55 protein-coding genes and 1 tRNA gene (2 of these 56 only partly in view) are annotated in these 55,430 nt (G+C 68.1%); 37 read left to right on the forward strand and 19 right to left on the reverse strand.

The annotated features are described in order from the left end of the window. The 3 genes in view from AB0J62_RS19645 to AB0J62_RS19655 are tightly spaced (at most 48 nt apart) and all read left to right on the forward strand, a layout consistent with a single transcriptional unit that may run on beyond the window. On the forward strand, positions 1-400 hold the 3' portion of the coding sequence (locus AB0J62_RS19645) for a hypothetical protein (RefSeq protein WP_363872497.1). It extends 194 nt beyond the left edge of the window; 400 of the gene's 594 nt are visible here — the last part of the coding sequence; its start codon lies off the left edge, out of view; it ends in the stop codon at positions 398-400. A 48-nt stretch (positions 401-448) separates the two neighbouring features. Then, positions 449-1,114: a two-component system response regulator CseB gene (gene cseB / locus AB0J62_RS19650; protein ID WP_198681741.1), complete on the forward strand. Its 666-nt coding sequence runs from the start codon at positions 449-451 to the stop codon at positions 1,112-1,114. 3 nt (positions 1,115-1,117) lie between these two features. Further along, a complete protein-coding gene (locus tag AB0J62_RS19655; protein ID WP_363872501.1) occupies positions 1,118-2,377 on the forward strand; it encodes a HAMP domain-containing sensor histidine kinase in 1,260 nt (419 codons plus the stop codon). Between the two features lie 73 nt (positions 2,378-2,450). On the opposite strand, the gene AB0J62_RS19660 is transcribed toward AB0J62_RS19655, so the two are convergent. From AB0J62_RS19660 to AB0J62_RS19670, 3 genes are all read right to left on the reverse strand, one after another. Continuing rightward, positions 2,451-6,203: an endo-alpha-N-acetylgalactosaminidase family protein gene (locus AB0J62_RS19660; protein WP_363872504.1), complete on the reverse strand. Its 3,753-nt coding sequence runs from the start codon at positions 6,201-6,203 to the stop codon at positions 2,451-2,453. 103 nt (positions 6,204-6,306) lie between these two features. Beyond that, positions 6,307-7,512, reverse strand: a complete 1,206-nt coding sequence (gene fahA / locus AB0J62_RS19665; RefSeq protein WP_363872507.1) for a fumarylacetoacetase — start codon at positions 7,510-7,512, stop codon at positions 6,307-6,309. Beyond that, complete coding sequence (locus tag AB0J62_RS19670; protein WP_363872510.1) at positions 7,512-8,363, reverse strand: hypothetical protein; 852 nt, start codon at positions 8,361-8,363, stop codon at positions 7,512-7,514. Before AB0J62_RS19670 ends, fahA begins: the two co-directional genes overlap by 1 nt. A 74-nt stretch (positions 8,364-8,437) precedes the next feature. On the opposite strand from AB0J62_RS19670, the gene AB0J62_RS19675 reads away from it, so the two are divergent. Together AB0J62_RS19675 and AB0J62_RS19680 are read left to right on the forward strand one after the other, a co-directional pair. Beyond that, positions 8,438-9,643, forward strand: coding sequence for a homogentisate 1,2-dioxygenase domain-containing protein (locus AB0J62_RS19675; protein ID WP_363872513.1), 1,206 nt, complete (start codon positions 8,438-8,440; stop codon positions 9,641-9,643). 23 nt (positions 9,644-9,666) lie between these two features. Continuing rightward, the gene (locus AB0J62_RS19680; protein WP_363872516.1) at positions 9,667-10,467 is read left to right on the forward strand and encodes a hypothetical protein; all 801 of its coding nucleotides are present in this window, start codon (positions 9,667-9,669) and stop codon (positions 10,465-10,467) included. 10 nt (positions 10,468-10,477) lie between these two features. Here the strand turns inward: AB0J62_RS19680 and AB0J62_RS19685 are convergent, their stop codons facing one another. Further along, positions 10,478-11,266 carry a polysaccharide deacetylase family protein gene (locus AB0J62_RS19685; RefSeq protein WP_363872519.1) on the reverse strand — a complete coding sequence of 263 codons (789 nt, stop codon included), beginning with the start codon at positions 11,264-11,266 and terminating at the stop codon, positions 10,478-10,480. Between the two features lie 129 nt (positions 11,267-11,395). Between AB0J62_RS19685 and AB0J62_RS19690 the strand changes: the two genes are divergently transcribed. From AB0J62_RS19690 to AB0J62_RS19710, 5 genes are all read left to right on the forward strand, one after another. After that, the gene (locus AB0J62_RS19690; RefSeq protein WP_363872522.1) at positions 11,396-13,213 is read left to right on the forward strand and encodes a 5'-nucleotidase C-terminal domain-containing protein; all 1,818 of its coding nucleotides are present in this window, start codon (positions 11,396-11,398) and stop codon (positions 13,211-13,213) included. A gap of 43 nt (positions 13,214-13,256) precedes the next feature. Next, positions 13,257-13,946 (forward strand): FCD domain-containing protein, encoded by a 690-nt coding sequence (locus tag AB0J62_RS19695; protein WP_363872525.1) that lies wholly within the window; start codon positions 13,257-13,259, stop codon positions 13,944-13,946. Next, positions 13,943-14,686, forward strand: a complete 744-nt coding sequence (locus AB0J62_RS19700) for a creatininase family protein (RefSeq protein ID WP_363872528.1) — start codon at positions 13,943-13,945, stop codon at positions 14,684-14,686. The genes AB0J62_RS19695 and AB0J62_RS19700 overlap by 4 nt, the downstream gene beginning before the upstream one ends. 78 nt (positions 14,687-14,764) lie before the next feature. After that, positions 14,765-15,718 carry a prolyl oligopeptidase family serine peptidase gene (locus AB0J62_RS19705; RefSeq protein WP_363872531.1) on the forward strand — a complete coding sequence of 318 codons (954 nt, stop codon included), beginning with the start codon at positions 14,765-14,767 and terminating at the stop codon, positions 15,716-15,718. After that, positions 15,715-17,253: an AbgT family transporter gene (locus AB0J62_RS19710; protein ID WP_363872534.1), complete on the forward strand. Its 1,539-nt coding sequence runs from the start codon at positions 15,715-15,717 to the stop codon at positions 17,251-17,253. Before AB0J62_RS19705 ends, AB0J62_RS19710 begins: the two co-directional genes overlap by 4 nt. Positions 17,254-17,259: 6 nt before the next feature. On the opposite strand, the gene AB0J62_RS19715 is transcribed toward AB0J62_RS19710, so the two are convergent. Together AB0J62_RS19715 and AB0J62_RS19720 are read right to left on the reverse strand one after the other, a co-directional pair. Further along, a complete protein-coding gene (locus tag AB0J62_RS19715; protein WP_363872537.1) occupies positions 17,260-17,838 on the reverse strand; it encodes a nicotinamidase in 579 nt (192 codons plus the stop codon). Between the two features lie 74 nt (positions 17,839-17,912). Continuing rightward, complete coding sequence (locus AB0J62_RS19720) at positions 17,913-18,692, reverse strand: SDR family oxidoreductase (RefSeq protein WP_363872540.1); 780 nt, start codon at positions 18,690-18,692, stop codon at positions 17,913-17,915. 135 nt (positions 18,693-18,827) lie between these two features. Here AB0J62_RS19720 and AB0J62_RS19725 point away from each other — a divergent pair, with 135 nt between their 5' ends. The 4 genes from AB0J62_RS19725 to AB0J62_RS19740 all read left to right on the forward strand — a co-directional run bounded on the left by AB0J62_RS19725 (position 18,828) and on the right by AB0J62_RS19740 (position 23,501). Continuing rightward, positions 18,828-19,979: a cation:proton antiporter gene (locus tag AB0J62_RS19725; protein WP_363872543.1), complete on the forward strand. Its 1,152-nt coding sequence runs from the start codon at positions 18,828-18,830 to the stop codon at positions 19,977-19,979. Further along, positions 19,976-21,013 carry a DUF2252 family protein gene (locus tag AB0J62_RS19730; protein WP_363872546.1) on the forward strand — a complete coding sequence of 346 codons (1,038 nt, stop codon included), beginning with the start codon at positions 19,976-19,978 and terminating at the stop codon, positions 21,011-21,013. Before AB0J62_RS19725 ends, AB0J62_RS19730 begins: the two co-directional genes overlap by 4 nt. 114 nt (positions 21,014-21,127) lie before the next feature. Beyond that, positions 21,128-22,678 (forward strand): fibronectin type III domain-containing protein, encoded by a 1,551-nt coding sequence (locus AB0J62_RS19735; protein ID WP_363872549.1) that lies wholly within the window; start codon positions 21,128-21,130, stop codon positions 22,676-22,678. A gap of 58 nt (positions 22,679-22,736) precedes the next feature. After that, entirely contained in the window at positions 22,737-23,501 is a 765-nt protein-coding gene (locus AB0J62_RS19740) for a sulfite exporter TauE/SafE family protein (protein WP_363872552.1), read from the forward strand. Here the strand turns inward: AB0J62_RS19740 and AB0J62_RS19745 are convergent. Next, positions 23,498-24,505: an ElyC/SanA/YdcF family protein gene (locus tag AB0J62_RS19745; RefSeq protein WP_363872555.1), complete on the reverse strand. Its 1,008-nt coding sequence runs from the start codon at positions 24,503-24,505 to the stop codon at positions 23,498-23,500. The two genes, AB0J62_RS19740 and AB0J62_RS19745, sit on opposite strands and share 4 nt — an antisense overlap. Before the next feature lie 81 nt (positions 24,506-24,586). On the opposite strand from AB0J62_RS19745, the gene AB0J62_RS19750 reads away from it, so the two are divergent. Beyond that, positions 24,587-25,822: a D-arabinono-1,4-lactone oxidase gene (locus tag AB0J62_RS19750; RefSeq protein WP_363872558.1), complete on the forward strand. Its 1,236-nt coding sequence runs from the start codon at positions 24,587-24,589 to the stop codon at positions 25,820-25,822. Here AB0J62_RS19750 and AB0J62_RS19755 read toward each other — a convergent pair. Together AB0J62_RS19755 and AB0J62_RS19760 are read right to left on the reverse strand one after the other, a co-directional pair. Then, positions 25,819-26,283 (reverse strand): MarR family transcriptional regulator, encoded by a 465-nt coding sequence (locus AB0J62_RS19755; RefSeq protein WP_363872562.1) that lies wholly within the window; start codon positions 26,281-26,283, stop codon positions 25,819-25,821. The genes AB0J62_RS19750 and AB0J62_RS19755 overlap by 4 nt on opposite strands. Then, positions 26,280-27,569 (reverse strand): nicotinate phosphoribosyltransferase, encoded by a 1,290-nt coding sequence (locus tag AB0J62_RS19760; RefSeq protein ID WP_363873497.1) that lies wholly within the window; start codon positions 27,567-27,569, stop codon positions 26,280-26,282. The genes AB0J62_RS19755 and AB0J62_RS19760 overlap by 4 nt, the downstream gene beginning before the upstream one ends. Before the next feature lie 106 nt (positions 27,570-27,675). On the opposite strand from AB0J62_RS19760, the gene clpS reads away from it, so the two are divergent. The 7 genes from clpS to AB0J62_RS19795 all read left to right on the forward strand — a co-directional run bounded on the left by clpS (position 27,676) and on the right by AB0J62_RS19795 (position 34,322). After that, positions 27,676-27,963, forward strand: coding sequence for an ATP-dependent Clp protease adapter ClpS (clpS, locus tag AB0J62_RS19765; protein ID WP_130444963.1), 288 nt, complete (start codon positions 27,676-27,678; stop codon positions 27,961-27,963). Beyond that, a complete protein-coding gene (locus AB0J62_RS19770; protein WP_134104838.1) occupies positions 27,960-28,511 on the forward strand; it encodes a DUF2017 domain-containing protein in 552 nt (183 codons plus the stop codon). Before clpS ends, AB0J62_RS19770 begins: the two co-directional genes overlap by 4 nt. Further along, positions 28,512-31,544 (forward strand): isoleucine--tRNA ligase, encoded by a 3,033-nt coding sequence (gene ileS / locus AB0J62_RS19775; RefSeq protein WP_363872567.1) that lies wholly within the window; start codon positions 28,512-28,514, stop codon positions 31,542-31,544. 10 nt (positions 31,545-31,554) lie between these two features. Next, complete coding sequence (locus tag AB0J62_RS19780) at positions 31,555-32,532, forward strand: aldo/keto reductase (protein WP_363872571.1); 978 nt, start codon at positions 31,555-31,557, stop codon at positions 32,530-32,532. Between the two features lie 71 nt (positions 32,533-32,603). Further along, complete coding sequence (locus tag AB0J62_RS19785) at positions 32,604-33,077, forward strand: M67 family metallopeptidase (protein WP_363872574.1); 474 nt, start codon at positions 32,604-32,606, stop codon at positions 33,075-33,077. Position 33,078: 1 nt separating this feature from the next. Next, entirely contained in the window at positions 33,079-33,372 is a 294-nt protein-coding gene (locus tag AB0J62_RS19790; RefSeq protein WP_363872577.1) for a MoaD/ThiS family protein, read from the forward strand. Positions 33,373-33,374: 2 nt separating this feature from the next. Then, positions 33,375-34,322, forward strand: a complete 948-nt coding sequence (locus AB0J62_RS19795) for a cysteine synthase family protein (protein ID WP_134104826.1) — start codon at positions 33,375-33,377, stop codon at positions 34,320-34,322. Positions 34,323-34,353: 31 nt separating this feature from the next. Here the strand turns inward: AB0J62_RS19795 and AB0J62_RS19800 are convergent, their stop codons facing one another. Then, the gene (locus AB0J62_RS19800; protein ID WP_363872581.1) at positions 34,354-34,647 is read right to left on the reverse strand and encodes a hypothetical protein; all 294 of its coding nucleotides are present in this window, start codon (positions 34,645-34,647) and stop codon (positions 34,354-34,356) included. Between the two features lie 231 nt (positions 34,648-34,878). On the opposite strand from AB0J62_RS19800, the gene murI reads away from it, so the two are divergent. Both murI and AB0J62_RS19810 read left to right on the forward strand, forming a co-directional pair. Beyond that, positions 34,879-35,682 (forward strand): glutamate racemase, encoded by an 804-nt coding sequence (murI, locus tag AB0J62_RS19805; protein ID WP_363872584.1) that lies wholly within the window; start codon positions 34,879-34,881, stop codon positions 35,680-35,682. A 127-nt stretch (positions 35,683-35,809) separates the two neighbouring features. Next, on the forward strand, positions 35,810-36,556 hold the full coding sequence (locus tag AB0J62_RS19810; RefSeq protein ID WP_363872587.1) for an MBL fold metallo-hydrolase: 747 nt from the start codon (positions 35,810-35,812) through the stop codon (positions 36,554-36,556). Positions 36,557-36,565: 9 nt separating this feature from the next. On the opposite strand, the gene AB0J62_RS19815 is transcribed toward AB0J62_RS19810, so the two are convergent. Beyond that, positions 36,566-37,402, reverse strand: coding sequence for an alpha/beta hydrolase (locus tag AB0J62_RS19815; protein ID WP_363872590.1), 837 nt, complete (start codon positions 37,400-37,402; stop codon positions 36,566-36,568). Positions 37,403-37,477: 75 nt separating this feature from the next. Here AB0J62_RS19815 and AB0J62_RS19820 point away from each other — a divergent pair, with 75 nt between their 5' ends. From AB0J62_RS19820 to AB0J62_RS19830, 3 genes are all read left to right on the forward strand, one after another. Then, on the forward strand, positions 37,478-38,179 hold the full coding sequence (locus AB0J62_RS19820) for a TetR/AcrR family transcriptional regulator (RefSeq protein ID WP_363872593.1): 702 nt from the start codon (positions 37,478-37,480) through the stop codon (positions 38,177-38,179). 61 nt (positions 38,180-38,240) lie between these two features. Continuing rightward, positions 38,241-39,749, forward strand: coding sequence for a DHA2 family efflux MFS transporter permease subunit (locus AB0J62_RS19825; protein WP_363872597.1), 1,509 nt, complete (start codon positions 38,241-38,243; stop codon positions 39,747-39,749). Further along, entirely contained in the window at positions 39,746-40,330 is a 585-nt protein-coding gene (locus AB0J62_RS19830) for a TetR family transcriptional regulator (protein ID WP_363872600.1), read from the forward strand. Before AB0J62_RS19825 ends, AB0J62_RS19830 begins: the two co-directional genes overlap by 4 nt. On the opposite strand, the gene AB0J62_RS19835 is transcribed toward AB0J62_RS19830, so the two are convergent. After that, on the reverse strand, positions 40,331-41,131 hold the full coding sequence (locus AB0J62_RS19835; RefSeq protein WP_363872603.1) for an SAM hydroxide adenosyltransferase: 801 nt from the start codon (positions 41,129-41,131) through the stop codon (positions 40,331-40,333). A gap of 164 nt (positions 41,132-41,295) precedes the next feature. Beyond that, entirely contained in the window at positions 41,296-42,468 is a 1,173-nt protein-coding gene (locus AB0J62_RS19840; protein WP_363872606.1) for a Gfo/Idh/MocA family oxidoreductase, read from the reverse strand. Positions 42,469-42,614: 146 nt separating this feature from the next. On the opposite strand from AB0J62_RS19840, the gene AB0J62_RS19845 reads away from it, so the two are divergent. The 4 genes from AB0J62_RS19845 to AB0J62_RS19860 all read left to right on the forward strand — a co-directional run bounded on the left by AB0J62_RS19845 (position 42,615) and on the right by AB0J62_RS19860 (position 45,768). Further along, positions 42,615-43,517, forward strand: coding sequence for an SGNH/GDSL hydrolase family protein (locus AB0J62_RS19845; RefSeq protein ID WP_363872609.1), 903 nt, complete (start codon positions 42,615-42,617; stop codon positions 43,515-43,517). Between the two features lie 174 nt (positions 43,518-43,691). Beyond that, the gene (gene rph, locus AB0J62_RS19850) at positions 43,692-44,408 is read left to right on the forward strand and encodes a ribonuclease PH (protein WP_363872612.1); all 717 of its coding nucleotides are present in this window, start codon (positions 43,692-43,694) and stop codon (positions 44,406-44,408) included. Then, positions 44,405-45,010 (forward strand): RdgB/HAM1 family non-canonical purine NTP pyrophosphatase, encoded by a 606-nt coding sequence (gene rdgB, locus AB0J62_RS19855; protein ID WP_363872616.1) that lies wholly within the window; start codon positions 44,405-44,407, stop codon positions 45,008-45,010. Before rph ends, rdgB begins: the two co-directional genes overlap by 4 nt. Before the next feature lie 167 nt (positions 45,011-45,177). Further along, on the forward strand, positions 45,178-45,768 hold the full coding sequence (locus AB0J62_RS19860) for a hypothetical protein (protein WP_363872619.1): 591 nt from the start codon (positions 45,178-45,180) through the stop codon (positions 45,766-45,768). Here AB0J62_RS19860 and AB0J62_RS19865 read toward each other — a convergent pair. Both AB0J62_RS19865 and AB0J62_RS19870 read right to left on the reverse strand, forming a co-directional pair. After that, positions 45,758-46,354 carry a transcriptional regulator gene (locus AB0J62_RS19865; RefSeq protein ID WP_363872622.1) on the reverse strand — a complete coding sequence of 199 codons (597 nt, stop codon included), beginning with the start codon at positions 46,352-46,354 and terminating at the stop codon, positions 45,758-45,760. The genes AB0J62_RS19860 and AB0J62_RS19865 overlap by 11 nt on opposite strands. After that, positions 46,351-46,722: a hypothetical protein gene (locus AB0J62_RS19870; RefSeq protein ID WP_363872625.1), complete on the reverse strand. Its 372-nt coding sequence runs from the start codon at positions 46,720-46,722 to the stop codon at positions 46,351-46,353. The genes AB0J62_RS19865 and AB0J62_RS19870 overlap by 4 nt, the downstream gene beginning before the upstream one ends. 72 nt (positions 46,723-46,794) lie before the next feature. Between AB0J62_RS19870 and AB0J62_RS19875 the strand changes: the two genes are divergently transcribed. Continuing rightward, entirely contained in the window at positions 46,795-47,928 is a 1,134-nt protein-coding gene (locus tag AB0J62_RS19875; RefSeq protein ID WP_363872628.1) for a PEP/pyruvate-binding domain-containing protein, read from the forward strand. Between the two features lie 9 nt (positions 47,929-47,937). Here the strand turns inward: AB0J62_RS19875 and AB0J62_RS19880 are convergent, their stop codons facing one another. The 4 genes from AB0J62_RS19880 to bcp form a co-directional block, all read right to left on the reverse strand. After that, positions 47,938-48,267: a nucleoside triphosphate pyrophosphohydrolase family protein gene (locus AB0J62_RS19880; RefSeq protein WP_363872631.1), complete on the reverse strand. Its 330-nt coding sequence runs from the start codon at positions 48,265-48,267 to the stop codon at positions 47,938-47,940. 1 nt (position 48,268) lies between these two features. Next, positions 48,269-48,349 (reverse strand) — tRNA-Leu (locus AB0J62_RS19885). A 53-nt stretch (positions 48,350-48,402) separates the two neighbouring features. Beyond that, on the reverse strand, positions 48,403-50,034 hold the full coding sequence (locus AB0J62_RS19890; RefSeq protein ID WP_363872634.1) for a substrate-binding domain-containing protein: 1,632 nt from the start codon (positions 50,032-50,034) through the stop codon (positions 48,403-48,405). 364 nt (positions 50,035-50,398) lie between these two features. Then, positions 50,399-50,866 carry a thioredoxin-dependent thiol peroxidase gene (gene bcp, locus AB0J62_RS19895; protein ID WP_363872638.1) on the reverse strand — a complete coding sequence of 156 codons (468 nt, stop codon included), beginning with the start codon at positions 50,864-50,866 and terminating at the stop codon, positions 50,399-50,401. Between the two features lie 54 nt (positions 50,867-50,920). Here bcp and AB0J62_RS19900 point away from each other — a divergent pair, with 54 nt between their 5' ends. The 5 genes from AB0J62_RS19900 to AB0J62_RS19920 form a co-directional block, all read left to right on the forward strand. Further along, positions 50,921-52,498, forward strand: coding sequence for a circularly permuted type 2 ATP-grasp protein (locus tag AB0J62_RS19900; protein ID WP_363872643.1), 1,578 nt, complete (start codon positions 50,921-50,923; stop codon positions 52,496-52,498). 16 nt (positions 52,499-52,514) lie between these two features. Next, positions 52,515-53,459 carry an alpha-E domain-containing protein gene (locus tag AB0J62_RS19905; protein ID WP_363872646.1) on the forward strand — a complete coding sequence of 315 codons (945 nt, stop codon included), beginning with the start codon at positions 52,515-52,517 and terminating at the stop codon, positions 53,457-53,459. Then, on the forward strand, positions 53,456-54,298 hold the full coding sequence (locus AB0J62_RS19910) for a transglutaminase family protein (protein WP_363872649.1): 843 nt from the start codon (positions 53,456-53,458) through the stop codon (positions 54,296-54,298). Before AB0J62_RS19905 ends, AB0J62_RS19910 begins: the two co-directional genes overlap by 4 nt. A gap of 4 nt (positions 54,299-54,302) precedes the next feature. Continuing rightward, positions 54,303-55,346 (forward strand): glucose 1-dehydrogenase, encoded by a 1,044-nt coding sequence (locus AB0J62_RS19915; RefSeq protein WP_363872652.1) that lies wholly within the window; start codon positions 54,303-54,305, stop codon positions 55,344-55,346. A gap of 68 nt (positions 55,347-55,414) precedes the next feature. After that, a protein-coding gene (locus AB0J62_RS19920; RefSeq protein ID WP_363872655.1) for a DUF3618 domain-containing protein crosses the window boundary here: on the forward strand, positions 55,415-55,430 show its start. 248 nt of this gene lie beyond the right edge of the window; only the first 16 of its 264 coding nucleotides appear in the window; it begins with the start codon at positions 55,415-55,417; its stop codon lies beyond the right edge, outside the window.

Raw genomic sequence — 55,430 nt, forward strand, 5'->3', positions numbered from 1 at the left:
TCTGGCCAAAGTCAGGGTCAGACTGCTCGCCGATCGGCACCTGTCCAGCTACGCGCGGACAGTCCTTTCGAATTGCACGGTGATTTCGCGTTGCCTCAGCAGGGGTACGACCGTTGATGTATTGCACAGCGGTAGACCTCAGCAGATCGTCCTGATCCACACCCTGGAGAAGTTCGTCTTCGGTATCTTCCTGATCGCGATCGAGCCCTCGGGCCCGCGACCGATCTGGAACCTGAACGTCGAGCAACCGACCGTGAACGCCAGCCCCGAAGGGGACCTGGTGGTCGAGTCGAAGATCTTTACGATCAACGACCCGGTCTGCTGCCCGTCGGGCCGACGGGTCGAGGTCTACCGTTGGAACGGTCGGCAGATGATCAAGGTGAGCTCGACGGACCAGTAGGGAGACTGAAGTTCGGTGGTACCGGAAGAACCGGCAGCGCGCATTCTCATGGTCGAGGACGATGCGGTGATCCGTGAGGCGACCCAACTGACCCTCGAACGGCACGGCTACGACGTCACCACGGCCGAGGACGGCCTGGAAGCGATCGAGCGATTCGAGAAGATCCACCCGGACGTCGTGATGCTCGACATCATGCTGCCCGGGCTGGACGGCATCTCGGTCTGCCGACGGGTCCGCGAGACCAGCACGGTCCCGATCGTGATGGTCTCTGCCCGCGGTGACGCGCTCGACGTCGTACTCGGTCTGGAAGCAGGCGCCGACGACTATGTGACCAAACCCTTCGACACCCAGGTGCTGGTGGCTCGGCTGCGGGCGGTGATGCGGCGAGCGGTGTCCGATCCGGAGCGCCCCGCGCCGGCGGCCGGTTCCGGCGTCGAGTCGTTCGGCGACCTCGAGCTGGACCGGGAAGCGTTGGAGGTACGGCGCGGTGGCGCGACCGTGCAGCTGACGCCGACCGAGCTCAAGCTGCTGATCGAGTTCGCCAACAACCCCGGCGTCGTGCTGAGCCGATCGACCCTGCTGCAACGGGTCTGGGACTACGAGTGGGGCGGCGACGGCCGGCTGGTCGACGTACACCTGCAGCGGCTGCGGACCAAGATCGGTGCCGACCGCATCGAAACCGTCCGCGGCTTCGGGTACAAACTCAGGGCATAGCGGATGGGACTGCGCGGCAAGCTCGGTCTCATCTTCCTGCTGGTCTCCGCGCTCGCGATCCTCGTGCTGTGCGTCGCGGTCTACACCCAGGCCCAGTCGGCCCGGCTGGACCGCACGCGCAGTTTCGCGGACGAGCGGATCCAGCTCGCGGCGCAGAGCTACGACACCAACGACGTGCCGGTGTTCGGGGCGAAGGTGGACGATCCGGAGCTGCCGCCGCAATTACGCGACGCCGTGCTCGAGGGCAAGCGGGCGACGTTCAAGACCGGATCGCCGCACGCGAAAATGTGGGCGGCGGTCGCGGTCAAGGACGGCAAGGTCCTCTCGATCGAGCAGGACTACGAGACCAGCGACGACTCGATGAAGGCGCTGCAGCGGGCGTTGCTGCTGGGCGGCATCGGCACGGTCGCGCTGGTTGCCCTGGTCAGCGTGATCCTGGCCGGCAGCCTGTCGAAGCGGATCGTTGCCGTGGCAGGTACGGCGCGGCGGATCGCCGCCGGCGATCTGGAAGCCTCGGCGGCCGGAGCCGTTGGCAAAGGCAAGGATGAGGTGCAGGCGCTAGCGACGGCGATCGACACGATGGCCAGCTCGCTCCGTGGCCAGCTCGAGGCCGAGCGCCGGTTCACCGCGGACGTGGCCCACGATCTTCGTACGCCGGTCACCGGGCTGACCACTGCGGCCGAGCTCCTGCCGCCCGGGCGACCGAGTGAGCTGGTCCGCGACCGGGCCAAGGTGCTGCGGCGTCTCGTCGAGGACCTGCTCGAGATCGCGCGGTTCGACTCGGGTGTCGAGCAGGCCGACCTGGAACTGGTCGGTCTCGGCGCCTTCGTCGGATCCGCTGTCGCCCGGCTGCGGATGCAGCAAGCGCTGGCGCCGGACAGCGTGATGGTGTACCTGTTCGGGCCGGACGAGACGGTGTCGACCGATTCACGCCGGATCGAGCGGATCCTGGCGAACCTGATCGTCAACGGACTGCGGCACGGCAAGCCGCCGGTCGAGGTCACGGTCAGCGGCCGGACCGTCGAGGTGGTTGACCACGGCAACGGTTATCCGGAGGAGTTGATTGCCGAAGGCCCGCGTCGGTTCCGGTCCGGGATGGCCGAACGCGGCGTCGGGCACGGCCTCGGTCTGACGATTGCCGCCGGCCACGCGAAGGTTCTCGGCGCCGAGCTCACGTTCGGCGAGGCGCCCGGCGGCGGGGCGCTGGCGCGCCTCGTCCTGCCGCCCGGACCTGAGACGGAGTCGGTGTCGATCACCAGGTAGTTCGGGGGAGCTGGGACAAGCAATGGGGACTGTGGACAAGCAATAGCCTGTTCACAGTCCCCATTGGGTGTTCCTAGTGGGTGCCGTAGACGTTGAGTTCGGCGGCGGAGCCGAAGACGGCACCGTTTAGGGAACTGGTGCCGACCAGCTTCACGTAGCGGCCGGGCCTGGGGGTGAAGTTGAGGCGTTGGACCGCGGTGGAGTTGGGGAACTCGCCTGTGGCGACCGGCGTACCCCAGTCCTGGCCGTCGGGGCTGACATAGAGCTCGTAGCCCTTGAACATTCCGTTGGTGCCGCTCTGCCTGGGCAGGTAGCTGAAGCCGTTCACGGTGTACGTCGACCCGAGGTCGAGCGTGATGTGGTGCGGGAAGCCGGCCGGAGTGGGCACCTCCGACCAGGCGGAATGCCAGATGGTACTGGGGTTTCCGTCGATCGCCATCGTCGCGGCGCCGCCGGTGGCGACGTCCTCGCTGTCCACGTCCGCCACCTTGATCCGGGACTGCGGCACGATCCCCGGCGGGAGCACGGTCGCCTCCGCAATGATCGTTGCCTGACCACCCGTTGCCGTGAGCACGTACTTTCCTTCCGGAGTGCCGGCCGGAGGAGTGACGTCCCAGGTGGTCGTCGCAGTCGCCCCCGCAGCCACGGTGGCGTGCGTCGCGGGCGTGGTCGCCGTGACAGTCCAGCCGTCCGGGGCGGTCAGTCCCAGCATGATGTTGCTAGCGGCAACTACATCGTTGTTGGTGAACGTGGTGGTGACGGTGTTGGCCTCGCCGGAGACTAGACCGCTGACCCCGGACACCGCAACGGAGGTGCAGTCCGCCGGCTCCGACGTCGTACCGAGATCGGTGACGGCGAAGTTGTCCATGATGAAGTCGGTCTGGTCACCGCCATCGGTCAACTTGCGCAGACCGACCCAGTAGTCGCGGCCGCAACCGGCCACGAACTCCTGATTGAACGTCGCCTTGGTCCGCTGCTCGCCGATCGGGGTCGACTTGACCTCGACCGAGTCCGGACGATCGACGCCCTGGACCCACGCGTACTGACCGGCGCGACCGCTCTCGTAGTCGAAGCTGACCTTGTACTTGTGGCCCGGCTGGAGGTTCACCGTCGACGGCGTGGTCCGGTATACCAAACCGGCGTTCTCCTCGTGCGACTTGAGTGACCAATCGCCGTCGAGCACATCGTCGACCAGCTTCCCGTTCCAGCCGGCCTGCGTGTACGGCGCGTGCTTCTTCGCCAGCACCGTACGCGGATCGGTGATCCCGCCCGCATCGCCCTTCACGAACGGACCCCAGCCCTGGTCGACGTTCTCGAAGTCGTCGACAAGCCCGGCAGCAGGACGTGTGGTCTCGACAACCCGGACATCATCCAAACGAACCTTGGCCGAACCTGCTGCCGCTCCTACTGCTAGATCGGCGGTGCTTCCCTTTGCGGTGAAGACGACTCGGGTCCGCTGGTAGTAGGCGCCCTGTTTGTCGTCAGAGGCAACCATGTTCGGCGCAGTCGACCTGGTGACGACGTTCTTGGCGCCGTCGACGCTCAGAGTCGTCGGTCGCGACTTGCCCGGCTCGACCTCGATCCAAACAGATGCGCTGTACGTCCGACCACGCGTCAGTCCGGTGATGCGCTGGCTGATAGACGACTTGCCCGTCCCGAGCGCCGCGACGTGCTGGCCGTTCCCGAGCGTGTCGATCGTCGCGCCGCCGGTCGCGTTCCAAACGTTCAGGTTGCCGGCGTTGAAGCCGGGGTCCTGCAGGTGCGTGCCTTCACCCCAAGCTGCGGCCCGCGGCTTCGGAGCAGCCACCGGGTAGAGGACGTACGGCTTGCCGGCGACGGCGTTGAGCGTGACGGTGCCGTGCTGTACCGGGACGGTGGTCGGCTTGGTGCGGCCGGTGTCGGTCAGTTCGTAGGCGGTGAAGCTGCGGGTACCGGCGAAGGCCGCCGGGACCTGCCACGTCGTACGGCCACCGGCCGGGTTGTAGTGGTAGAGCTTCTTGTTGTTGTCCCACGGGAGCAGGTACTTGTCGCCGTCGAGGACCTTCGCGTTCCCGACGTACACGGCTCGCTTGCCGTTCTCGACCGCGCCGCGGACACCGCCGGTGAACGTGATGTCGTTCGTGTTCCAGTCGAGGATCTTCTGCTGCTGGAGGAACTTCGTCGGCAAGTTCTGCTTCCAGATGTTCGCGGAGAACTTGTTCCAGTCGGTCTCGCCGGTCCAGCCCTCGAACTCGACGATGCTGGCCTGGCCGAGGATCGGGTCGTTGTTCCAGACATCCTTCTCGTGGTTGCGGACGAACCGGATGATCTGCGAGTTCAGGCCCTTGTTCGTCGGGCCGCCGTAGTCGAGGTCGTTGGCCCAGTGCGACCACAGCGACGTACGTTCATGCCGGTCGGCCCACTCGGTCGCGATCTGCCAGCCCTGGTCGGACAGCTGCCGGGTCAGGCCGTCGGCGAGCCAGCCGGACTGGTAGTAGACGTCGATGTACAGCTCCTGCAGGTTCTTGTCGGTCTCGTCGCGGAGCTGCTGGAACCGCTTCACGATGTTGCCGGAGGCAAGATCCGGGCGTTGCTTGATGTAGTAGCTCTGGTTCAGCCAGTTCCAGCCCTTGGCGGTCTTGTCGATCAGGTCCTCGCTGAACGCGTTCGCCTCCGGGTAGGACTCGGTCGCGTTCACGTGGACGCCGAACGCCGCGTTCCAGGACTTGCCCTGTGCGAGCAGGGTGTTGAGGTCGGTCAGCCCGCCGGCGCGGATGTTGTAGTTGCCGCCGTAGTCCGGGTGGCCCGAATCATGGCCCTCCGATGCGTACCCCTTGAGGATCGCCATCTGGCCGAGCCCATCGGTCGAGAGCGAGATCCGCTTGACGTCGTCGAGCGTCCGCAGGAACGGATGGGTGGCCTGGCTGGCGAAGTTGAACGGGATATGCGTGATCACGCGGTCCTTGACCTGGTCGCCGCCGTTCGGCTCGACCATGATCGAGCGGAAGGCGACGGCGCCATCCTCCCAGTCGACGGTCTTGTCGTTGTTCGCGTCCGGCGTCACCACGACCTTCGCCCACGGGAGCGGTTCGGTGTACGGCGAGGTGTCGGCGCGGTGCGTCCACTGACCGCTCCAGACGCCGACGCGCGTACTGCCGTCCGCTCCCTTACGGGCCTGGTGCCAGAACCGGGCGCCGTCATCGACCGATTGACCGGACGGCTTGTCGTACGTCGAGTTGGACTCGATGCCCGCAGCCAGCCCGCTCGTGTTGACGAACGCGTACGCCGCTCCGGTCGCGGAGGTCTCGCCGGGAGTGGCCGCGGTGACCGGCGTGATCTTGTCGGCGGTGCGCGTCGAGTCCGGGTCGAGCGTGGTGAACGCGGTGGTCGCGCCGGCGTCCGTACTCGCGACCGAGACCAGGTCGTGGTTCGGGATGTCGATCGTGTGCACGCGGTTCGCCTCGGTATCGCGGACCGCGTCGATCGCGAACTTCGTCACCCTCCCGGACACGCTCAGACTGGCGTCGAGCTGGACGTCGGGCAGAGCGTCGAAGGCGAGCGTGTACGACGCGCGCCCGTCGCCGACCGTTGGCGCCTTCGTGAGATGCGCGGTCCGGGCTGTGCCGTCGATCGTGATCGTCGAGATCGGGTCCGGCTGGCCGCCGAGGGCCTGCCCGGAGGCGTTGTCGACGTACTTGATCACCCGGGGGAAGTCCGCCCCGACGGTGACCGTCAATTCGTTCGACCGCAGGGTCAGGTCGCCGGCGGCGTGCGCACCTGAGGGCACGCTCAGCACACCGGCAGCCAACGCTACAGCCAGTACTCCACACCCCACTGAACGTTTCATGCGGGAAAAGTTCGCACGTAACCGCTAACTCGTCAAGAGAAACAAACACTAATGAACAACATTCGCCTCGCCTCCGGCATCGGCGAGGGGAAGGCGGAGTGGTTCAGGCTGGGGGTTGGGTGGGGGTGATGCGGCCGGTTACCTCGCCTAGGCCTAGGTGGGTGCCGGTGGGGGTGGTGGTCCAGGCGGTGATGGTTACTTGGTCGCCGTCTTCGAGGAAGGTGTGTTCCTTGCCGGCGGTGACGAGGGGTTCGCGGCCGTTCCAGGTGAGTTCGATGAAGGAGCCGCGTTGGTCCTTGGCCGGGCCGCTGACTGTGCCGGATGCGAACAGGTCGCCGGTGCGGACGGTGGCGCCGTTAACGGTCAGGTGGGCGAGCATCTGGGCGGGGGACCAGTAGATGTCGCGGTACGGCGGCGTACTGACGAGGTGGCCGTTGAGACGGACCTCGAACGTGATGTCGTAGTTCGGGAGGTTCTGTCCGTCCAGGTACGGGAGGACGGGCGGGTCCTGCGTCGGCAGCGGGACAGTGCCCAGGGCCTCGAGGGAGACGACCCAGGGGGAGATCGACGTGGCGAACGACTTGCCGAGGAACGGGCCGAGGGGCACGTACTCCCACGCCTGCAGGTCGCGCGCGGACCAGTCGTTCACAAGCACCACGCCGTACACGTGGTCAGCAAAATCGTCAACGGAGACAGGGCTTCCGAGCGTTGACGGCGTGCCGACGACGTACCCGAGCTCGACCTCGATATCCAACCGCTGCGACGGACCGAACGTCGGCGCCGCCGCGTCCGGCGCCTTGCGCTGACCGCTCGGCCGGACGATATCGGTGCCGCTGACAACGATCGTGCCGGCGCGCCCGTGGTACCCGACCGGGAGGTGTTTCCAGTTCGGCAGCAGCGGTTCGGAGTCCGGGCGGAACAGCCGGCCGAGGTTCGTCGCGTGCTGTTCGGAGGCGTAGAAGTCGACGTAGTCCGCGACCTGGAAAGGAAGCTGCATGGTGACCGCCGACTGCGGGATCAGATGCGGCTCGACCGTGTCCCGGTCGTTCGCGTTCCGGACCAGCTCGAGCAGCCAACTGCGCGTCGCCCGCCAGGTCGGCCGCCCCAAAGCGAGAAATGCGTTCAGCGTCGGCTCGGCGAACAGCTGAGCGCCGTCGAGCATCTGTGCCGACGCGACCGGCGCAAGGTCGATGATCTGGTCCCCGATCGCGGCTCCGACCCGCGGCTCCTCGTCGCCGTACCGGAACACGCCGAGCGGCAGGTTGTCCGGCCCGAACGGCGAACCGTCCGGGATGTCGATCCAGCTCATCAGGCCTCCATCAAACCCAGTGCCGTCAGGTCGTGCCGCGGTTCGTCGATGCTGCAGGAGCCGAACGACGTGAACCATCGCCGGGTGCTCACGGCCTGATCGTCGGTCAGCTCCCGAGCCCGAGCGGCAAGCGCCTCGCCGTCCCGCTCGTTGAGAACCGAGGTCACCTCGTCCCGCGTTCCGCCGTCGAGCGACGCCCGGGTAGCCATCAGCACGTTGAGGAAGCCGTGGTGCTCGAACCCCGAATCTTCCGCGGTGTGCCGGATCGCGTTGTGCAGCCCGGCAGTGCACTTGAACGGTACTTCGCGGTCCAGGCAGGCGATGATGAACGCCGCCACCTGGTCCGCCGACGGGAAGAGCGATGCGTCGAGTCCGCCGGTCCGCAGCTTGGCGGCGTACCCGGCGTCGGCGACCACATCGAGCGCGCGCTCCCACGCTCCGTCGAGGCCGATCTCGACGTACGCCGTCTCTTCGTCGAGGCAGTCGTCACACGCCCGGACGACGCGCAGCGCGTTGCGGGACAGATCGTCCTCGTCGCGCAGCCGGACCTCGACCGCGGTCACCTCGACATCCTTCGAGCGGTCACCCCAGCGGATCGCGGGCTCGATCCCGCCCGCGCCGCCGGCGATCACGACCGAGACGCGGAGCGGCCCGTCGCCGGAGCGGGCCGCCTCGGCGGCGACATCCATCAGGTCCTGGTCGCTGCAGACGAACGGCCCCACGAGCTCGGCGTACGGCGACGTCAGGTGAGCCCGGTGTGCGGTGACGGCCTCGGCCATCGGCAGGTTCCCCGGCGGGAACATGGCAGCGTCGTCGACCAGGTGCCGGAACAAGGCGGGGACGGTTGACATGGCTCAGAGCCTAACGGATGCTTTCGGTAAGCGGACGCACGCGTTCGACTATCGGATACTCTGGAGCAATTCTGATGGCGTTCTACCGGCAGGTCGGGGAAGTTCCGCCGAAGCGGCACACCCAGTTCCGGAAACCGGACGGTGGCCAAAAATCGGGGCTGTACTACGAGGAGCTGATGGGGGAGGAGGGGTTCTCATCGGACTCGTCGCTGCTCTACCACATCGGCGTGCCGTCCGCGATCGTCGATTCGCAGGTGTGGGACCTCCCCGACCTGTCCACGGTCGCCAACCACCCGCTCACCCCGCGGCACCTCAAGCTGCACGATCTCTTCACCGACACGTCGAAGACCAACGCCGTCGAGGATCGTCGGCTGGTGCTCGGCAACGGTGACGTCCGGATCTCGTACGTCGTCGCGGAGCAGCCCTCGCCGTACTACCGGAACGCGATCGGTGACGAATGCGTGTACGTCGAGAAGGGCTCGGCGACCGTGGAGACGGTGTTCGGCGTACTGAACGCTGTCCAGGGCGACTACGTGATCATCCCGCGTGCGACCACGCACCGCTGGCTGCCGGGGCCGGAGGGCGTGCACGCGTACGTCATCGAGGGCAACTCGCACATCGCGCCGCCGAAGCGCTACCTGTCCCGCTACGGGCAGTTCCTCGAGCATTCGCCGTACTGCGAACGCGACCTCCACCCCACCACCGAGCCGCTCGTGGTCGAGGGGACGGACGTCGAGGTGCTGGTGAAGCACCGCGGGAACGGTGTCGGCGGGATCGTCGGCAGCCGGATGACGTACGCGACGCACCCGTTCGACGTGGTCGGCTGGGACGGCTGTCTGTACCCGTACACGTTCAACGTGAGCGACTTCGAACCGATCACTGGGCGGGTGCACCAGCCGCCGCCCGTGCACCAGGTGTTCGAGGGCTACAACTTCGTGGTCTGCAACTTCGTCCCGCGGAAGGTCGACTACCACCCGCTCTCGGTGCCGGTGCCGTACTACCACTCGAACGTCGACTCCGACGAGGTGATGTTCTACTGCGGCGGTGACTACGAGGCGCGCAAGGGCTCGGGGATCGGGCTCGGCTCGATCTCGCTGCACCCCGGCGGGTACGCGCACGGTCCGCAGCCGTCGGCGATCGAGGCCTCGCTCGGCGCGGAGCGGTTCGAGGAACTGGCGGTCATGGTCGACACCTTCCGCCCGCTCGAACTCGGCGAGGGCGGCCAGGCGGTCGACGACGGCGTCTACGCCTGGACCTGGGCGGGTCGCCGCAAGTCCTGACCGTCTGTGGGATTCTTTCCCGTGTGAGTGAGGACGGGGACACGTCGCAACAGGTCGCGGAGCAGGTTTCACCGGAGTCGCAGTCAGCGCTGAAGTCGGGGCCCGAGTCGGAGCCGGACTCAGAGTTGGAGTCGGAGTTCGAGTCGGAATTCGAGTTGGTGTTCGAGCCGGACGATTCGCCGGAGGTGGAAGTGCAGGTGCCGCCGCAGGATCCGGGGGCGCCGTTCGTCGTCGGCATCGATCGGGACGCGGTGGTACGCCGGCGCGAGGTGGTGCGGACCGTGGAGCGCCGCGGCGCCTGGATCACGCTCGCGATCGGCGTGGTCGGCATCGCCGCCGCGATCTACGCGATGCTCGCCTTCCGCGGTTCGGGGATGTGGCCGTTCGCGATCTTGTTGATCCTGGCAATGATCCCGCTGGTGCTCAGCACCGTCATGGTGTACCGGCTGCAGGCCGAGCGGCAGCAGTGGTACAAGTCCAACGAGTTGCAACCGGTCGCGATGCGGATGTCGCTCAAGGGGCTAGAGCTCGCGTGCGACGGCGCGGCGTACCCGGTCGTCCTGCAGTGGCAGACGGTCCGCGGCTTCCGGCAGCAGAAGCTGCTCGGTCAGTACGTGCTGGATCTCGACCTGGTCCCAGGCGTGAGCGCGACCACGGCAGGTGTCCGCGGTCTTGATCAGGCGCCCGTTCGCAGCGTCGTCAGGCCCAATCCGCTCCTGCGCCCGACCGGGCTGTTCCTGGTGAAGGCGCTGGACCAGCCCGTCCACATCATCGACGAGGCCATGAAGCACTTCTCCGGCGGAACAGCGCAGGTACGCCGCTAGCTGGGCAGCTCTAGCAGGGCAGGGAGCGGTACGTGTAGCCGAGCTTGGTGAGCTTGGTGAGCGCGCTGTCCAGGGCGGCGACGGTCTGGGAGCGGTTGCCGCCGCCATCGTGCATCAGGATGATCGCGCCGGGGCGGGCGCCGGACATGATCGCGTGCTCGATGTGGGCGGTGCCGGGCTTCTCCCAGTCCTTGGTGTCGACGTCCCAGAGCACCTCGTGCAGGTGGTCCGCCGCCGCGATCGCCTGGATCTTCGCGTTCGTTGCGCCCTCCGGCGGCCGCAGGCACTTCGACGCGATGCCCTGGCTGATCTCCTGCCGCACCTTCGCGTCCGGAAGGTGGGTCAGCGTCTTGTGGTCGTACGTGTGGTTTCCGACGTGATGCCCGGCGGCGCGCTCGGCCGCGACCAGTTCCGGGAACTGCGCAACCTGGATCCCGATGACGAAGAATGTCGCCTGCGCATTGTGCTTCCGCAGTACCTGAAGGATCTTCGGCGTCCACTCGTGCTGCGGACCGTCGTCGAACGTCAGGTACAGGACCTTGCCGTGGCCGGTCAGGTTCCAGTCGTCGACGGGCGGCTTGGATGCCGGCGGTTTGACCGCGGGTTGCGTTGGTTTCGTCGACGACGGTGCGCCTCGCTTGGACGTGGTCGACGTACTCAGGAGTCCGTGACTCGACGTGTGGGACGCGGGTTTCGCGGACGCGGTCGAGTGTTTGGACGGACTGGCGGCTTGGGCTAGGACGGCACCGCAGAGCAGCGCGGCGACCAACGGCAGGAGCTTGCCGGGCGGCTTGGTCATGCACGGCATCCTCTCGTGCCGGGCGGTTCATCCAGGCACCGGGTCGCCCGTAGGGTGGCCCCCAGGCCGGAGATCCCGGCCGGCAGACCAGTGAGGCGGCTGATGACCGACAGCGGTGAGCGTACGACGATGACCAGACGAACCCTGATCGGTGGAGCATCCGCCCTGGCCGCGGCCGGGTTCACGGCTGTTCCGGCGTACGCCGGTGGACCCGGGCCCGGGCGGACCGTCCGGTTGAGCGTGATGGGCACGACCGACCTGCACGGCAACGTCTTCAACTGGGACTACTTCAAGAACGCCGAGTACGACGACACCGCGCACAACGACATCGGCCTGGCGAAGATCTCCACGCTCGTCACCGCGGTCCGGGATCGCATCGCCGCCGACCACCACGCACCTCGCCCGCTGCTGCTCGACGCCGGCGACACCATCCAGGGCACCCCGCTGGCGTACTACTTCGCCAAGATCGAGCCCATCACCGGCGGCCACACGCACCCGATGGCCGCGGCGATGAACCGGATCGGGTACGACGCGGCCGCGCTCGGCAACCACGAGTTCAACTACGGGATCGAGATCCTCCGCAAGTTCCAGCGGCAGCTGCGGTTCCCGCTGCTCGGCGCGAACGCCCAGGACTGGACCACCGGGCTGCCCGCGTTCCCGCCGTACGTGTTGAAGCGGGTGCACGTGCCGGGCGAGAAGCCGATCACCGTCGGCATCCTCGGACTGACCAACCCGGGGATCGCGATCTGGGACAAGGCGAACGTCGAGAACAAGCTGAAGTTCGGCGGGATCGTCGAGCTGGCCAAGCTCTGGGTGCCGCGGGTCCGCAAGGCCGGCGCCGACATCGTGATCGCGTCCGTGCACTCGGGGATGGACCTGTCCTCGTCGTACGGCGACGCGCTGCCGTACCCGGAGAACGCGTCCGTCCTGATGGCCGAGACGGTCCCCGGCATCGACGCCGTCCTCGTGGGGCACGCGCACCTGGAGATCCCCGAGCGCCTCGTCACGAACAAGACCAGCGGCGAGCAGGTCGTGCTGAGCGAGCCGCTGAAGTGGGGCATGCGGCTGTCGCTGATCGACCTCGACCTGCAGAAGGTCCGTGGGCAGTGGAAGGTCGTCGGCCGGCACAGCCAGGTGCTCAACGCGAACACCGTCGACGCCGACCCGCAGGTCGTCGCTCTGCTGCAGAAGGACCACGACAAGGTCGTCGAGTACGTGAACTCGAAGATCGGCACGTGCACCGAGGCGATGTCCGCCGCGACGGCGCCGTGGGAGGACACCGCCGCACTCGACTTCGTCAACTTCATCCAGGCGGATGCTGTCTCGAAGGCGCTGGTCGGTACGCCGCAGGCGTCGCTGCCGGTGCTCGCGATCGCCGCACCGTTCAACCGCGCGGCCTCGATCCCGGCCGGCGACGTGTCCATCCGCGATGTCGCCGGGCTCTACATCTTCGACAACACACTGCTCGCGGTCACGATGACCGGCGCGGAGATCAAGGACTATCTGGAGTTCTCGGCGCAGTACTACAAGCAGGTGACCGGGGCCGGGCCGTTCCCGTCCGACCAGGTAACCAATGCGCCGACCCCGACCGCGCCGAACGGCACGCCGGACTACAACTACGACGTCCTCGGCGGACTGACCAAGCCACTGACCTACAAGATCGACATCGCCAAGGCGGTCGGGGCGCGCATCACGGACCTCGCGTACGACGGGGTCGCGGTCGCGGCCGACCAGCAATTCGTTGTCGCAGTCAACAATTACCGCCAGTCCGGCGGCGGCAACTTCCCCCACGTCTCCACCGCACCGGTGGTCTACAACCGCCAGGTCGAGATCCGCCAGCTGATGATCGACTACGTCACCGCCACCGGCGAGGTGAACCCGACCACCTTCCACACCGTCGACTGGTCCCTGACCTCGAACGGCACCCCGGTCGTGATCACCGCCTGACGTAGCTCTTGACCTGGGAAAGGCTAAGTGATTTAGTCAGTTTGTGACTTACTCAGCGGCTGAGGTCCCGCCCAGCCTGTCGGACCGGTTGACCGAGTCGATTCTCGGGATCATCCGGGACGGCGGGCTGCGGCCGGGGGATGCGATTCCGTCCGCGCGGGAGCTGGCGAAGCGATTCGCGATCACGACGCCGACGGTGCGCGAGGCGCTGCGGAAGCTCGAGGCGACCGGGGCGGTCGAGTTCCGGCACGGCTCCGGTACGTACGTCGGTCCGACCATCAACAACGTCGTACTGGCGAATCCGCATCGGCCGCCGATCACCAAGGACTCGGTGCTGCAGCTGATCAGCGCCCGTCTCGTCCTCGAGCCGGCCGTCGCCGCACAATCCGCGGTCGCACGCCAGCCGGAAAACCTGGAGCGCCTGGAAGCCGCGGTCACCAACGCGCTCATCCCGCCCGGCGGTCCGGCGTTCGCGCTCAACTTCCACGTCGAGCTCGCCGCCGCGTCCGGGAACCCTTTGTTACAAGAGGTTCTGTCGTCCCTGCTGAAGGTGCGGGTCCGCGAGCAGCAGCAGATCCGCGCCCTGTACGACAACCGCGAGCGCGACCACGAAGAGCACCAAGCGATCGTGGAGGCCGTCCGTGCCCAGGACGCCGCCGAGGCCGAACGCCTGACCCGCGAGCATCTCGACAACATCCGCCGCGCGATCGAGTCCGCACCGGAGTGGTCATGAACCTTGCCGAGATGACGACCGACGAAGCGCTCGTCGCCGTACGCCGGTCGCCGCTGGTGATCGTTCCGGTCGGGGCGCAGGAGCAGCACGGGGGCGGGATGGCGATGTCCACCGACACCGTGCGCGCGGTCGGCGTGGCCGAGCGGGTCGCGGAGCGGCTGGCCGGTCGCGCGGTGATCGCACCGGCCGTCCCGTACGGCGTCTCGCCGCACCACATGGCGTTCGCCGGCACCATGACGTTGTCCCCGGCAACGTTCATGCAAGTACTCCGGGATGTCGTCGCCAGCCTGCACGAACACGGCTGGCGGCGGATCCTGGTGATCACTGGGCACGGAGGGAACAACCCCGCCCTGTCCGTGCTCGCGCAGGAGTACGTCCGCAGCGAGCTCACGTTCGCGTGGACCCCGGTCACGTCCGTGGTGTCGGACCTGATCACAGGAGTCAATGAGGTACACGGTCACGCCGGCGAGGCGGAGACCGCGCAGATGCTGTACCTGGCCCCGGACCTGGTTCAGGCCGATCGCCTGGAGCCGGGCGCCACCACGCTCGACGAATTGACCACGACAGCCCGGCTGTCCCGGCAGTCGCGTGGACCGCGGCTGTCCGTCGGGTTCGACGCGTACCACAAGCGTGGCGTACTGGGCGACCCCCGTCGCGCCACCGCCGAGGACGGCCGTCTCCTGGTGGAGACCGCCGCCGACCGGATAGCCGCCTTCGCCGACGAGTTGCTCTCAGCCTGATCACACTGGACCTTCGCTCAGGGAGGTCCAGGCGCGAGCCTGCCCGCCTGCAGGCCGCCTGCCCGAGGAGGCACCCTGATGAATCTCGCACGCCCGAAAACCCTCAGCCTGTCCGGTTGGTATACCACCCGGCGGATCGGCGCCCTGCTGGCGTCGGCGGCCCTGGTGACCGCCGGCACCACGTTGCCGACGGCAACCGCATCGGCCGCGTCCACCACGCCGGGCTGCGGCCAGCAGGCCGCCCCGAGCGGCGACTACACGATCCAGAGCGGCGGTCTCACTCGTACCTACCGCCTGCACGTGCCGGAAAACTACCAGAGCTCCAAGGCGTCCTCGCTTATTTTGGTATACCACGGTCGTGGCAAGACCGGTGCTCAGACCGAGGCGTTCTCCGATCTGTCGAAACTCGACGCGATCGTTGCCTACCCCAACGGTGTGATCGGCGACGAGGACAAGCAGGCCTGGCAAGGCGCGCCGTACTCCGCCAAGGGTGTCGACGACGTGAAGTTCACCGCCGACCTGTTGGACGACCTGGAGTCGAAGTACTGCGTCGACAAGCGCGCCGTCTACGCGACCGGCAAATCCAACGGTGCCGGCTTCACCGGGATTCTGGCCTGCCGAATGGCCGCTCGGTTCGCGGCGATCGCACCGGTGTCCGGCGCGTTCTACATCGAGGGCACGCACTGCGCGCCGAGCCGTCCGATCCCGGTACTCGACATCCACGGCACCGGCGACACGACGATTCCGTACGGCGGCGACGGCGAGCGAGATCTGCCGAGTATGCAGACCTGGGTCCGCGACTGGGCGGTCCGCGATCACTGCAATCCCGATCCGAAGACGAGTCAGCTCGGTGAGGACGTCCTGAAGTTCACGTACAAGGGCTGCAAGGCGGACGTCGTACACGTCGCGGTCACCGACGGCGGGCACAGCTGGCCGGGCTCCGACTCCAGCTCCGGACCGGGCTACGTGACGCAGACCTTCGAAGCGCACGAGTTGATCGGCGCCTTCTTCAAAGCGCACAAGCTCTCATGAGTACGGCCACAACTGCCGACCGCAGGGAGCTGCCCCGGCTGGTCCGGGCGATGGCTGTCATCGAGCGGGTCGGGAACGCACTGCCGCATCCGTTCTGGCTGTTCTGGATCCTGTCCGCGATCCTCGCCGTCGTCAGCGCGATCCTGTCGGCGCTGGACGTCTCGGTGCTCTCGCCCAAGGACGGCAAGGAGGTCGCCGTACAGAATCTGCTGTCCGGTGACGGACTGCAGATGGCCGTCTCGACGGCGATCTCGAACTTCGCCGAGTTCCCGCCGATGGCGACGATCGTGGTCGTGATCATGGGCGTCGCCCTCGCCGAGCGGACCGGGTTCCTGCAGGCGCTGATGCGGGTCAGCGTGTCGCGCGTGCCGACGTCGATGGTGGTGTTTGCCGTCGCGTTCGCCGGCACGATGGCGCATGTCGCGTCCGCGGCGGCGTACATCATCCTGGTGCCACTGGGCGGGCTCGCGTTCCGTGCGGTGGGGCGGTCGCCGATCCTTGGCATCGTCGTGGCGTACACCGCGATCGCATCCGGGTACGACGCGAGTCCGATCCCGACCCCGAACGACGCGATCTTCGCCGGCATCACCACCGCGGCCGCGAAGACGATCGATCCCGACGCGCACGTCTCGGTGCTGTCGAACTGGTTCTTCAACATCGCGTCGTCGATCCTGCTGGCGCTGGTGATCACACTCGTCACCAGGTTGGTGCTGAGCAAGCGCACCGACCTGGACGCCGATCCGGAGGCACCCGGCGACGACCCGGATCAGCTGTCCGTATCAGTTGCCGAACGCAAGGGTCTGCGCCGGGCCGGCATCGTGTTCCTGGTCGCCGCGGCCGCGATCGGCGCCGTCCTGCTGCCGCACGATTCCCCGTTGCGCGGCAAGGACGGCAGCATCGTCGACTCCCCGTTCCTGGACGGGATCGCGATGGTGGTTGCCGTGCTGTTCGGTCTCGTCGGCATCACGTACGGCGTCACCGTGAAGGCGATCGAGCGCGCGGCCGACGTACCGAAGCTGATGGCCGAGGGGATCAAGCAGATGGCGCCGGTGCTGGTGCTGTTCTTCGCGATCGCTCAGTTCCTCGCGTACTTCGACTGGAGCAACATCGGCGACCTGCTGTCCGCGGAGTCGGCGCGCTGGCTGGGCGAACTCGGTGCTCCGAAGGTCGTGATCTTCCTCGGCATCCTCGCGCTGCTCACGGTGATCAACGTGCTGGTGACGAGCGGCTCGGCGATGTGGTCGCTCACCGCGCCGATCCTCGTCCCGATGATGCTGCTCCTCAACGTCCCCGCCGAGACGACGCAGGCGCTCTTCCGCATCGCCGACTCGGGCTCGACGGCAATCACCCCGATGAGCCCGTACTTCGTGATGGCCCTCGGCTTCCTGCAGCGCTACCGCAAGGACGCCGGCGTAGGCACGCTGGCGTCGTACACCGTTCCACTCGCGGTGTCGATGACCATCGCGTGGACCCTGCTGTTCCTGGCATGGTGGGCTCTGGGAATCCCCCTGGGCCCAGGCGCGCCAGTCAGATAAGAGGGCTCAGGTAACGTTGACCCCGGCCGTACGCAGGTCGGTCAGGGCCTGTTCTGTGCTGGAGGGAGCAACGCCGGCGGTCAGGTTGATCAGGACAGTAGTGTCGAAGCCCTCCTTGCGGGCGTCCAACGCGGTGGCGCGGACGCAGTAATCCGTTGCGATCCCGCAGACGTCGACGTCGGTCACGCCCTTGCCGCGCAGCCAGTCGGCCAGGGCGTGACCGCCTTCGTGCGACTTCCCCTCGAACCCGGAGTACGCCGCGGCATACTCGCCCTTGTCGAAGATCGCGTCGAACGGCTGCGGGTCCAGGTTCGGGTGGAAGCTGACCCCGTCCGTCCCGGCCACGCAGTGCCGCGGCCACGAGTGGACGTAGTCCGGCTCCCTGGAGAAGTGGTCCCCGGGATCGATGTGGTGGTCCCGGGTGGCCACGACGTACGCGTACTGCCGGTCGTCGGGCTCGGCCTCGTGCCACTGGTGGAGGAGCTCGCCGATCCGGAACGCTACGTCGGCGCCGCCGGCGACGGCCAGGCTTCCGCCCTCGCAGAAGTCGTTCTGCACATCCACCACGATCAGTGCCCGGGCCATCGCGACGCTCCTTCATCGGGGGAGTCCCTCTGCCCACGGTACAAGTGCAGGCGCTGTCCGTGCTGTATTGCGCGTTACGCGGGTAAGAGGGTCCCGCCGGTGACGCGCAGGATCTGGCCCTGGATCGCCTTCGTCCGCGGCGAGGTCAGGAACAGGATCGCGTCCGCGAGTTCGGTCGTCTCCGGCAGGTGCCGCGCGCTGAACCCGGCCGCGAGCTGCTCGAGCGCGGGCCGCGGGATCACCCTGTGCTCGCCGTTCTCGAGCGTGATACCGGGCATGACGATGTTGACCAGTACGCCGTCAGCACCCAGATCGTGCTGCGCGCTCGCAACCAGCCCGTGCAGTCCGGCCTTGGCCGCGCTGTACGGCCACGAACCCGGCAGGCCGCGTTCGGCCAGGTCCGTCGAGATCAGCACCAGACGCCCGTGTCCGGATCGCCGCAGCGCGGGAGCGACCTGCTGAACCAAGTGGAAGTTGCCCTCCAGGTTGGCGCGCATGATCGGCACCCACCACTCCGGCCGCCCGTCCTCGACCTTCGTGGGCCGCTCGTGGAACTCGGCGTTGCCCCAGTCGACCGCGTTCGCGACCACCGCATCGAGCCCGCCGAAGTGCTCCACCACGGACGCGACCGCCGCCGCGATCGTCTCGGGCGCGGCGAGATCCATCGGTACGACGTACGCCGTGCCGCCCGCGTCCTCGATCTCCGCCGCGACCGTCTCCGCGGCGTCCTTCCGCGAGTTGTAGGTGATCGCGACCCGCGCCCCCTCGGCGCCGTACGCGATCGCCGTCGCTCGTCCGATTCCCGACGACCCGCCCGTCACCAGCACCGCCGCGTCCTTGAATCCCAGGTCCATGACCCGTCCTTCCGGTATTTATTAGTCGGCTAAGCAGAAACTTAGCCGACTAACAAACGCAGCGCAACCCGTCCGCGTCCGCCGAATCTCAGCCGTGCGGGAGCACAATGGCGCTCTCCGGGGAAAGGAGCTGCGGTGAGCTTCACCGTGCTGGCCGTGGTGGTTGCCGTCGGTCTGATCGGTCCGCTGCTGGCGTGGCGGCGCGGTTGGCACATCCCGGTCGTGCTCGGCGAGCTGCTGGCCGGCATCATCCTGGGCAAGACCGGGTTCGGGTACCTCGTCGCATCCGACGACAAGTTCACGTTCCTCGCCAATATCGGGTTCGGGCTGGTCATGTTCGTCGCCGGGACGCACGTTCCGGTCCGGGACGAGAGCCTGCGCAAGGCGATCCGGCCCGGGCTGCTCCGCGCGGTCGTGACCGGCATCGTCGCGACCGGTGTCGCGTACGCCCTGAACGCGGTCTTCGACACCGGGCACGTCGCGCTGTACGCCGTACTCATGGCCTCCTCGTCCGCGGCGCTGGTCCTGCCGATCGTCGACTCGCTCGGACTCGGCGGACGGCCGGTGGTCGAGTTGCTGCCTCAGGTCGCGATCGCGGACGCCGCCTGCATCGTGGCGCTGCCGCTGGCGATCGATCCGCCGCACGCCGGGCGGGCGGCGCTCGGTGCGCTCGCGGTCATCGGTGCGGGTGCGGTGGCGTACGTGCTGCTGAACTGGGCGGAGCGGTCCGGCGCACGGCGTCGGGCGCACAAGGTCTCGGAGGACCGCCAGTTCGCGATCGAGCTGCGGGTCAGTCTGATTGTGCTGTTCGCGCTCGCCGGACTGGCGACGGCGACACATGTGTCGATCATGCTGGCCGGGTTCGTCCTGGGGCTGGCGGTCGCGGCCGTGGGTGAGCCGCGGCGGCTGGCGCGGCAGTTGTTCGCGCTGACCGAAGGGTTCCTCGGGCCGGTGTTCTTCGTGTGGCTCGGGGCGTCGCTCGACCTGCGCGAGCTCATCTCGAAACCGGAGTTCATCGGCCTCGGCGCGGCGCTCGGCCTCGGTGCCGTGATCAGTCACCTGTCCGGGATGCTCACTAGACAGCCCTTGAGTCTCGGCGTTCTGGCGTCGGCACAGCTCGGCGTCCCGGTTGCGGCGGCCACGGTCGGTACGACGTTGCACGTGCTCCAGCCGGGGGAGCCGTCCGCGCTGATCCTCGGTGCGCTGGTGACGATCGCGGCCGGCGTCGTCGCGGGAGGCATCGCCGTACGCCGGGGTCTGGTCTCGGCCAAGGCGGTGTCGGGATGACGGCCGATCCGGTGGCGGCGACCGCGACGTACGAACGCTGGCTCGCGGGCCGGATCCCCGTCGTAGCGGAGGATCTCGAGCTCAAACATCGCGAACTCGCGGCGGATCCGCTGCGCTTCCTGCGCGGGACGTACTACCTCTGGCTCGAGCGGGTCGCTGAGCTGGCGCCGACCGTGCTAGCCGGCCCGCAAGTGCCGGCGGTCGGCGACCTGCATGTCCAGAACTTCGGGACCTGGCTCGACCATCGCGGCGCACGGCGCTGGGGCGTCAACGATCTCGACGAACTGGTCTGGGGTCCACCCGCGCTCGACCTGCTCCGGCTCGCGGTCTCGGCCGTGCTGACCCCGCAGGTCGCGATCAGCCCGAAGCGGATCTGCCGCCTGCTCCTCGACGGATGGTCCACTGCCGAACCGGGTCGCGCCGTCGATCTGTCCGATCCGGGTGCCGAGCACCTGCGTGCGCTGGTACCCAAAGAGACCGACGCCGACCGGTACTACGGCAAGCTGCGCGACGGCACGCCAGCGGACCCGTCGGTCCTGCCGGCCGCGGTCCGGACGGCCGTCGAGATCACTGCCGCCTCCTGGCACCATCGCCAGGCGGGCACCGGATCCCTCGGCCATCCGCGGATGGTTGCTGTTGGCAAAGACATTGCGCGCGAGGTGAAGATCGTCGGTCCACTCACCACAGACTTCGTGCCGATCGGTGCGCAGGCGGACGACCTCCTGTACGGCCGCGTCCTGAGCGCGGTCCGCGGACCTTACCCGATGCGTCGCATCGACGGTTGGCAACTCCGCGCCCTGTCCCCGGACGTCGAACGCATCACGATCGAATCCCTCCGCCCGAAAGCCATCGAACTTGTCCTGACCTCGATGGCCCGGGCCGCGGCCGACGTCCATGGCGTCGTCCCGCACCACCTCCACGACGCCCGCCGCCACGTCGAGAGCCTCCCACCGACCTGGCTGCTCGACGCCACCCACCAACTCGCGGACGACACCAGGTCCTGCTTCGAGGAGTACGCGCGCTCCAGGAGCTGAAACGCGCGGGCCGGTTTCGCGACAAGGTGAGCTGACAGTTATCGTTTGACGGCGCATAGTCACCGAGTCATGGGTCGGCATCTTCCGCCGGAGCGGGCCCAGGGGGGTTCGCTCATGAAGAAGGCTGTCCTGGCAGTTGTCACCGGCGCGGCCGTGGTCGCCGCGGCGCTGGTCCCGTCCGGCCCGGCGGTGCAGGCCGCGACCGTGGCGGGTGCGCCCAGTGCGCACAGCACGCCGCGGGGATTCGGCTCGGCGTTGTCGTCGGTGGAGCAGCCGTCATGGCAGACGAACGCGAGTGTGAACTCGGTCGCCGTCGCCGGTGAGCTGGTGTTCGCGGGCGGCCTGTTCACCCGGGTCCGGCCGCCGGGGAAGGCCCGCGGGGTCAGCGACGTGGCGCGGAAGTACTTCGTCGTGCTCAACCGGACCACCGGCGTACCGACGCGGTTCGCGCCGCAGGTCAACGGGCCGGTGTGGAGTGTGGCGACGTCGCCGGACGGCCGGTGGGTCGTGATCGGTGGTGACTTCACCGTCGTCGACGGGGTGCCGCGGTCGCGGGTGGCGATGTTCAACGTGGCCACCGGCAAGCTGGTCTCGGGATGGGACCCAGTGGTCAACTTCCGGGTGGCGGCACTGAAGATCACCGACAAGACGGTCTACCTCGGTGGCTCGTTCGGCCAGGTGGACAAGATGGACCGCAGCCGTCTCGCCGCGGTCACGCTGAGCACCGGCACGCTGCTGCCGTGGAGCCCGGACGCGAACGACGACGTCCACGCGATCGAGGTGTCCACCGACGGCGACCGGGTGTTCGTCGGCGGCGGCTTCACCCGGATCGACGGCCGCAACGATCACGCGCTCGCGATGCTGAACGCCACGACCGGCGCGGTGCTCCCGATGCCCGCGATCGCGGCGATCCCGCCGCGGTCCGAGGACTGCGACAGCCAGGTGAAGGACCTCGAGGTCCAGGGAAACAAGGTCTTCGCGGCCAACGCCGGCTCGGGTCTCGGCTGTTACGACGGGGTGCTGGCCGCGGACGCGACGACCGGCAAGCTGATCTGGCAGAGCAACTGCCTGGGTGCGACCGAGGCGATCAAGGCGATCGGCAACTGGCTGTACAAGGGCTCGCACGCGCACGACTGCAGCTCCGACGGCGGGTTCCCGGACAAGACCGGGATGCATCACCTGCTCGTCTACAGCACGATCACCGGCAAGCTCGGCCCGTGGTTCCCGAACACCGATGCGGGTGGGGAGACTCTCGTCGGCCCGCTGGCGTTCGCTTCCGGCGGCAACGACCTGTGGGCGGGCGGCGATTTCACCGAGGTGAACGGCGTACCGCAGGAAGGCCTGACGCGATTCACCAGCGCCCCGGGCGGCGCCGCCCCGGCCCGGCCGGCCGCACCGAAGGTCGCGAGCGCCCGGGCCAACAAGGTGACGATCAGCTTCCCGACCGTGCTCGACCGGGACAACCTCACCCTCACCTACCTGCTGTACCGCGGGAGCACGCGGATCGGCAGCTGGTCGCGTACGTCGAACTCCTGGACGAAGCCGACCGTGACGACCGTAACCGATGCGCGCCTGACCAGCGGCCAGGGGTTGTCGTACCACCTCGAGGTCAGCGACGGCCGCAACGTCCGGACGAGCCCGACGGCCAAGGTCAAGGTCCGCTGACTGGACCCCGCCTACCGCCGTACCGTCCGGCCGCTCGACGTGTGATTGGGTGGTCGGCATGACGGGCGCGGAGCACTTGGCGGTGATTGCCGCCGGGCTTGGTGCAGGCATCCTGACCTCGACCGTCGGTGTCGCATCGTTGCTGAGCTTTCCGGTGCTGATCGCGCTGGGGATCCCGCCTGTGGTCGCCAACGCGTCGAACACTCTCGGGCTGTTACCGGGCGCACTCAGTGGCGCGTTCGGATACCGGCGCGAGCTGCGTGAGGTGCCGCGCCACCAGACGATTGCCGTCGTGGTCATCTGTGCCGTCGGCGCGGTCGGTGGCGCTGCGCTGCTGCTGGCGTTGCCGTCGCGCGTGTTCGCGGCGGCAGCGCCTTGGCTGATCCTGTTCACCTGCCTGATTGTCGGTGTCCAGCCCTGGATCTCCCGTTGGCTGCGCTCCCGGTCCGGCCACCCGCACGGGCTGCGGCGATCGATGTCACCGGCAACGATCCTGTTCACCGCGCTGACGGGCGTGTACGGCGGCTACTTCGGCGCGGGAGCCGGCGTGATGATGATGGCAGTCCTCGGGCTCGGGCTCGACCTGGAGCTACGGATCGTCAACGGCCTCAAGACACTCGCGCTGCTCGCGGCGAACCTCGTCGCGAGCATCATCTTCGTCTTCATCGCCGACCTCAACCTGACCGCGAGCGGCCTGCTGGCGGCCGGATCCATCGTCGGCGGGTACGTCGGCGCCCACATCGGCCGCAGGCTCCCGGCCACGGTGCTCCGGGTGCTGATCGTGGTCGCCGGCGTAGTCGCCGCCGTACTGATGCTGCGTTAGCTGGACAGTTGGACGTGCTGCGCGATAGCCGCCGCGGCGATCAGCACGCAGATGCCGCCGTTCAGGTACGGATGGCTGACCAGGATCGCGACGAACTCGCGGATCGTTGCCGTCGGCCAGTAGTACGCCGCGGTGGGGGAGCCGATCACCTGGCCGTTGACCTTCGCCTTGCGCGCCGTCATCGCAGCGCGGAACGCGTGGAAGTTGTTCGTCACGATCAGGCAGCGGTACTTCGGCGACCGCGCGACCATCAGGGCCCGGCTGAACGTCAGGTTTTCCAGCGTGGTGGTCGACCGGTCCTCGCGCAGGATCCGTTCGTCCGGGACGCCACGCTCGATCAGGTACGACGCCATCGCGTGCGACTCGGGCACGTCCTCGTCGGGACCCTGCCCACCGGATGTGATCATCATCGGCGGACGGCCCCTGCGCAGCGCACGGTCGTACACCTGCTTGCCGCGGTCCAGCCGGCTCGCGAGCAGCGGCGGGACCCGCGAGCCGCGCAGGCCGGCGCCGAGCACGATCACGAAGTCGACCTTCCGGGACGAGCGGACCCGGCTGTAGACGAACGCGTACACCAGGAAGCAGACGAACAGGAACGCGATGTAGGTCAGCACCCCGATCAGCGCCGAGCGCAGCGCCGCCAGCGGCTCCCAGCCGATCTTCTGCACCGCCACGCTGAACACGACGAACCCGATGATGCCCAGTCCCGCGAGCAGCGACAGCAGGTTCGTCAGGCGACGGCCTTCCCGGCGGAGCATCGTGATGCCGTTGACGACCAGGAACACCGCGAGGACCGCGATCGCCAGCGGGATGAGGCCGAGGATTGCCACCACCAGCCAGCGGGCCGCGGTGCCGTTGAACGCGTCGACGACGAAGATCATCCCGATCCCCGCGAACATCAGCGCCAGGACCAGGAAGATCCCGTTCTTGAACAGCCGCCGGTCCCGCAGGAAGCTGACCGCGAAGACGACGAACCAGAACGCGGCGACCAGGAAGGCGTACATCGGGCACATGAAATCACGGCGCTCTGACCAGAAGCTGGAACTGCCGGATTCGTGAGTGTCCGCGTGTGCGAGGCTGACGCCATGAGCAGCGTGACCAACTGGGCCGGCAACGTCAGATTCGCCAGTGAACTGCAGCGGCCTCGGTCCGTCGAGGAACTGCAGGAGCTGGTCGCGGCGGCGGAGAAGGTGCGCGTGCTCGGCACCGGGCACTCGTTCAACCGCATCGCCGACAGCACCGGCACGCTGGTGAGCGTGCAGGATCTGCCCGCGACCGTCGAGGTCGGCGAGCGCGGCGTGACCGTCTCGGCCGGCCTGCGGTACGGCGAGATCACAGCTGCCCTGCAGGCCCAGGGGCTCGCGCTGCACAACCTCGGATCGCTGCCGCACATCTCGGTGGCGGGCGCCTGCTCGACCGGCACGCACGGGTCCGGGGACGGGAACGGGCCCCTGGCCGATGCGGTCAGCGCGATCACGTTCGTGGACGCTCGTGGCGAGCTTGTCACGCTGACCCGCGATGACGAGGATTTCGCCGGCTCGATCGTCTCGCTCGGCGCTCTCGGCGTGACGGTGAGCATGACGCTCGACGTACAACCGTCGTACCAGATCAGCCAGGTGGTGTACGACGGGTTGCCGGTGGAGCGACTCGGGTCGGACTTCGCCGAGGTGATGGGGAGCGCGTACAGCGTCAGCGCGTTCACCGACTGGGTCGACCCGGATGTGATGGTCTGGCGGAAGTCGCGTGATCTCAGCGAGCCCGCGCCCGAGTGGCTGGGCGCCCGGCTCGCGGACGGGCCGCGGCACCCGATCAAGGTGATGCCGGCCGACTACGCGACCCAGCAGGGCGGCGTACCGGGTCCGTGGAACGAGCGGCTCCCGCACTTCCGGCTCGAGTTCACCCCGAGCAACGGCGACGAGCTGCAGTCGGAGTACTTCGTACCGCGCGAGCGGGCGGCCGAGGCGTTCGAGGTACTGCGGGCCCTGGGCAACCAGTTTGCGCCGGTGATCCAGGTGTCCGAGGTACGGACGATCGCGGCCGACGAACTGTGGCTGAGCCCGAGCCAGGGCCGTGACACCGTCGCGCTGCATTTCACCTGGATCCAGGACGAGGCCGCCGTCCGCCCGGTCGTTGCGGCGATCGAGGAGGGACTCGCCTCCCTCGACGTACGACCGCACTGGGGCAAGGTCTTCGCTGCCGATGCCGCGACCCTGGCCGAGCGCTACCCGAAGGTGAAGGATTTCATCGAGCTGGCGGCGAAGTACGACCCGGCCGGGAAGTTCCGGAACGAGTACCTCGACACGTTCCTGCCGCGGGGCTAGAGCTGGGTGGCGTCCTCGAGGGTCGAGCCGATGGTCCAGAGGAGGTTGCGGAGGATACGGCGGTCCTCGGCGGTGAGGTGCGCCAGCGCCCGGCGACCTGCACGGTCGTAGACCTCCTGGACGGTGTAGGCGAGCTCGACGCCACGCTCGGTCAGCTCGATGCCGACCTGGCGGGCGTCGCTCGCGCTCTTCACCCGGCGTACAAGGCCGGCGGCCTCCATCCGCTGGGTGGTCTTGGTCGCGGTCGGAACCTCGACGTCGAGCACCTTCGCCAGCCGCGCGACCGGGAGCGAGCCGTGGTGCAGCAGCTTCGCCAGCACCAGCTCCTGCCCGGTGTGCAGGCCGGTCCCGGCCAGCTCCTCGGCCACCGCCTTCCGCGCGTTCCGATCCGCGAACCGCAACGCGATCAGTACGTCGGCCCCGTCAGCGGGAGCATCCGGTGACCACTGGTCCGCGCTCATGTATGGCTCCGGGGAAGGAAGGGGTTGCGGGCGTCGTAGTCGCCTTCGTACTCGGTCGGGATGGCCGGCTCGCCGCGGCTCAGCTGGCTGGCCGAGCGGGGGAGCTCGTCGCGGACCTTCTGATGGAACGCCTGCGACTCCGCCGGCGTGGTCCGGCCGATGATCTTCCCGGCCTCGACCAGCGGCTTCAGCAGCACGCGGTCGTCGCCGTCGTCGACCGGCTGCTCGCCGACCCCGATCAGCTCGATCTCCGCGACCCCGGCCGCCGACCGGCGCCGCAGCGCCCATTTCCGGCCGCCGATCGAGATCTTGTCCGGGCTCTTCTTCGCCACGGGGACCAGCGTGCCGCTCTCGTCCTCACGGGCGACCAGCTTGTACACGAAGCCACAGGTCGGGTACCCCGAGCCGGTGACCAGCGACGTACCCACGCCGTACCCGTCGACGGCCGCCGGGGCCAGCGCGGCGATCTGGAACTCGTCCAGGTCGCTGGTCACGATGATCCGGGTCTTGGTCGCGCCGAGCGAGTCGAGCAGCTCACGGACCTGACCGGCCAGCGAGGGCAGGTCGCCCGAGTCCAGCCGGACCGCGCCCAGGTCGGGCCCGGTCAGCTCGATCGCGGTCCGGACCGCCTCCGCGACGTCGTACGTGTCGACCAGCAGTGTGGTTCCCTTGCCGAGCGCTTCGACCTGCGACCGGAACGCGTCCCGCTCGCGGTCGTGCAGCAGCGTGAACGAGTGCGCCGCCGTACCGGTGCTGGGGATGCCGTACCTGCGGGCTGCCTCGAGGTTCGAGGTCGCGGTGAAGCCGGCGATGTACGCCGCCAGGGCCGACGCGACCGCGGCCTCTTCGTGGGTACGCCGCGAGCCCATCTCGATACAGGGCCGACCGCCGGCCCACCAGGTCATCCGCGACGCCGCCGAGGCGACCGCCGAATCGTGGTTCAGGATCGACAGGAAAACGGTTTCCAGGAGCACTGCCTCGGCGAACGAGGACTCGACCACCAGGACCGGGGAGCCCGGGAAGAAGATCTCGCCGTCGGCGTAGCCGGAGATGTCGCCGGTGAACCGGTAGTCCGCCAGCCAGTCCCGGGTAGCCTGGTCAACGACGCCGCGATCGGCCAGGAAGGCGATCGTCTGCTCGTCGAAACGGAACCGCTCGAGCGCGTCGAGCAGCCGGTTCACGCCGGCCACCACGCCGTACCGGCGGCCGTCCGGCAGGCGGCGGGCGAACAGCTCGAAGACCGAGCGGCGTTGCGCCGTGCCGTCGGCCAGGCTGGCCTGCAGCATCGTCAGCTCGTAGTGGTCCGTGAGGAGCGCCGTCGAGTAGGGCGCGGTGTCTGTCACAAGGGCAGCCTATTGCGAGACTCGGACCGATGATGGGGAGAATGGACAGGTGAGCACCGCACCGAGCGAGTTGGACAGCCCCGAGGTCACGGAGGCGATCCAGCTGAGCCCGCCCTGGATGACGATCGTCTGGAACGATCCGGTGAACTTGATGGACTACGTCACGTTCGTGTTCCAGACGTACTTCGGCTACTCCAAGCAGAAGGCGGAGAAGCTGATGCTGCAGGTGCACCAGGAAGGCAAGTCCGCGGTCTCGAACGGCAACCGGGAAGCGATGGAACGCGACGTGGAAGCCATGCACTCCTACGGCCTGTGGGCCACCTGCGAGAAGTCGTGACCCGGTTCCGCAAGCGCCGCAAGACCGTCGTCGTCAGCTTTGCCGAACACGAGGCGGACATCCTGGCGAACCTGCTCCGCAACCTCGTCGAGCTCCTGTACGACGGCCTGCCGCCGCGCTCCGCCGAATCGTCGGACCCGCTCGCGGCGCTGCTGGAGTCGGACGGGCCGACCTCGCCGCCGGAGGACGTCGTACTGCAGCGCCTGCTGCCGGACGCCTACAAGACCGATGATCTGGCCTCGGCCGAGTTCCGCCGCTTCACCGAGCGCGGCCTGCGCGAGGGCAAGGTCACCGACGCGAAACGGGTCCTGTCGGCCCTCGAGGAGTCCGGCGCCGACGAGATCGCGCTGGAGCCCGACGAGCAGCTCTCGTGGCTCCGCGCGTTGAACGACCTGAGGCTGGCGATCGGCACTCGCCTCGACATCAAGGACGAGGAGGACTACTCCACCTGGGAGAAACTCCCCGACGACGACCCCCGCCGCCTCACCTACGACCTCTACGACTGGCTCGGATACCTCCAATCGGCGTTGCTGCATAACATGCGCTAGGTGAGCTATCCGAGGGTTGGGGCGCCGGACTTTCCTGGGATTGAGCGTGGGGTGCTCGAGTACTGGGAGGGGGACGGGACTTTTCGGGCGTCGCTGAAAGGTGAGGATGAGTTCGTCTTTTACGACGGGCCGCCGTTTGCCAACGGGTTGCCGCACTACGGGCACCTGCTGACCGGGTACGTGAAGGACGTCGTGCCGCGGTACCAGACGATGCGCGGGCACCGGGTCGAGCGGCGGTTCGGGTGGGACACGCACGGGCTGCCGGCCGAGCTGGAGGCCCAGCGGGTGCTCGGGCTGAAGACGAAGGCGGAGATCCTGCAGTTGGGCATCGCGAAGTTCAACGATGCCTGTCGCGCGTCAGTGCTGAAGTACACGGACGAGTGGCGTTCGTATGTGACTCGCCAGGCGCGATGGGTCGACTTCGAGCACGACTACAAGACGCTCAACCCCGACTACATGGAGTCGGTGATCTGGGCGTTCAAGACCCTCTACGACAAAGGCCTGGTGTACGAAGGGCTGCGCGTCCTCCCGTACTGCTGGAACGACGAGACGCCGCTGTCCAACCACGAACTGCGGATGGACGACGACGTCTACCAACCGCGCCAGGACCCGTCGGTCACGGTCGCCGTCGAGCTCGAGACGGGTGAGCGGCTGCTGGCCTGGACGACGACGCCTTGGACGCTGCCCAGCAATCTGGCGATGGCTGTGGGGCCGGACGTCGACTACGCGGTTGTTCTGGTTGACGGCCGGGAGACGATTCTCGCTGAGGCTCGGTTGGCTGCCTATGGGTACGCCGACGTCGTCCGGCGCCTGAAGGGCACGGACCTGATCGGCCTTCACTACACCCCGCTGTTCGACTTCCTCGCCGGGACCGACAACGCCTTCCAGGTGATCGCGGCCGACCACGTGACGACCGACGACGGCACGGGCGTCGTACACATGGCACCGGCGTACGGCGAGGAGGACCAGCTGGCCTGCGACGCCGTCGGGATCCCCACGGTGCTGACCGTCGACGACGCGGCGCATTTCACCGCGGTCGTTCCGCCGTACCAAGGTCTGCATGTCTTCGAGGCGAACCGGCCGATCATCCGCGACCTGCGCGCCACCGGGGCCCTGGTGCGCGAGGACAGCATCGTGCACAGCTACCCGCACTGCTGGCGGTGCCGGAATCCGCTGATCTACAAGGCGGTCTCGAGCTGGTTCGTCGAGGTGACCCGGATCCGCGACCGGATGGTCGAGCTGAACGAGCAGATCACCTGGGTGCCGGAGCACGTCAAGCACGGGCAGTTCGGCAAGTGGCTGTCGAACGCGCGTGACTGGTCGATCAGCCGGAACCGGTTCTGGGGCTCGCCGATCCCGGTCTGGCGCTCGGACGATCCGGCGTACCCGCGGATCGACGTCTACGGCTCGATCGAGGAGCTGGAGCGGGACTTCGGGGTGGAGGTCCGCGATCTGCATCGCCCGTACGTCGACGAGCTGACCCGGCCGAACCCGGACGACCCGACCGGCCGGTCGACGATGCGGCGGGTGCCGGATGTGCTGGACGTGTGGTTCGACTCGGGGTCGATGAGTTTCGCGCAGGTGCACTACCCGTTCGAGAACACCGACTGGTTCGAGGAGCATTTCCCGGGCGACTTCATCGTCGAGTACATCGGGCAGACGCGCGGCTGGTTCTACACGATGCACGTGCTGGCGACGGCGTTGTTCGACCGGCCGGCGTTCCGGTCCTGCCTGAGTCACGGGATCGTGCTCGGCAACGACGGGCAGAAGATGAGCAAGTCGCTGCGGAACTACCCGGACGTCACCGAGGTCTTCGACCGCGACGGCGCCGACGCGATGCGGTGGTTCCTGATGTCGAGCCCGATCCTGCGCGGCGGCAACCTCGTCGTCACCGAGCAGGCCATCCGCGACGGCGTCCGCCAAACCCTGATCCCGCTGTGGAACGCCTGGTCCTTCTTCACGCTCTACGCCAACGCCGCCGGCGTGTCCGGCAGGTGGTCGACGACGTCGCCGCACGTCCTGGACCGCTACCTCCTCGCGGGCCTCCGCACGCTCGTCGTCGACGTCCAGACCCATCTCGACCGCTACGACATCGCGTCGGCCTGTGACGCAGTCCAGAGCTACACCGAGGTTCTGACCAACTGGTACATCCGCCGCTCCCGGGACCGCTTCTGGTCCGGCTCGCAGGACGCGATCAACACGCTCTACACCGCCCTCGAGGTCCTGTGCCGTACGGCGGCGCCGCTTCTCCCGCTGGTGACCGAGGACATCTGGCGCGGGCTGACCGGGGAACGGTCGGTGCATCTGACCGACTGGCCGTCGTACGCCGAACTCCCGGCCGATCCGGAGCTGGTTGAGCGGATGGAGCGCGCCCGTGAGGTGTGTTCGGTGGCGTCGTCGATCCGGAAGGCGAGCGGGATCCGGGCTCGGCAGCCGCTGCTCAAGCTCACCGTGGCGACGTCCGCTGACCTGCGGGCCCTGGTGCCGTTGATCGCCGCCGAGGTCAACGTCCGGGACGTCGTACTGACCTCGGTTGATGCGGTCGATGCGCCGGTCTCGCAGCAGTTGACGGTGAATGCGCGCGCAGCCGGCCCGCGGCTCGGTCGCGACGTACAGCAGGTGATCAAGGCATCGAAGAGCGGCGACTGGTCGGTTTCCGCCGACGGCGTAGTAGTTGCTGGCGGCATCGAATTGCGGGACGGCGAGTACACGCTGGAGACCACGCTCGCCGACGGGCACGAGGCGAGCGCGTTGCTGCCGGGCGGCGGGTTCGTCGTACTCGACACGACGGTCACACCCGATCTGGAAGCGGAGGGTGTCGCGCGGGACGTCGTGCGCGCGATCCAGCAGGCGCGGCGGGACGCCGGGTTCGAGGTGACGGATCGGGTCCGGCTGACGGTGACCGCTGACCCGTCGACGGCCGCTGCCGTGGAGACGCACCGTGATCTCATCATGAGCGAGACGTTGGCTACCGCGCTGGAGGTTATAGAGGACATGGAGGGCGGCGAATTGGCGGTCAGCGTGAGTGCTTAGGGTTGCGCTCATGGAGACGCGGAGGCTTGGACGGACCGGTCGGGACGTGGGCGTGGTCGGGCTCGGTGCGTGGCAGTTGGGCGCGGACTGGGGCGCGGTGGACGAGAGCGACGCGCTCGGCGTACTGCAGGCGGCGATCGAGGGCGGCGTCACGTTCATCGACACCGCCGATGTGTACGGCGATGGGCGCAGCGAGCGCCTCGTCGGCCAGGTGCTGAAGTCACACGACGGGCTGACCGTTGCGACGAAGATGGGCCGCCGGGTCGAGCAGGTGCCGGAGAACTACACCCTGGACAACTTCCGGGCGTGGAACGACCGCTCCCGCCAGAACCTCGGCGTGGACACGATCGACCTGGTCCAGCTCCACTGCCCGCCGACGCCCGTGTACTCGAACGACGAGGTGTTCGACGCGCTCGACTCGATGGTCGAGGAGGGCCGCATCGCGGCGTACGGCGTGAGCGTCGAGACCTGCGCCGAGGCCCTGACCGCGATCGCGCGGCCGAACGTCGCGTCGGTGCAGATCATCCTGAACGCGTTCCGCCTGAAGCCGCTCGACGAGGTGCTCCCCGCAGCGCAGGCGGCCGGCGTCGGCATCATCGCCCGCGTTCCGCTGGCGAGCGGTCTGCTCTCCGGCAAGTACGACGAGCACACCACGTTCTCGGCCGACGACCACCGCACGTACAACCGCCACGGCGAGGCCTTCGACGTCGGCGAGACCTTCTCCGGGGTCGACTTCGCGACCGGCCTGGAAGCCGTCCGACGCCTGATGCCATGGCTCCCGGCCGGTGCCACGATGGCCCAGTTCGCCCTCCGCTGGATCCTCGACCAGCCCGGCGTCTCGGTCGTCATCCCCGGCGCCCGCAACCCCGAACAGGTGGCCGGCAACATCTCCGCTGCCACCCTCGCCCCTCTCACCGAGGACCAACTGACCGCCGTCCGCGCCACCTACGACGAGCTGATCCGCCCCCAGATCCACGACCGCTGGTAACACGCTGTCCGCATCGTGGACCGACTTCGCGGTTGGCAGGGTCGGTCACGCGGTCGCCGTACCGTGGAGTCGTGCTGGTCATCGAGAAACAGACGTACGACGCGATCGTCGCGCATGCCCGGAAGGATCATCCGGACGAGGCGTGCGGTGTGGTTGCGGGGGCGGAGGGATCGGATCGGGCCACCCGGTTCATCCCGATGCTGAACGCGGCGATGTCGCCGACGTTCTACGAGTTCGACTCCGGGGACCTGCTCCGGCTGTACAAGGAGATGGGCGAGCGGGACGAGGAGCCGGTGGTGATCTACCACTCGCACACCGCTACCGAGGCGTACCCGTCGCGGACCGACATCAACCTCGCCCAGGAGCCGGGCGCCCACTACGTGCTGGTGTCGACGCGCGACGGTGCGGACTCCCCGGCGTACGACGGACCGGTCGAGTTCCGCTCGTACCGGATCGTCGACGGCGAGGTCACGGAAGAAGAAGTACGCGTGGTTGGTTCCTATACAGCAGTGTCTATTGCGAATGGCCCTGAAGGAGAAGACTGAGATGGCGATCGAGCTGCGCGTGCCGACGATCCTGCGCACCTACACCGGCGGCGCGAAGGCGGTCGACGGCGACGGCGCGACCCTGGCCGAGTTCATCGACAACGTGAACGGCAACCACCCGGGCCTCAAGGAGCGCATCGTGGAGGGCGAGCCGGAGGAACTGCGCCGGTTCGTGAACGTCTACGTGAACGACGAGGACGTCCGGTTCACCGGTGGCCTGAAGACCGAGGTCAAGGACGGCGACGTGGTCGTCGTGCTGCCGGCGGTGGCCGGCGGCTCCACGAGCACGGTCTGACGATGCGCTTCGACAGCCTGCTCGACTCGGTCGGCGGCACCCCGCTGGTCGGCCTCCCGAAGCTCTCGCCGTCGGGTGACGTCCGCCTGTGGGCCAAGCTCGAGGACCACAACCCGACCGGCTCGATCAAGGACCGGGCCGCGCTGCGGATGCTGCTGGACGCGGAGAAGGACGGCCGCCTCCGCCCGGGCAACACGATCCTCGAGCCGACGTCGGGCAACACCGGGATCTCGCTGGCGATGGCCGCCAAACTACGCGGCTACCGGATGGTCTGCGTGATGCCGGAGAACACCTCCGAGGAGCGCCGCCAGATCCTGCGGATGTGGGGCGTCGAGATCATCTCGTCGCCGGCCGCGGGCGGATCCAACGAGGCTGTCCGGGTCGCGAAGCAGGTCGCGGAGGACCACCCGGACTGGGTGATGCTGTACCAGTACGGCAACCCGTCGAACGCCCTCGCCCACTACGACGGCACCGCGCGCGAGATCCTCGCGGACCTGCCGTCGGTGACGCACTTCGTCGCCGGCCTCGGCACGACCGGCACGCTGATGGGCGCCGGCCGGTTTTTCCGCGAGCACAAGCCCGAGGTGAAGATCGTCGCCGCCGAGCCGCGGTACGGCGAACTCGTCTACGGCCTGCGCAACCTCGACGAGGGTTTCGTCCCCGAGCTGTACGACGAGACGCTGATCGACGCCCGCTTCTCGGTCGGCCCGCGCGACGCCGTCCGCCGGGTGCGCGAGCTGCTCGACAACGAAGGCATCTTCGCGGGTATCTCGACCGGCGCGATCCTGCACGCCGCGCTCGGCCAGGCGGCCAAGTGCGTGCGTGACGGCGAGACCGCGGACATCGCGTTCGTGGTCGCGGACGGCGGCTGGAAGTACCTGTCGACCGGCGCCTACGAGGGCACGATCGACGAGGCCGAAGACCGCCTCGAAGGCCAGCTCTGGGCCTGAGTGTTGCCTCAGGCAATTACGTCATGTCTGCCTACTGTTGTTTGAAGAAGAGCCTGCGGCCCAGTCGGGGCTGGATACCGCGGCCCTTGCAGCTGTTGCACGGGCGTTGGGCGTAGCTGAAGACGCTGCCGTGGTGCCGGCCGGCACCCTTGCAGCGGCCGCATTTCGCGTTCGGGTGCAGGGACAGTGAGACGACGTACAGCGCGAACGCCGCCATCAGGAGCAGCAGCAGCATGCCGGTCGGCCCGATGGCCGTCAGCACGTCTGCGGCAGTGCTCGTGTTCGAATCCGAGGCCTGGTTGGCCGCCTGTCCTGCGGCGGTCACGTGGTCAGGCTGTGGAGTTGGTGCGGTGCCCAGTACCACCGCGAAGTGGTGCGCCAGGTTCATGGCGTCACGAGGGGCGGTCGAACAAACATCGCTCCAGAGTGGCGCGCATCACGCGAAAAGGCAATTCCATAACGTAAAGATGTGGATAACCTCGGCGTGTCTTCTGGTGAGGTTAGGTAAGGCTCCCTTCGGGTCTGCCCGTCCGCGGACCTGTATAAGCTTTCACCCGTGGCAGACGCACCGGTGGGGATCTTCGATTCAGGCTTCGGGGGACTCACCGTCGCCCGCGCGGTTCTCGATCAGTTGCCGCACGAACCGATCCTGTATCTCGGCGACACGGCCCGCCAGCCGTACGGTCCGAAGCCGATCGCCGAGGTGCGTGAGTACGCGCTCGAGTGCCTCGATCACCTGGTCGAGGCAGGTGTGAAGATGCTCGTCATCGCGTGCAACTCCGCCAGCGCCGCGATGCTGCGTGACGCCCGCGAGCGGTACGACGTACCGGTCGTCGAGGTGATCCTGCCCGCGGCCCGGCGAGCCGTTGCCGCGACGCGCAATCAGCGTGTCGGCGTGATCTGCACCAGGGCAACAGCTCAATCGCTTGCCTATGAAGACGGTTTCGCCGCGGCGCCGCAGATCGAACTGTTCACGCAGGCGTGCCCGAAGTTCGTGCCGTTCGTCGAGGCCGGCGTGACGTCCGGGCCCGAACTGATCGAGGCCGCGCACGAGTACCTCGACCCGATGGTCGAGGCCGGCGTCGACACGCTGATCCTCGGCTGCACGCACTACCCGCTGCTCACCGGCGTGATCTCGTACGTGATGGGCGACAACGTCACCCTGGTCAGCAGCGCGGACGAATGCGCCAAGGACGTCTACAGCGTGCTGACGAAAACGGGCCTGCTCCGCCCGGACGACCTGCCGGCTCCGCAGCACCGCTTCGTCACGACCGGCAGCCCGGACGAGTTCGCGGCGATCGGCTCGCGGTTCCTCGGGCCGGTGCTGTCCAGCGTCGACCAGTTCGCCTGGGTTCGCTGAAGTGTGACCTGGGTCGCACCCGGATGTTGTCGGCGGCATCGGTCAATCGCGGAACGCCTGTGTGGCAGGCGGATCGACGCGTCGGCGCTGCCTGCAAACGTCGGAACTCGCCGGTAGTGTTCCAGGTATGAAGCTCACCGTGATCGGTTGCTCCGGGTCCGTGCCCGGGCCGGACTCGGCCGCCTCGAGCTATCTGGTCACTGCCGACGGGTTCAACCTGATCCTGGATCTCGGCAGCGGTGCGCTCGGTTCGCTCCAGCGGCACCTCGCCGTGCCGGAGATCGGGGCGATCGGCCTGTCCCACCTGCATCCCGACCACTGCATGGATCTGTGTGGGCTGTACGTCGCGGCGAAGTACGCGCCGGGCGCGCCGATCCCGCGGATCCCCGTCTTCGGCCCACCCGGGACGGCGCAGCGGATGGCGCTCGCCTACGACCTGCCGCTCGATCCCGGGATGGAGGAGCAACTGGACTTCCATGCCTGGCAGGAAGTTCAGACCGTCGGGCCGTTCACGATCAGGACCGCGCCGATGGTGCATCCGGTGCCGGCGTACGCGATCCGCGTTGAGCATGGCAACAAGTCGCTCGTCTACACCGGCGACACCGGGCCGAACGAGGCGTTGGTCGACCTCGCCCGCGGCGCCGACGTGCTGCTGTCCGAAGCGGCGCTGCCGGACAACGACCCGCACAACCCGATCGACCTGCACCTGACGCCGGCGGATGCGGGCGAGCATGCGAAGAAGGCCGCCGTGAAACGGCTTGTGATCACCCACGTCCCACCGTGGTACGACCGCGTCACCCAGGCCGAGAACGCCCGCCGTACGTTCTCCGGCCCCGTCGAGATCGCCACCCCCCACGCCGTTTTCGACATCTGACGCGTCGTGTCAGGCGAAGAAGGTGCGTAGGGACTGAGCGACCTCCGCCGGGCCGCCGTCGTCCGTGGGGCCGGAGTGGTCGAGCTTCGGGATCGTGACCCGTTTCGAGTGGGGCAGTACGCCGGTCAGTGCCTCCAACGCGCGCCCGAAGTACGTCGGGCTGCGCGATCCCCCGAGCAGGAGAACGTCGGCGGCGATCGTCGCGTAGTCGTCGGTCGTGTCCGCGAGTTGCGCGACGAGCTGCATATCGGCGGACATCGTCGGGACAAGGTCCGGGATCGGTACGTCGTCGCCCTTGGCCTTGCGCTGGAACCGGAAGACGAGGTTCATCGGCGGGACGAGGACGAACCGCGGGAGCGTGCGGAACACCCGATCCGCTTCGAGACCTTTGAGCACGCTCACCAGCGCCGCCGCGATCCTGCCGTCGGCGAGCTCGCGGCGATACCGCGGCACCCAGTCGACCGGGACCGAACCGTCGATGGACAGCGGCGGCTCGTAGAGCGCGAGCTTCTCGATGGCCGGCGTCACGCGCGCCGTACGAAGGCCGATCAGCGCACCCGAACTCAGGCCGAAGACCCGCGACGCTCCGGTCTCCTTCAGCAGCGCCTGCAGGTCCTCGACCTCGCGCTCGATCGCGTAGTCGACGCCATGTGGACCGCTCAGACCGCGTCCTCGGCGGTCCGGCACGGTGACGGTGAAGTCGTCCGCCAGCGCTTCGGCGAGCTTCACGAAGTCTTGCGCGGCGAGCATCGACCCGTGCAGCAGGATCACCCCCGGCCCGCTTCCGAATTGCCGGAAGCCGATCGTCGTGCCGTCGGCCGACACCACAGCCCCCTTGCGATACATCCGTCCTCCCCAAAACACGGGCACACCGTACGCAGTAACCGTACTGCGAACAGCGTGCGCAGTAAACTCCTGCCCATGGACCGACCACCGATCTGGCTCCGCCCGGAGCGCGCCGCCCGCGGGCCGCGGCCGGCGCACAGTCGCGAGGAGATCGCCGCGGCCGCCGTCCGGGTCGCGGACGCCGAAGGGCTCGCGGCGGTGTCGATGCGGCGCGTCGCGACCGAGCTCGGCACCGGCACGACCTCGCTCTACCGGTACGTCGACGGTAAGGACGAGCTCTTCGACCTGATGGTCGACCGGGCGATGGCTGATGGCCGGCCGCCGGTTCCGACCGGCGACTGGCGTGTCGACCTGGCGGCGGTCGCCCACGCTCAGCGAGCCATCATGCTGCGTCATCCCTGGCTCGTCCGACTCCCCGCGACCAGGCCCGTCCTCGGCCCGAACATGCTGGCCTGGCTCGAGACGACGTACGCCGCCGTCGACGTACCGGGGCTGGATGCCGACGAGGTGCTGGCGCAGGCGGCGACCTTGCTGACCTTCGTTCGCGGTCACGCGATGGAGGAGCTGACCGAGCGTGAGGCGGGGTCGACGATGGCGGGCTGGCTGACCAAGCAGTCGCAGCAGTACGCCGAACAGGTCATCGGGAGCGGCGACTACCCGCACTTGAGCCGGATGATGATCGAGGCCGAGACGCCGCATGCGGCCGACCGGTTCGACCGGCTGTTCGCGCGGAGTCTCGAGCATGTGCTGACCGGTCTGGCGGCTGGGCGGGGCTAGACATCGGATAATTCTGAGATCTACTCTCAAATTAGAGTTGATCTCAGAAAGGTGTCTTGTCATGACCGCAACGACCCTCGACCCGCGCCGGTGGTGGGCGCTGGGTGCGATGTCCATCAGCCTGATCGTGATCGGGCTGGACCTGACCGTGCTGAACGTCGCGCTGCCGACGCTGGCCACCGATCTGAAGGCGTCGACCAGTCAGCTCCAGTGGTTCGCGAACGCCTACACGCTGGTGCTCGCCTCGCTGCTGCTCCCGGCCGGCCTGCTCGGCGACCGGTTCGGGCCGAAGCGGCTGATGCTCGGCGCGCTCGTCGTCTTCGGGCTGGCGTCGGCGGCCTGCGCGTTCGCGACCACGCCGGGCCAGCTGATCGCGGCTCGCGCGGCACTCGGCGTCGGATCGGCGTTCCTGATCCCGCTGTCGATGTCGTTGCTCAACCTGCTGTTCGCCCCGGAGGAGCGGCAGCGGGCGATGACGATCTGGCTGATGGCGAACTCGATCGGAATCCCGCTCGGTCCGCTGCTCGGCGGCTGGTTGCTGGATCACTACCGCTGGGGCTCGATCTTCCTGATCAACCTGCCACTAGTTGCCATCGGACTAGTTGCAGTGGCCCTGCTGATCCCGGCGATGGCCGGTCACCGATCGCGGCGGATCGATGTGCCGGGGATTCTTCTCACCGCGGCCGGGCTGGTCGCGCTGACCTACGGCTTCATCGCGGCTGGAGAACACGGGTGGGGTTCGGCGTGGGCACTCGGCGGGATCGCGGGCGGAGTGGTGTTCCTGACCGCGTTCTGGGCGTGGGCCCGGCGTACGGCGGATCCGTTGATCGACCTGAAGTTGTTCAGGTCGCCGGGGTTCACTTGGGGGACTGTGCTCGCGACGCTGGCCTCGTTCGCCTTGGTGGGGTTGCTGTTCGTGTTGCCGCAGTTGTTCCAGGCTGTACAGGGCGCGGACGCGTTCCAGGCCGGGCTGAGGTTGCTGCCGATCATCGGTGGGATGCTGATCGGCGCGAAGGTGGCCGAGCGGCTGCTCGAGCGGGTCGGAGCGCGGGTGACCGTGGTGATCGGGTTCTCGTTGATGCTGGCCGGGTTGGTGATCGGGGCGTTCACGAACGTCGGCGATGGCTACGGATTCACCGCGGTCTGGGTGAGCCTGGTTGGGGTCAGCATCGGATTCACCTTGCCGCCGATGAACGGGTTGGCGCTGGCGGCCTTGCCGATCGAGCGGAGCGGGTCCGGGTCCGCGCTGATCCAGGCGTCCCGGCAGGTCGGCGGAACGCTCGGGGTGGCGATCCTCGGGACGGTGCTCAACGCGGCGTACCGGAGTCATCTCGACGTCAGCGGACTGCCGCCCGCGGCCGCGGACGTGGCCCGCGACAGCGCATCGGCCGCGATCGCGATCGGCTCGCCCGGCTTGACGCGCTCGGCGCAAGCGGCGTTCGTCAACGGCATGGACGTGACGCTGTGGGCCTGCAGTGGGCTCGCGGTGGCCTCGATCGGGCTCGCGCTCGCCTTTCTGCCACGCCGTACCGCGGTTGCCGACCAGGAAGTTGTCACAATCGGAGCATGAGCGGGCTGCGGGAACGGAAGAAGGCCAAGACCAGGGCGGCGATCCAGGAGCATGCCCTGCGGCTGTTCCGGGACCAGGGGTACGCCGAGACGACCGTGCAGGAGATCGCCGCCGCGGCCGAGATCTCGCCGGCGACGTTCTTCCGGTACTTCCCGACCAAGGAGGACACGATCGTCCTCGACCGGCTCGACCCGATGATGATCGAGCTGTTCCGCAATCAGCCGGCCGAACTGAGTCCGACCGAGGCACTCCGTGCCTCGATCCGGCAGAGCCTCGACACCCTGACCGAGGACGAGTGGGCGCTCGAGGCCGAACGGCAGCGGCTGGTGATGAATGCTTCCGAACTGCGTGTGCGGATGCTCGACCAGCTCTACGAAGGCATCGACCTGCTGGCCTCCCTCGCAGCAGAACGCACCGGCCGGGCCCCCGACGACATCGCCGTCCGGGCCTGGGCCGGGGCGGTCGTCGGTGTCGTGCTGGCGACGTACCAGCAGTTGGAGGTCGACGGTCCGCTCCCGAAGTACCTCGAGACGCTGGATCGCGCCTTCGACCAGCTCGGCGGGCTCCGGCTCGAACCGTAGTCAGGCCACCTGCTCGGCGACCTGCACGGACAACGGATCGCCTGGCCGCAGACCGAAGGCGGCGGCCGCGGAGCCACCGCGGATCACCAGCTCGGTGAAACCGGCGCCGGAGCTGCCCTGGATGAGGCCGGGCGTGTTCCGCGGTACGGCGGTCAGGTGTGGGTAGCAGGTCACGTCCTTGCCCTGGGCAACAGTCACGACCTCGCCGGGGGTGAGTCCGAGATCGCGGTCGAGCTTGCAGTTGCCGAAGTTGTCGACCACGGCAACGACCGGGTCCTCGTCGCGGGTTTCCGGGATGGCGGTCTCGACGGCGGGTACGGCGCGACCGTCGGCGACCCATTTCGCCAGCAACGGCAGGTACCAAAGGCTGCGGAACTGCGTGCCGGCGATCTTCTCGATCTCGCCCGGTGCGAATCCGGCCGCGGTCACGGCCTCGCGGATATCCGTGACGTAGACATGGCTGATGCCGAGCCCACGGCGTACCAAAGAGAGTGCTCGGGCGTTGAAGGTGCTCGCTATCAGGTGCTTGCCGTGCCAGAAGAAGCAGAACGGTACGCCGTTCGGCCAGACGCCGTCGCGCGGCGCGATGTTGAGCAGCGTGATCGTCGGTTGGCCGTCCTCGCCCAGGGACGCGGTGGCGAGGAGGCAGTCGAGCAGGGTCAGTGCGGCGAACGACTCCGGATCGGGCCCGTCGGCGGCGACGATGGTCGGCGACTGGCCGAACAGGGCGCCGATCCGGGTGCTGAGTCTGGCGCGGGCGTTGCCGTCATGACAGTCGGTGATGTAGGTGATCGGGTACATAGCTCAGGCTCCTGGTGGTTGCAGTTTCGTGGGAAACGAAAGAGGCCCCCGACATCGGGGGCCTCTCGCTGCAAGCACACGTGCCTACGCCGCTGAGATCCTCCCGCATCGAGGGCTCAGCATTCGCATAGCGGCGTACCAGGTCACGTCGTGGATATTAGCACTCAGCGCGTCTGGCCATTGTCGAAATAGCTGACCAGGGCCGGGTCGAGCGGCGGGATGTCCTGCGGTACGCCGTTCGCCCGGAGCGACTGGGTTGCGGCGTAACCGGCGGCGACCGCGGCGCGGGCGGCGATCGGGGAGGTGAGCGTCGCGCCGCCATCGCGGACGAAGTTCACGAACTCGGCGACCAGATGCGGGTCAGCGCCGCCGTGGTGGTCGGTCTCGCCGGCGATCTCGACGACCTGGTCGGCGTCCTCGCGGTACCCCGACCGACGGCTGTTCCAGACCTTCACCACACCGCCCGCCGTGTCGCCGAAGTTCTCCAGCCGGCCGTGCGTGCCGATGACGGTGTAGTTGCGCCAGTAGTCCGGCGTGTAGTGGCACTGCTCGTAGTTCATCAGCACGCCGTTGTCGAGCAGCAGGTTCACCTGCGAGATGTCCTCGACGTCCATCACCGGAGCCAGGCCCTTCTGCTCCAGCGGCGGCCAGTTGTCGTTGGACACGAAATCCTTGAACCGCTGGCCCGAGCGATCCTGCCGGTCGGTGATGCCGCCGTACAGCGTCAGCGCGCCCATCGCGTTCACCCGGGTCGTGTAGCCGCCGGCGAGCCAGTGCATCACGTCGATGTCGTGGGCACCCTTCTGCAGCAGCAGTCCGGTGGTCCGGCTGCGGTCGGCGTGCCAGTCCTTGAAGTAGAAGTCGCCTCCGTGGCCCACGAAGTGCCGGCACCAGATCGCCTTCACGTTGCCGATCGCGCCGTCCTGGATCAGCTTGCGCATCGTCAGCACGACGGACATGTGGCGCATGTTGTGGCCGACGTACAGCCGCGCGCCGGAGTCGTACGCCGCCTGCAGCACGCGGTCGCAGCCTTCGGTGGTGATCGCCAGCGGCTTCTCCACGAAGACGTTGACACCGGCCCGGAGGAAGTCGATCGCCGGCCCCTCGTGCAGGTCGTCCGGCGTCGTCAGGAAGACCCCGTCGAGCTTCTGCTCCAGCAGTTCGTTGTGGTCGGCGTACGCCGATGCCTGCGGGTACAACTCCAGGGCTGCGTCCCGCTGGGGCGCGGACGGGTCGGCGACGGCCACGACCTCCGACCCCTCGCCGGGGCGGTGCGCGTACTGCGCGATCCGACTCCGGGCCCCGAGTCCCACCACGCCAAACCGAAGATCACTCATACCAGCCAACTCCTGCACATAGTTGTTTCCAGAAGCCTAACTCCGAGCAGTTCTGATCCTCAATCACCTGCCTTTGCCATGACGTTGCCCCACTCGTCATCCGCCGAACATCACAGTCTCGCTCCGTGCGCCCACCATGGCGGAATGTGAGCCTCCACTACGTGGCACTGGGGGACTCGACCACCGTAGGGGTCGGGGACCCGATGAACGGCAGCAGTACAACCGACCTGTCCGGTGCCGGTGCGCGCCCGGGCGAGGGGTGGCGGGGCTGGGCCTCGCTGCTCGCCGACTCCCTGGCCAGCTCCCACCGTGTGACGTTCTCCAACTTCGCGACCAGCGGCGCCACCGTGCCGATCGTCGCGACCGAGCAACTGCCTGAGGCGATGTCCCTGGCCGACGGCCGGATCGACATCGCCTCCTTGATCGTCGGGGTGAACGACACCCTGCGATCCACGTTCGACGCCGGCCGGATCCGTGACCACCTGCACCAGATCGCGGACGAGCTGACCGCCCGCGGCGCGCTGTTGCTGACGGTCAGGTTCCACGACCACGGCAAGGTGTTCGGTCTGCCGAAATGGCTGCGGCGGCCGCTGTGGCACCGGATCGAGCAGGTCAACGTCGTGTTCGACAACCTGCACGCGCGGTACGGCGGGATCCGGCTGGACATGGCCGACTACCCCGAGGTGTACCGCCGGGACTTCTGGAGCATCGACCGGCTGCATCCGGGGGAGCGCGGGCACCGCAAGCTCGCCCGCGCGTTCGCCGACGAGCTGGCGATCCGCGGGCTGCCGATCGACGTACGCCCGGAGCTGGACTGTGTGTACCGGCCGCCGAGTCGCTGGGCGGACACGATGTGGCTGGTGCGCGAGGGCGTGCCGTGGGTCGGGCGCAGGGCCAACGACCTGCTGCCGTGGGCGGCGAGGATGGCGGTCACGCAGGTCCGGCCACCGAGCCGCCCGTCGCTCGTCCTCCCGCCGTCGCTCGATCTCCCACCGGCGGCCGTCGTGCTCCCGCCTTCCAATGCGGAGGTCCAGCGTCTGGAGGCATAGGGCATGAGTGCCGATTCCCTGCGTGCTGCGCGGCACTCGGCGGGCACCTCGCTGCACTTGAGCAGAGGGCACGATGCTCCGCATCGAACCCTCTGCTCAAGCACACCGAGGCACTCCGCCGAGCACCTGCTCGCGACTGCAGGGAATCGGCACTCATGCCCTAGGGTCTGATTCATGGCCCGTATCGATGGACGTAACGCTGACCAGCTCCGCCCGGTGACGATCACCAGGAACTGGCTCGACCACGCCGAGGGCTCGGTGCTGGTCGAGTTCGGGCGGACCCGGGTGCTGTGCGCGGCGAGTGTGACCGAGGGCGTGCCGCGCTGGCGGAAGGGGTCGGGGCTCGGCTGGGTCAGCGCGGAGTACGCGATGCTGCCGCGGGCCACCAACACCCGCTCGGACCGCGAGTCGGTGAAGGGCAGGATCGGCGGCCGCACGCACGAGATCTCCCGGCTGATCGGGCGCTCGCTGCGGGCCGTGATCGACTACAAGGCGCTCGGGGAGAACACGATCCTGCTGGACTGCGACGTACTGCAGGCCGACGGCGGGACGCGGACCGCGGCGATCACCGGCGCGTACGTCGCGCTCGCGGACGCGGTGTCGTTCCTGCGCGAGAAGAAGCTGCTGAAGAGCGAGCCGCTGACCGGGACGGTGTCGGCGGTGTCCGTAGGGATCATCGACGGTGCCCCGATGCTGGACCTCTGCTACGAGGAGGACGTCCGCGCCGAGACCGACATGAACCTGGTGATCACCGGCGAAGGCAAGTTCATCGAGGTGCAGGGCACGGCCGAGGGCGCGCCGTTCGACCGCGCCGAGCTGGACAGCCTGCTCTCACTGGGCGTCGCGGGCTGCGCCGACCTGGCCAAGCTGCAGCAGGAGGCGCTGGCATGAGTCGGGTCCTGCTGGCGTCGAACAACAAGAAGAAGCTGGAGGAGCTGCGGCGGATCCTGACGCCGATCGTGCCCGGCATCGAGGTGCTCGGGCTCGGCGACGTGCCACCGTACGACGAACCGGCCGAGACCGAGCCGACGTTCGAGGGGAACGCACTGCTCAAGGCGCACGCGGCGCTCAAGGCGACCGGGCTGCCGTCGATCGCGGACGACAGCGGCATCTGCGTCGACGCGCTGAACGGGATGCCCGGCGTGCTGTCGGCGCGCTGGTCCGGGCCGGCGAAGGACAATCACGCCAACAACGTGCTGCTGCTCGGTCAGCTGGAGGACGTTCCGGACGAGCGGCGCGGGGCGTCGTTCGTGGCGGCGGTCGCGTTCGTCCGGCCGGATGCCGAGGACGAGGTCGTGATCGGCGAGATGCGCGGGTCGGTGATCCGCTCGATGCGTGGCACCGGCGGGTTCGGGTACGACGTACTGTTCCAGGCCGAGGGGTACGACCGGACCACGGCGGAACTGTCCGTCGAGGAGAAGGACGCGATCAGCCACCGCGGCAAGGCGCTCCGCGCGCTGGCGCCACTGGTCGCGAAGGCGTTGGGGAGTTAGGCCCTGTCTGGTAAACCAGCGCCTACTGCGGGGCACTCGGCACGGCACCTCGCCGCACGGGACCGAAGGCCACGATGCTCCGCATCGAGACCTTCGCCCCCGCACGCCGAGCTACCGCACCGAGCACCTCCTCGCTACGGCGCTGGTTTACCAGAAAGGACCTAGCCATGTTGTTCGCAGGATCGGATCGCGACGGGGTCGCGGACGGGAAGATCACCGTCGCCTATCGGCGCTGGGCCGAGCCGCGGGTGGTCGAGGGACGGATCTACCGCACGAACGCGGGCCGGATCCAGATCGACAGCATCCGCACGGTCAACCCTGAGCTGATCGCGGACACCGATGCCGAGGTCGCTCTGGCCGACCGCCGCAACGCGAAGGATGTGCGGCGGCGGTTGCGTGGTGAGGAGTCGATGCCGACGTTCCTGATCCGGTTCCATCTGGTCGAGGGGCCGGATCCGCGCGAGGAGTTGGCCGCGCAGACGTCTTTGTCGCCTGAGGAACTCGCCGACCTCCGCGCTCGCCTCGCCCAGTTCGACGAGCTGAGCCACCACGGCGCCTGGACGACCGAGACGCTCCGCCTCATCCAGTCCCGGCCGGCTACCCGGGCTGCGGATCTCGCGGCCTCGGTCGGGCGCGAGACCGCTCCGTTCAAGCTCGACGTCCGGAAGCTGAAGAACCTCGGTCTGACTCGCAGCCTCGAGGTCGGCTACGAGCTGAGCCCGCGCGGCGCGGCGTACTTGGATGCAACTAGCGTTTGAGGTTGAGGGTGGCTATCAGATCCTCGTGGAGTTCGAACCAGACGCGGTGGCAGGAGTCGACGTCGGAGCGATCGATCCAGGCGGGCTCGCCTGCTGTGGCACGTTCTAGTGCGATGGAGAATCTGGTGTCGTAGCCCTGGAAACGGGGCAGGACGCTGGTGAGTGTGGCCGTCATCGGGGCTAGGGCTCTGTCGATCATTTTCAGCTCGTGGAGAACGCCGGCGTCCCACGCGGCGTCGGCGTGGTCGTTCGCGGCGAGCGCGTCGGTGAGTGTTGGGCGTAGTTGCCAGTCGGTGCAGGCCTGCTGCAGAAGGGCGTTGAGCGGCAGGAAGTCGGCGTACACCTGTTGGACAGTGTCCGGGTTGCCCAGCTCGGCCGCGAGTCGGCGCTCGTTTTCCGCGCGGCCGGCCTCGGTCAGGGACCAGCCGGAGGTGCCGGCGAACGTACTGCGGGTTGTCCAGCCCTGCGCCTCGGCGTCCTCGAGTGCGTCCTCGACCGCTTGCTGCGGGAGGTTGAAACGCTGGGCCACGGCTCGGGTGTCCGCGAATCCCAGCAGGCGTACGGCGTGCAGCGCCAGGTGCATCATGAGTCCATCCGCGCGGCGAGCCGGTTGAACCGCTGCTGACAGGCCTGCGGGGAACTGAATCCCATCGCGTCGGCCATCTCCGCCCAGGTCAGTCCGGAACTCCTCGCGAGGAAGAGCAGCCCCGACTCGACTTCCTCGACCTCGGCGCGTGCGGCCGGCAGGAGCGCGAGCGCGGCTAGCAGTTCGTCGCCGGTCAACTCAGCCGACCGCCAGGCCGCGAACTGCGTAAGATCCACCGCCGACAACGGAACCGGCGCAGGCCGCCAAGGCCGAGCCGGCAACTCCTTCGCCCCGGCCGCCAGCAGCCGCTCCCGAGCCTCACGCTGCCGCTCCGCCTGCACCTGATCCGACTCCTGCTTGCTTCGCATCCGCCCACAGTGGATCATCAACAAAACGTTGTCAACGTTCCGTTGTCAACATCCCGTTGATCGGAGGCAGGCGTGCTGGTGCCGCTCGCGGAGGCGACCGTGGACGCGTACGGCGGGAAGGCCGGCGGGTTGGGCGCTCTGATCCGCGCCGGCCTCCCGGTCCCGGATGGCGTGGTCGTGCCTGACGGCGCGGTTGCGGACGAGCTTGGGCAGTGGCTTCTCCGGATGGGGGACCCATTGGTCGCCGTACGGTCGTCGGCGGCCAACGAGGACACCGCTCGCACCTCGGCAGCGGGTCAGCACGACAGCTTCCTCGGCGTACGAGGGTTGGCTGCGGTCCTGGACGCCGTACGTGCCTGCCGCGCGTCGGTGTGGTCGCCTCGCGCGGTCGCTTACCGCGACGGGGCCGAGGCGCCGGCGATGGCCGTGATCGTTCAGCTGCAGGTGGACGCGGACGTCTCCGGCGTCATGTTCACCGGGGACGGCACGACAACAATCGAGGCCTCCTGGGGCCTGGGCCCGAGCATCGTCGAGGGCCGGGTGACTCCTGACAGATACGAGGTCGCCGACGGCAGAGTCACCCGCACGATCGCCGACAAACGAACCACCCTGACCCTGACCGGCACCCACGCGGTCCCCACCGCCCGCCGCCGCATCCCCACCCTCTCCGACGCAACCGCCGTACACCTGGCCACCCTCGCCCACCAGGCCGCAGCCGCCCTAGGCGCCCCTCAAGACCTCGAATGGTCAATCGCCGCCAACACCCCATGGCTCCTGCAATCCCGCCCCATCACCGCCCAGCCCCCACCCACCGCAACCTCCCCAACCAAGCCCACCACCGCCGCCCCAGCCACCCTCACCACCACCCCGACAGCCGTCACCGGCATCCCAGGCATCCTCACCGGCACGCCCGGCAGCCACGGTACGGCGAGCGGGCCCGCGCGGATCGTCCGCGGGCCAGCTGACTTCGCTCATGTGCGCCCGGGCGACATCCTCGTCTGCCCGTTCACCGATCCGGCCTGGACCCCGCTCCTGTCCGTCGCGGCGGGCGTGATCACCGAACAAGGCGGCATCCTCTCCCACGCCGCCATCGTCGCGAGAGAACACCAGATCCCGGCCGTCCTAGCCGTCCCGGACGCCACCACCCGAATCCCCGCCGGCGCCCGGATAGCCGTCAACGGCAGCACCGGCCAGATTCAGGTCTGAACCCGAAGCTCAGCGGTTGTCGCCGCTGCCGGTGAGCATGTTTCGGGACTGGCGGTCGGCGAGTTTGGTGAGGTTTAGGTGGGCTACTTGTTCTAGGGGTACGTCGAAGTGGTCGGCGAGGACTGCGATGTACCAGAGGGTGTCGCCGAGTTCCTTCGTGAGGTCTTCGAGGTCCCACTGGGTGAAGTCGCTGTCCTTGTCGCGGACGATCTTCTTCGCCTTCTCGGCGAGTTCGCCTGCTTCGCCGACCAGTCCGAGCAGCAGGTGGAAGACCTCGTTGGGCTTGTCCTTCGGGGCGGCGGTCCGGAGGGCGGCCTGCTGGTACTCGTTGAGGTGCATGTGCCAGAGGCGGGAGTTGAACCCGCACGCCCGGGGGCGCCGGCACCTAAAGCCGGTGTGTCTGCCGTTCCACCACTCTGGCTGAAGAGGCGCGGTCGCCTCCCCTAGACGAACATCCTAGGGGAGGCGGCTGCGTCAGCGGCTCTGCAGGGCGTCGATGAAGACGTTCTTGAGGTCGCCGGGCTGGCGGGCGACGTACGCCTGGCCGCCGGTGGCCTGGGCCAGGGCGCTGAGCTCGTCGGCGTTCACCTCGGGACCCATACCGAGCGCGATGATGCGGACCGGGCGGCCGGGGTCCTGCAGGCCGCGCAAGGTGTTGACCGCCTGGGCGAGGGTCGGGCTGCCCGGGTCGTCGTTCTTGCCGTCGGTGAACAGCAGGATCGAGTTGACCGCACGCTGGTCGTAACCCCGCCGTACGGCGCGGACCGCGGCGATCGCGGTGTCGTACAGCCCCGTGCCGCCGTTCGCGATCGGGTGCTGGATCTTCAGCTGGTCGACGATCTTCCCGCGCTGCCGCTTCGACAGCGGTGCGATCGGCACCAGCTCCTTGTAGTCGGCCCCGTCGATCCCGATCTTGGTCGAGAACGTCCACAGGCCGAGCGACGCGCTGTCCGGGAACAGGCTCAGGCCGCCCGCGGCCGCCTCGATGGTGAGCTGCATGCGGGTCTTCGTGCCGACCTTGTCGTTCATCGAACCGGAGACGTCGATCACTGCGAGCGAGTGCGTGAGCAGCGACAGCCGGGTCCAGTTCTGCAGCGTGGTGTCGATCGCCTCGCTGGTCGGCTTGGTCAGCTGGTTCACGTCGCCGACGCCGCGCCCGCCGCTGAGCGGGCTCAGCTGGGTGTCGCGGAACCCGGCCTGGTCACGCGCCTGCCCGGCCGAGTCGGTCAGCAGCTCTCCGGCCAGCGCCTGGGCGGCGTTGGACGCCGCGTCGGTGTCGGACTTGGCGGTCACCACGATCGGGTAGTCCAGGTACAGCGTGCCGGTGGCCGGCTGGATCACTCGCAGCTGATTGTCCGGGTGCTCTTCCTGGTACTTCACGAAGCTCTGCTCGGACGCCGGGACGATGACCGAGCTGCCATCCTGGTCGGCCCGGCCGAACAGCGCTTCGACGTCCGTGTACGGCTTGGCCATCGAACCGAGGCGCTGAGCCAGCGGAACGATCACCTGCGACATCTGCGTCTCGGACGCAGAGGTTTTCGCCCGCTCGGCCTGTACGGCGAGCAGCGCGAGCGCGCCGGGCGAGGTGCTCAGCGGGTCGAGCAGGGCCGGCTCGGTCTTGCTCATGATGCGCAGCCAGGAGGAGGTGTCGGCGAAGTTCGTCCTCCGGCCGACGAGCACCATCGGAGAGGTCGCGATGGACTGGACCGCGATGGTCGGGACGCTCTGGCCGTCGTCGGCCTGGGCGACCCACAGCGAGGAGTCCGGCACCCACAGGTCGGGCCGGTTGTCGCTGCCGTGCGCGACGTCGCGGGCGATCTGGGACGACGGGGCCGCGGTGATGGTGAACTGCAGGCACGGGTTGCCGTCCTTGCCGCCCTTGGCCGCCAGCGACTTGGCCGCGGCTTCGAGCGAGGACTGCATTTCGGGCGTCGTCGCCATCTGGATCTGGGTCGGGTCGTCACACGCCTTGTTGCCGCCGAGGAATCCGTCGGCGCCCGACTCCGAGCCGAAGGAGCGGACCACGAACACCGCTCCCAGTGAAAGCACCAATAAGCCGACCGCGGTGATGTACACCGAACGGCGGTTGTTGTTACTTCCCGTCACCGCAGAGGAATGTTTTCCCATCGCGGCAGGTCCCTCCCTCCCAGAGGCTGACTGCGCGCGCAGATTACCCGGTTTCGGCAGGTCAGGGCGAAGGCCGTGACGATTCTTGACACAGCTGTGGTTGAACGCGGGTGGCCCCCGGAGTACCGCTCTTTCACAGGAACGCTGTAAAACTCACCGACCGTGTCGGAGCCGTCGCGGTCCGGTGAGATCCTGATGTGATCCAAATCACATCAACGAGTTTGCTCAAACGACCGTTCCATGGACCATCCCCGTGAAACGGTCGAAGGTTTCCCTCTGGAACAGCGTCGGGGAGGGTGCCTTTTCACACTCCTCTTAACAGTGTGGGTTCACAGCGGGGGATTCACAGTCCCAGGTCGCGGCGCAGCTTCGCGACGTGCCCGGTGGCCTTCACGTTGTACTGCGCGACGGCGATCTTCCCGTCCGGGTCGACGACGAACGTGGACCGGATCACGCCGGTCACCTTCTTGCCGTACATGGTCTTCTCGCCGAACGCGCCGTAGGCCTGCAGGACCTCCTTGTCGGGGTCGCTGAGCAGCGGGAACGTCACGCCGTCGCGCTCGCGGAACTTCGCCAGCTTGGCCGGCTTGTCCGGGGAGATCCCGAGTACGGCGTACCCGTGGGCCTGCAGCGAGTCGAGCGAGTCGCGGAAGTCGCACGCCTGCTTGGTGCAGCCCGGGGTCATCGCGGCCGGGTAGAAGTAGACGATCACGTTCTTCCCGCGCAGGTCCTTCAGCGCCACGTCGTTGCCGTCGGCATCGGGCAGGGTGAAGTCGGGTGCGGTGTCGCCGACGGACAGACGATCGGGCATCAGGTCCTCCAGGAATTGATTGAAGTGCCGCAATCGTACGGGCAAGATGCGCAGATGAGTCCCCGGCAACTCTTCGACGGCTACCTCGATCCGCGCCGCCCGCACGCGGGGGCGTACGACGAGATGTTCGACCCGGTCGACGGTGTGCGTACGGCGTACAAGCGGCTGCACGACTCGCTCGAACCCCTGCAACCCGGGGATCTGACCACCCGCGCCGAGGCACTGGACCGGGCACTGGTCGACCAAGGGATCACGTTCAGCCTGTCAGGGGAGGAGCGGCCGTTCCCGCTCGACCTGGTGCCGCGGGTGATCACTGCGGCGGAGTGGTCCCGGCTGGAGCGCGGCGTGGTGCAGCGGGTGCGTGCACTGGAGGCACTCCTCGCTGACATCTACGGCGACCAGCAGATCGTTGCGGACGGGGTATTGCCTCGCCGGCTGATCACTTCCTGCGAACACTTCCACCGGCAGGCTGCAGGTATCGCACCGCCGAACGGCGTACGCATTCACGTGGCCGGCATCGACGTGGTCCGCGACGAGCAGGGTGACTTCCGCGTGCTCGAGGACAACCTGCGCAGCCCGTCCGGGGTGTCGTACGTGATGGAGAACCGCCGGACGATGGCGCGAGTCTTCCCGGACCTGTTCGCCAAGCACCGGGTGCGCGCGGTCGGAGACTACGCGGTACATCTGCTCCGGGCGCTACGGGCTGCGGCTCCCACTACTGCGACCGATCCGAACGTCGTAGTGCTGACACCGGGTGTCTACAACTCGGCGTACTTCGAGCACTCGCTGCTGGCGCGCCAGATGGGGGTGGAGCTGGTCGAGGGGCGCGACCTGTTCGCCCGCAACAACGTCATCTACCTACGGACCACGGAGGGCGAGCAGCGAGTCGACGTGATCTATCGGCGGATCGACGACGAGTTCCTGGACCCTGTGCAGTTCCTGCCCGACTCAGCGCTCGGTGTGGCCGGTCTGGTCAATGCGGCGCGGTCAGGCAACGTCGTGATCGCCAACGCGGTCGGCAACGGCGTGGGCGACGACAAGCTGATCTACACGTACCTGCCGGAGATCCTGAAGTACTACCTCGGCGAGACGCCTCTGCTGCCGAACGTCGACACGTACCGGTGCTGGTTGCCCGCAGAGCAGACCGAAGTACTGGACCGCCTCGACGAGTTGGTCACGAAGCCGGTGGAGGGCTCTGGTGGCTACGGCATCGTGTTCGGGCCGGATGCCTCGTCGAAGGAGCTCCAGGCGCAGCGCCGTCGCATCAAGGCCAATCCGCGCGGATGGATCGCGCAGCCCGTCGTACAGCTGTCCACTGTGCCCACGAAGGTGGGTGAACGGCTGCAGCCGCGACATGTGGATCTGCGGCCGTTCGCGGTCAACGACGGCGACGACGTGTTCGTTCTGCCCGGTGGACTGACCAGAGTGGCGATTCCCGAGGGCAGTCTGATCGTCAACTCGTCACAGGGCGGTGGCTCCAAGGACACGTGGGTCCTGGCGCCCAGAGCGTCCGACGACGACGCCGAGCTCCGTGGGCCCGGTCTGGGCACGGGGACGGTGAAGCAGGACGGGGCGTCGACGCCGGAGCGCGGTCCAGAGCTCAACCTCGCCCAACAGCAGCAGCAACAGTGATGGGGAGGTGCTGACGATGCTCGCACGCAACGCCGAGTCGCTGTACTGGATCGGCCGGTACGTCGAACGTGCGGACGACACCGCGCGGATCCTCGACGTCTCGGTCCACCAGCTGCTCGAGGACGCCACCGTCGATGCGGACACGGCCAGCCGCAGGCTGCTCTCGGTCCTCGGCATCACTCCGCCCGACGGCAGCACCCTGGACGTGTGGGGTCTGACCGAGCAGGTCGCGATGTCGCCGGAGACCGGGTCGATCGTCTCCTCGATCGCCAGCGCTCGCGAGAACACCCGCGTCGCGCGTGAGGTGGTGTCCAGCGAGCTGTGGCAGTGCATCAACGCCATGTGGAACGCCGTACCCGAGCGGCAGCGGGCCGCGCGGCGCGTGGGGCCGCACGAGTTCTTCACGTTCGTGGAGGACCGGGCGGCGATGTTCGCCGGGCTGGCCGACTCCACGATGAGTCGCGATGACGGATGGCGATTCCTCGTGCTCGGTCGCTCGATCGAGCGCGTGGACATGATCGTCCGGATGCTGATGTCCCGGGTCGGCGACCGTCCGACGTCACCGGGCTGGGTGACGGTACTGCGTTCCGCGGGCGCACACGACACGTACTTGCGGACGTACCGCGGGGCACTGGATGCCTCGCGAGTAGTGCAGTTCTTGTTGCTGGATCGGCTGTTCCCGCGGTCGGTGTTCCATGCGTTGCAGCAGGCTGAGTCCTGTCTCGACGACCTCGACCACGGGCCGGCAGTCCGAATCGGTGCCGGTGCCGAGGCGGCGCGGTTGCTGGGCAAGGCCCGCAGCGATCTGGAGTTCCTGCGACCCGCGGACCTGCTGGACAACCTCACCGGCAGACTGCAGGACCTGCAGACCACGGTCCGCGAGGTCGGCGAGGCCGTGTCGCGCCAGTACTTCCATGCGGTGCCGTGGATCGAGTGGAACAACGCGGAGGTGAACCTGTGAATTGGCGTCTCCGAGTGGTGCACACGACCGGCTACAGGTACGCGACAGCCGTCACGCAGTCGTACAACGAGGCCAGGCTGACCCCGCGCGATGACGGCCGGCAGAACCTCATGGTGTCGCGGGTGGAGACAGTCCCCCCGACCCGTGCGTACAAATACACGGACTACTGGGGTACTGAGGTCAACTCGTTCGACCTGCACACTCCACACACCGAGCTGAAGGTGATCGCGGCCTCTGTGGTCGAGACGACCGACCAGACTGCCCCGTCCGTCAACGCGACCTGGTCCCAGCTGAAGTCGCCTGAGGTCCTCGACGCGTACGCGGAGTACCTGGAGTGGACCAGCTACGTCCCGAAGCACCGTGAGCTCGCTGCGGTTGCGCGCTCGCTACGTAAGGGCAGTACACCGCAGGAGACCGTGCTGGCCGTGTCCAAATGGGTGCACGACACGCTGACGTACCAGCGCGGTACCACTGGTGTGCACTCGTCGGCTGTCGACGCCTGGCAGGCCGGTGAGGGCGTCTGTCAGGACTACGCGCACCTGACGCTGGCCATGCTGAGGGCGGTCGATGTACCCGCCCGCTATGTCTCCGGCTATCTGCACACCAAGCCGGACGCCGCAGTGGGCGAGACGGTCGTCGGTGAGAGCCATGCGTGGGTGGAGGCGTGGACCGGCGAGTGGTGGGGATTCGACCCGACCAACGACATCCCGATCGGTCACCGGCACGTCTGGGTGGCGACCGGGCGGGACTACGGCGACGTGTCACCGCTGAAGGGCACCTACTCCGGTGGCGCCGCGACGGCTATCGAGGTGACCGTCGACATGACCCGGTTAGCCTGAGCCCATGCGGGCCATGACAGTGACGCCGGGCAAGTCCGACTCGGCGACAGTAGGCGAGGTCTCGGAGCCTCCCGTTGCCGACGGTTCGATCCTCGTGGAGGGCCTGCTGACGGGCATCTGCGGGACCGACATCGAGCTGGTGTCGGGGGCGTTCGGCAGCGGACGTCCGGGATCGGACCAGCTGGTCGTCGGACACGAGTCGCTCGGGCGCGTACTGGACGCGCCTACGGGCTCCGGCTTCGTTGCCGGTGACCTGGTGGCCGGAGTGGTCCGCCGACCTGACCCGGTGCCGTGCCCGGCGTGTGCGCGCGGCGAGTGGGACTTCTGCCGCAATGGGCAGTACACCGAGCGCGGTATCAAGGAAATGGACGGGTACGGCGCTGAGCGCTGGCGGGTCGACCCGTACTTCGCCGTGCCGATCCCTGCTGAGCTGGGAGAGCTCGGCGTACTCGTGGAGCCGGCCAGCATTTTGACCAAGGCGTGGGAGCAGGTGGACCGGGTCGGCGCGCGGTCGTGGTTCGGTCCGCAGCAGGTGCTCGTTACCGGGGCTGGGCCGATCGGGCTGCTCGCGGCGCTCATCGCCCGGCAGCGCGGGTACGACGTACATGTGCTGGACAGGGTCTCGGACGGGCCGAAGCCGGAGCTCGTCCGGGCGCTGGGCGGGACGTACCTGACGGACCTGAGTGAGCTCGGTGTCGTGCCCGATGTGGTGATCGAGGCGACCGGAGCCGGGCAGCTGGTGTTCGACTGCGCGTCGCTGCTCCCACCGGCCGGTGTGATGTGTCTGGCCGGGATCCACCCCGGGCCGGCGACTGTCGACGTACAGCTGGACGCACTGGTCCGGCAGTTGGTGGTGCGCAACGCCGCACTGGTCGGGACGGTGAACGCGGGCAAACGGCACTACGCGGACGCTGTCGACGTGCTGCTCGCGGCTGATCGGGCCTGGCTGCAGCGGTTGATCACCCGGACCGTGCCGCTGTCGCACTGGCCGGATGCATTGGTGCGGGAACCGGACGACATCAAGGTGGTCGTGGACTTGCGGGGATGACCTGCGAGGATGGTGGGTGACGAGGGGCGGATCGGGGCATGCCCCGCGGATGGAAGGAGCGTCGACAGGTGTCGGACACGAAGG

Source organism: Kribbella sp. NPDC049584 (genome assembly GCF_040675555.1).
Taxonomy (GTDB): Bacteria; Actinomycetota; Actinomycetes; order Propionibacteriales; family Kribbellaceae; genus Kribbella.

Bases quoted from the DNA above. Each gene is read 5' to 3' on its own strand.
- AB0J62_RS19870 (WP_363872625.1), bottom strand. From the start codon at position 46,722: ATGCGAAGCAAGCAGGAGTCGGATCAGGTGCAGGCGGAGCGGCAGCGT.
- AB0J62_RS19915 (WP_363872652.1), top strand. From the start codon at position 54,303: ATGCGGGCCATGACAGTGACGCCGGGCAAGTCCGACTCGGCGACAGTA.
- AB0J62_RS19720 (WP_363872540.1), bottom strand. From the start codon at position 18,692: ATGGACCTGGGATTCAAGGACGCGGCGGTGCTGGTGACGGGCGGGTCG.
- AB0J62_RS19780 (WP_363872571.1), top strand. From the start codon at position 31,555: ATGGAGACGCGGAGGCTTGGACGGACCGGTCGGGACGTGGGCGTGGTC.
- AB0J62_RS19685 (WP_363872519.1), bottom strand. From the start codon at position 11,266: ATGACCAAGCCGCCCGGCAAGCTCCTGCCGTTGGTCGCCGCGCTGCTC.
- AB0J62_RS19660 (WP_363872504.1), bottom strand. From the start codon at position 6,203: ATGAAACGTTCAGTGGGGTGTGGAGTACTGGCTGTAGCGTTGGCTGCC.
- AB0J62_RS19795 (WP_134104826.1), top strand. From the start codon at position 33,375: ATGCGCTTCGACAGCCTGCTCGACTCGGTCGGCGGCACCCCGCTGGTC.
- AB0J62_RS19715 (WP_363872537.1), bottom strand. From the start codon at position 17,838: ATGGCCCGGGCACTGATCGTGGTGGATGTGCAGAACGACTTCTGCGAG.
- AB0J62_RS19880 (WP_363872631.1), bottom strand. From the start codon at position 48,267: ATGCACCTCAACGAGTACCAGCAGGCCGCCCTCCGGACCGCCGCCCCG.
- AB0J62_RS19655 (WP_363872501.1), top strand. From the start codon at position 1,118: ATGGGACTGCGCGGCAAGCTCGGTCTCATCTTCCTGCTGGTCTCCGCG.
- AB0J62_RS19815 (WP_363872590.1), bottom strand. From the start codon at position 37,402: ATGTATCGCAAGGGGGCTGTGGTGTCGGCCGACGGCACGACGATCGGC.
- rdgB (WP_363872616.1), top strand. From the start codon at position 44,405: ATGAGTCGGGTCCTGCTGGCGTCGAACAACAAGAAGAAGCTGGAGGAG.
- AB0J62_RS19810 (WP_363872587.1), top strand. From the start codon at position 35,810: ATGAAGCTCACCGTGATCGGTTGCTCCGGGTCCGTGCCCGGGCCGGAC.
- AB0J62_RS19675 (WP_363872513.1), top strand. From the start codon at position 8,438: ATGGCGTTCTACCGGCAGGTCGGGGAAGTTCCGCCGAAGCGGCACACC.
- AB0J62_RS19710 (WP_363872534.1), top strand. From the start codon at position 15,715: ATGAGTACGGCCACAACTGCCGACCGCAGGGAGCTGCCCCGGCTGGTC.
- AB0J62_RS19825 (WP_363872597.1), top strand. From the start codon at position 38,241: ATGACCGCAACGACCCTCGACCCGCGCCGGTGGTGGGCGCTGGGTGCG.
- AB0J62_RS19730 (WP_363872546.1), top strand. From the start codon at position 19,976: ATGACGGCCGATCCGGTGGCGGCGACCGCGACGTACGAACGCTGGCTC.
- AB0J62_RS19835 (WP_363872603.1), bottom strand. From the start codon at position 41,131: ATGTACCCGATCACCTACATCACCGACTGTCATGACGGCAACGCCCGC.
- AB0J62_RS19690 (WP_363872522.1), top strand. From the start codon at position 11,396: ATGACCAGACGAACCCTGATCGGTGGAGCATCCGCCCTGGCCGCGGCC.
- AB0J62_RS19700 (WP_363872528.1), top strand. From the start codon at position 13,943: ATGAACCTTGCCGAGATGACGACCGACGAAGCGCTCGTCGCCGTACGC.
- AB0J62_RS19745 (WP_363872555.1), bottom strand. From the start codon at position 24,505: ATGTACGCCTTCCTGGTCGCCGCGTTCTGGTTCGTCGTCTTCGCGGTC.
- AB0J62_RS19705 (WP_363872531.1), top strand. From the start codon at position 14,765: ATGAATCTCGCACGCCCGAAAACCCTCAGCCTGTCCGGTTGGTATACC.
- AB0J62_RS19740 (WP_363872552.1), top strand. From the start codon at position 22,737: ATGACGGGCGCGGAGCACTTGGCGGTGATTGCCGCCGGGCTTGGTGCA.
- AB0J62_RS19755 (WP_363872562.1), bottom strand. From the start codon at position 26,283: ATGAGCGCGGACCAGTGGTCACCGGATGCTCCCGCTGACGGGGCCGAC.
- AB0J62_RS19790 (WP_363872577.1), top strand. From the start codon at position 33,079: ATGGCGATCGAGCTGCGCGTGCCGACGATCCTGCGCACCTACACCGGC.
- AB0J62_RS19670 (WP_363872510.1), bottom strand. From the start codon at position 8,363: ATGTCAACCGTCCCCGCCTTGTTCCGGCACCTGGTCGACGACGCTGCC.
- AB0J62_RS19905 (WP_363872646.1), top strand. From the start codon at position 52,515: ATGCTCGCACGCAACGCCGAGTCGCTGTACTGGATCGGCCGGTACGTC.
- cseB (WP_198681741.1), top strand. From the start codon at position 449: ATGGTCGAGGACGATGCGGTGATCCGTGAGGCGACCCAACTGACCCTC.
- AB0J62_RS19760 (WP_363873497.1), bottom strand. From the start codon at position 27,569: ATGCTGCAGGCCAGCCTGGCCGACGGCACGGCGCAACGCCGCTCGGTC.
- AB0J62_RS19865 (WP_363872622.1), bottom strand. From the start codon at position 46,354: ATGATGCACCTGGCGCTGCACGCCGTACGCCTGCTGGGATTCGCGGAC.
- AB0J62_RS19750 (WP_363872558.1), top strand. From the start codon at position 24,587: ATGAGCAGCGTGACCAACTGGGCCGGCAACGTCAGATTCGCCAGTGAA.
- bcp (WP_363872638.1), bottom strand. From the start codon at position 50,866: ATGCCCGATCGTCTGTCCGTCGGCGACACCGCACCCGACTTCACCCTG.
- AB0J62_RS19900 (WP_363872643.1), top strand. From the start codon at position 50,921: ATGAGTCCCCGGCAACTCTTCGACGGCTACCTCGATCCGCGCCGCCCG.
- rph (WP_363872612.1), top strand. From the start codon at position 43,692: ATGGCCCGTATCGATGGACGTAACGCTGACCAGCTCCGCCCGGTGACG.
- AB0J62_RS19820 (WP_363872593.1), top strand. From the start codon at position 37,478: ATGGACCGACCACCGATCTGGCTCCGCCCGGAGCGCGCCGCCCGCGGG.
- fahA (WP_363872507.1), bottom strand. From the start codon at position 7,512: ATGAGCTGGATCGACATCCCGGACGGTTCGCCGTTCGGGCCGGACAAC.
- AB0J62_RS19860 (WP_363872619.1), top strand. From the start codon at position 45,178: ATGTTGTTCGCAGGATCGGATCGCGACGGGGTCGCGGACGGGAAGATC.
- AB0J62_RS19840 (WP_363872606.1), bottom strand. From the start codon at position 42,468: ATGAGTGATCTTCGGTTTGGCGTGGTGGGACTCGGGGCCCGGAGTCGG.
- AB0J62_RS19735 (WP_363872549.1), top strand. From the start codon at position 21,128: ATGAAGAAGGCTGTCCTGGCAGTTGTCACCGGCGCGGCCGTGGTCGCC.
- AB0J62_RS19830 (WP_363872600.1), top strand. From the start codon at position 39,746: ATGAGCGGGCTGCGGGAACGGAAGAAGGCCAAGACCAGGGCGGCGATC.